This window comes from Acinetobacter sp. UBA5934, assembly GCF_002430855.1.
In the GTDB taxonomy this organism is placed as follows: Bacteria; Pseudomonadota; Gammaproteobacteria; order Pseudomonadales; family Moraxellaceae; genus Acinetobacter.
The window spans coordinates 16,121-67,052 of the sequence record NZ_DJDC01000156.1; the positions used below are offsets into that span (position 1 = coordinate 16,121).

Annotated in this window: 45 protein-coding genes, 1 other RNA gene and 3 pseudogenes; 16 read left to right on the plus strand and 33 right to left on the minus strand. The window is 42.7% G+C overall.

Going from position 1 to position 50,932, the window contains the following annotated elements; translation table 11 throughout:
* Positions 1-33 precede the first annotated feature (33 nt).
* A complete protein-coding gene (gene apbC, locus B2Y23_RS10845; RefSeq protein ID WP_291370771.1) occupies positions 34-1,311 on the minus strand; it encodes an iron-sulfur cluster carrier protein ApbC in 1,278 nt (425 codons plus the stop codon).
* A gap of 336 nt (positions 1,312-1,647) precedes the next feature.
* Between apbC and B2Y23_RS10850 the strand changes: the two genes are divergently transcribed.
* Positions 1,648-1,977 (plus strand): hypothetical protein, encoded by a 330-nt coding sequence (locus B2Y23_RS10850; RefSeq protein WP_291370773.1) that lies wholly within the window; start codon positions 1,648-1,650, stop codon positions 1,975-1,977.
* A gap of 196 nt (positions 1,978-2,173) precedes the next feature.
* Here the strand turns inward: B2Y23_RS10850 and B2Y23_RS10855 are convergent, their stop codons facing one another.
* Positions 2,174-2,668 (minus strand): hypothetical protein, encoded by a 495-nt coding sequence (locus B2Y23_RS10855; protein ID WP_291370775.1) that lies wholly within the window; start codon positions 2,666-2,668, stop codon positions 2,174-2,176.
* A 580-nt stretch (positions 2,669-3,248) separates the two neighbouring features.
* Between B2Y23_RS10855 and B2Y23_RS10860 the strand changes: the two genes are divergently transcribed.
* A complete protein-coding gene (locus B2Y23_RS10860; RefSeq protein ID WP_291370777.1) occupies positions 3,249-4,457 on the plus strand; it encodes a multidrug effflux MFS transporter in 1,209 nt (402 codons plus the stop codon).
* Positions 4,458-5,141: 684 nt separating this feature from the next.
* Here the strand turns inward: B2Y23_RS10860 and B2Y23_RS10865 are convergent.
* The 3 genes from B2Y23_RS10865 to B2Y23_RS10875 all read right to left on the minus strand — a co-directional run bounded on the left by B2Y23_RS10865 (position 5,142) and on the right by B2Y23_RS10875 (position 8,992).
* Positions 5,142-6,509 (minus strand): MFS transporter, encoded by a 1,368-nt coding sequence (locus B2Y23_RS10865; protein ID WP_291370779.1) that lies wholly within the window; start codon positions 6,507-6,509, stop codon positions 5,142-5,144.
* A gap of 123 nt (positions 6,510-6,632) precedes the next feature.
* Entirely contained in the window at positions 6,633-7,799 is a 1,167-nt protein-coding gene (locus B2Y23_RS10870; protein WP_291370780.1) for a CaiB/BaiF CoA transferase family protein, read from the minus strand.
* Positions 7,799-8,992 carry a mandelate racemase/muconate lactonizing enzyme family protein gene (locus tag B2Y23_RS10875; RefSeq protein WP_291354399.1) on the minus strand — a complete coding sequence of 398 codons (1,194 nt, stop codon included), beginning with the start codon at positions 8,990-8,992 and terminating at the stop codon, positions 7,799-7,801. The genes B2Y23_RS10870 and B2Y23_RS10875 overlap by 1 nt, the downstream gene beginning before the upstream one ends.
* Positions 8,993-9,407: 415 nt before the next feature.
* On the opposite strand from B2Y23_RS10875, the gene B2Y23_RS10880 reads away from it, so the two are divergent.
* Positions 9,408-10,565 (plus strand): acyl-CoA dehydrogenase family protein, encoded by a 1,158-nt coding sequence (locus tag B2Y23_RS10880; protein ID WP_291354398.1) that lies wholly within the window; start codon positions 9,408-9,410, stop codon positions 10,563-10,565.
* Between the two features lie 394 nt (positions 10,566-10,959).
* Here the strand turns inward: B2Y23_RS10880 and B2Y23_RS10885 are convergent, their stop codons facing one another.
* The 8 genes from B2Y23_RS10885 to B2Y23_RS10920 form a co-directional block, all read right to left on the minus strand.
* A complete protein-coding gene (locus B2Y23_RS10885; RefSeq protein WP_291354397.1) occupies positions 10,960-11,634 on the minus strand; it encodes a TetR/AcrR family transcriptional regulator in 675 nt (224 codons plus the stop codon).
* A gap of 303 nt (positions 11,635-11,937) precedes the next feature.
* Positions 11,938-13,167, minus strand: coding sequence for a CaiB/BaiF CoA transferase family protein (locus B2Y23_RS10890; RefSeq protein ID WP_291370782.1), 1,230 nt, complete (start codon positions 13,165-13,167; stop codon positions 11,938-11,940).
* Between the two features lie 140 nt (positions 13,168-13,307).
* Positions 13,308-14,774 carry an aldehyde dehydrogenase family protein gene (locus B2Y23_RS10895; RefSeq protein WP_291354395.1) on the minus strand — a complete coding sequence of 489 codons (1,467 nt, stop codon included), beginning with the start codon at positions 14,772-14,774 and terminating at the stop codon, positions 13,308-13,310.
* Between the two features lie 143 nt (positions 14,775-14,917).
* Positions 14,918-16,156 carry an OprD family outer membrane porin gene (locus tag B2Y23_RS10900; RefSeq protein ID WP_291354394.1) on the minus strand — a complete coding sequence of 413 codons (1,239 nt, stop codon included), beginning with the start codon at positions 16,154-16,156 and terminating at the stop codon, positions 14,918-14,920.
* A gap of 494 nt (positions 16,157-16,650) precedes the next feature.
* A complete protein-coding gene (locus B2Y23_RS10905; protein WP_291354393.1) occupies positions 16,651-17,355 on the minus strand; it encodes a fumarylacetoacetate hydrolase family protein in 705 nt (234 codons plus the stop codon).
* Positions 17,356-17,388: 33 nt separating this feature from the next.
* Positions 17,389-18,027: a maleylacetoacetate isomerase gene (gene maiA / locus B2Y23_RS10910; RefSeq protein ID WP_291370784.1), complete on the minus strand. Its 639-nt coding sequence runs from the start codon at positions 18,025-18,027 to the stop codon at positions 17,389-17,391.
* Complete coding sequence (locus B2Y23_RS10915) at positions 18,024-19,244, minus strand: 3-hydroxybenzoate 6-monooxygenase (RefSeq protein WP_291370786.1); 1,221 nt, start codon at positions 19,242-19,244, stop codon at positions 18,024-18,026. Before B2Y23_RS10915 ends, maiA (B2Y23_RS10910) begins: the two co-directional genes overlap by 4 nt.
* A gap of 19 nt (positions 19,245-19,263) precedes the next feature.
* Positions 19,264-20,304, minus strand: coding sequence for a cupin domain-containing protein (locus B2Y23_RS10920; protein WP_291354390.1), 1,041 nt, complete (start codon positions 20,302-20,304; stop codon positions 19,264-19,266).
* Between the two features lie 154 nt (positions 20,305-20,458).
* Between B2Y23_RS10920 and B2Y23_RS10925 the strand changes: the two genes are divergently transcribed.
* Entirely contained in the window at positions 20,459-21,370 is a 912-nt protein-coding gene (locus B2Y23_RS10925) for a LysR family transcriptional regulator (protein ID WP_291370787.1), read from the plus strand.
* 269 nt (positions 21,371-21,639) lie between these two features.
* Here B2Y23_RS10925 and B2Y23_RS10930 read toward each other — a convergent pair whose 3' ends face one another.
* From B2Y23_RS10930 to B2Y23_RS10940, 3 genes are all read right to left on the minus strand, one after another.
* Positions 21,640-21,825: a hypothetical protein gene (locus B2Y23_RS10930; protein ID WP_291354388.1), complete on the minus strand. Its 186-nt coding sequence runs from the start codon at positions 21,823-21,825 to the stop codon at positions 21,640-21,642.
* Positions 21,822-23,531 carry an FAD-dependent monooxygenase gene (locus tag B2Y23_RS10935; RefSeq protein WP_291354387.1) on the minus strand — a complete coding sequence of 570 codons (1,710 nt, stop codon included), beginning with the start codon at positions 23,529-23,531 and terminating at the stop codon, positions 21,822-21,824. The genes B2Y23_RS10930 and B2Y23_RS10935 overlap by 4 nt, the downstream gene beginning before the upstream one ends.
* A gap of 165 nt (positions 23,532-23,696) precedes the next feature.
* Entirely contained in the window at positions 23,697-24,482 is a 786-nt protein-coding gene (locus B2Y23_RS10940) for an IclR family transcriptional regulator (protein ID WP_291354386.1), read from the minus strand.
* A gap of 347 nt (positions 24,483-24,829) precedes the next feature.
* On the opposite strand from B2Y23_RS10940, the gene fahA reads away from it, so the two are divergent.
* Genes fahA through B2Y23_RS10965 form a run of 5 tightly spaced genes read left to right on the plus strand, consistent with a single transcriptional unit; the run spans position 24,830 to position 28,733 of the window.
* A complete protein-coding gene (gene fahA, locus B2Y23_RS10945) occupies positions 24,830-26,110 on the plus strand; it encodes a fumarylacetoacetase (RefSeq protein WP_291370788.1) in 1,281 nt (426 codons plus the stop codon).
* 17 nt (positions 26,111-26,127) lie between these two features.
* Entirely contained in the window at positions 26,128-26,766 is a 639-nt protein-coding gene (gene maiA / locus B2Y23_RS10950) for a maleylacetoacetate isomerase (protein WP_291370790.1), read from the plus strand.
* 22 nt (positions 26,767-26,788) lie between these two features.
* Entirely contained in the window at positions 26,789-27,364 is a 576-nt protein-coding gene (locus B2Y23_RS10955) for a VOC family protein (RefSeq protein WP_291354383.1), read from the plus strand.
* Between the two features lie 17 nt (positions 27,365-27,381).
* Positions 27,382-28,083: a CoA transferase subunit A gene (locus B2Y23_RS10960; RefSeq protein ID WP_291370792.1), complete on the plus strand. Its 702-nt coding sequence runs from the start codon at positions 27,382-27,384 to the stop codon at positions 28,081-28,083.
* Positions 28,084-28,085: 2 nt separating this feature from the next.
* Positions 28,086-28,733 (plus strand): 3-oxoacid CoA-transferase subunit B, encoded by a 648-nt coding sequence (locus B2Y23_RS10965; protein ID WP_291354381.1) that lies wholly within the window; start codon positions 28,086-28,088, stop codon positions 28,731-28,733.
* Positions 28,734-28,939: 206 nt separating this feature from the next.
* On the opposite strand, the gene B2Y23_RS10970 is transcribed toward B2Y23_RS10965, so the two are convergent.
* The 4 genes from B2Y23_RS10970 to B2Y23_RS10985 form a co-directional block, all read right to left on the minus strand.
* Positions 28,940-29,422 (minus strand): VOC family protein, encoded by a 483-nt coding sequence (locus tag B2Y23_RS10970; RefSeq protein WP_291370870.1) that lies wholly within the window; start codon positions 29,420-29,422, stop codon positions 28,940-28,942.
* Between the two features lie 612 nt (positions 29,423-30,034).
* On the minus strand, positions 30,035-30,739 hold the full coding sequence (locus B2Y23_RS10975; protein ID WP_291370794.1) for an ABC transporter ATP-binding protein: 705 nt from the start codon (positions 30,737-30,739) through the stop codon (positions 30,035-30,037).
* Positions 30,732-31,955 (minus strand): ABC transporter permease, encoded by a 1,224-nt coding sequence (locus tag B2Y23_RS10980; protein WP_291370796.1) that lies wholly within the window; start codon positions 31,953-31,955, stop codon positions 30,732-30,734. Before B2Y23_RS10980 ends, B2Y23_RS10975 begins: the two co-directional genes overlap by 8 nt.
* Positions 31,952-33,175, minus strand: a complete 1,224-nt coding sequence (locus tag B2Y23_RS10985; RefSeq protein WP_291370798.1) for an efflux RND transporter periplasmic adaptor subunit — start codon at positions 33,173-33,175, stop codon at positions 31,952-31,954. The genes B2Y23_RS10980 and B2Y23_RS10985 overlap by 4 nt, the downstream gene beginning before the upstream one ends.
* 536 nt (positions 33,176-33,711) lie before the next feature.
* Between B2Y23_RS10985 and B2Y23_RS10990 the strand changes: the two genes are divergently transcribed.
* A complete protein-coding gene (locus tag B2Y23_RS10990) occupies positions 33,712-34,413 on the plus strand; it encodes a VIT1/CCC1 transporter family protein (protein WP_291370800.1) in 702 nt (233 codons plus the stop codon).
* A 134-nt stretch (positions 34,414-34,547) separates the two neighbouring features.
* Here the strand turns inward: B2Y23_RS10990 and B2Y23_RS10995 are convergent.
* Positions 34,548-34,736, minus strand: a pseudogene (locus B2Y23_RS10995) (cytochrome b); the annotation flags it as partial.
* A gap of 60 nt (positions 34,737-34,796) precedes the next feature.
* Between B2Y23_RS10995 and B2Y23_RS11000 the strand changes: the two are divergent.
* Positions 34,797-35,557: pseudogene (locus B2Y23_RS11000) on the plus strand (transposase).
* A gap of 400 nt (positions 35,558-35,957) precedes the next feature.
* On the opposite strand, the gene B2Y23_RS11005 reads toward B2Y23_RS11000, so the two are convergent.
* From B2Y23_RS11005 to ssrA, 5 genes and pseudogenes are all read right to left on the minus strand, one after another.
* On the minus strand, positions 35,958-36,155 hold the full coding sequence (locus tag B2Y23_RS11005) for a hypothetical protein (RefSeq protein ID WP_291370802.1): 198 nt from the start codon (positions 36,153-36,155) through the stop codon (positions 35,958-35,960).
* Between the two features lie 64 nt (positions 36,156-36,219).
* Positions 36,220-36,450 (minus strand): hypothetical protein, encoded by a 231-nt coding sequence (locus B2Y23_RS11010; protein ID WP_291370804.1) that lies wholly within the window; start codon positions 36,448-36,450, stop codon positions 36,220-36,222.
* Positions 36,451-36,549: 99 nt separating this feature from the next.
* Entirely contained in the window at positions 36,550-36,765 is a 216-nt protein-coding gene (locus tag B2Y23_RS11015) for a cold-shock protein (RefSeq protein ID WP_086198985.1), read from the minus strand.
* A gap of 1,175 nt (positions 36,766-37,940) precedes the next feature.
* Positions 37,941-38,045: pseudogene (locus B2Y23_RS11020) on the minus strand (Arm DNA-binding domain-containing protein); the annotation flags it as partial.
* Between the two features lie 183 nt (positions 38,046-38,228).
* Positions 38,229-38,588: a transfer-messenger RNA gene (ssrA, locus tag B2Y23_RS11025) on the minus strand.
* 131 nt (positions 38,589-38,719) lie between these two features.
* Between ssrA and glpK the strand changes: the two genes are divergently transcribed.
* Positions 38,720-40,204 (plus strand): glycerol kinase GlpK, encoded by a 1,485-nt coding sequence (glpK, locus tag B2Y23_RS11030; protein WP_291354372.1) that lies wholly within the window; start codon positions 38,720-38,722, stop codon positions 40,202-40,204.
* A gap of 44 nt (positions 40,205-40,248) precedes the next feature.
* Here glpK and B2Y23_RS11035 read toward each other — a convergent pair whose 3' ends face one another.
* The 3 genes from B2Y23_RS11035 to B2Y23_RS11045 form a co-directional block, all read right to left on the minus strand.
* A complete protein-coding gene (locus B2Y23_RS11035) occupies positions 40,249-41,778 on the minus strand; it encodes a DHA2 family efflux MFS transporter permease subunit (RefSeq protein ID WP_291354371.1) in 1,530 nt (509 codons plus the stop codon).
* Between the two features lie 6 nt (positions 41,779-41,784).
* Positions 41,785-42,936 (minus strand): HlyD family efflux transporter periplasmic adaptor subunit, encoded by a 1,152-nt coding sequence (locus tag B2Y23_RS11040; protein WP_291354370.1) that lies wholly within the window; start codon positions 42,934-42,936, stop codon positions 41,785-41,787.
* A 278-nt stretch (positions 42,937-43,214) separates the two neighbouring features.
* On the minus strand, positions 43,215-43,712 hold the full coding sequence (locus tag B2Y23_RS11045; protein WP_291354369.1) for a thioesterase family protein: 498 nt from the start codon (positions 43,710-43,712) through the stop codon (positions 43,215-43,217).
* Positions 43,713-43,819: 107 nt separating this feature from the next.
* Here B2Y23_RS11045 and hemB point away from each other — a divergent pair, with 107 nt between their 5' ends.
* Positions 43,820-44,833 (plus strand): porphobilinogen synthase, encoded by a 1,014-nt coding sequence (gene hemB, locus B2Y23_RS11050; protein ID WP_291370806.1) that lies wholly within the window; start codon positions 43,820-43,822, stop codon positions 44,831-44,833.
* 18 nt (positions 44,834-44,851) lie between these two features.
* Positions 44,852-45,976, plus strand: coding sequence for an NAD(P)/FAD-dependent oxidoreductase (locus B2Y23_RS11055; RefSeq protein WP_291354431.1), 1,125 nt, complete (start codon positions 44,852-44,854; stop codon positions 45,974-45,976).
* Here B2Y23_RS11055 and B2Y23_RS11060 read toward each other — a convergent pair.
* The 4 genes from B2Y23_RS11060 to B2Y23_RS11075 all read right to left on the minus strand — a co-directional run bounded on the left by B2Y23_RS11060 (position 45,962) and on the right by B2Y23_RS11075 (position 49,023).
* Positions 45,962-46,870 carry a TIGR01777 family oxidoreductase gene (locus tag B2Y23_RS11060; RefSeq protein WP_291354367.1) on the minus strand — a complete coding sequence of 303 codons (909 nt, stop codon included), beginning with the start codon at positions 46,868-46,870 and terminating at the stop codon, positions 45,962-45,964. The two genes, B2Y23_RS11055 and B2Y23_RS11060, sit on opposite strands and share 15 nt — an antisense overlap.
* Positions 46,871-46,942: 72 nt before the next feature.
* Positions 46,943-47,389: an ABZJ_00895 family protein gene (locus B2Y23_RS11065; protein WP_291354430.1), complete on the minus strand. Its 447-nt coding sequence runs from the start codon at positions 47,387-47,389 to the stop codon at positions 46,943-46,945.
* A 484-nt stretch (positions 47,390-47,873) separates the two neighbouring features.
* Positions 47,874-48,497: a LysE family translocator gene (locus tag B2Y23_RS11070; RefSeq protein ID WP_291354366.1), complete on the minus strand. Its 624-nt coding sequence runs from the start codon at positions 48,495-48,497 to the stop codon at positions 47,874-47,876.
* Positions 48,498-48,831: 334 nt separating this feature from the next.
* Positions 48,832-49,023, minus strand: a complete 192-nt coding sequence (locus B2Y23_RS11075) for an NF038215 family lipoprotein (RefSeq protein WP_291354365.1) — start codon at positions 49,021-49,023, stop codon at positions 48,832-48,834.
* 271 nt (positions 49,024-49,294) lie between these two features.
* On the opposite strand from B2Y23_RS11075, the gene B2Y23_RS11080 reads away from it, so the two are divergent.
* Positions 49,295-50,182 carry a 1-aminocyclopropane-1-carboxylate deaminase/D-cysteine desulfhydrase gene (locus tag B2Y23_RS11080; RefSeq protein WP_291354364.1) on the plus strand — a complete coding sequence of 296 codons (888 nt, stop codon included), beginning with the start codon at positions 49,295-49,297 and terminating at the stop codon, positions 50,180-50,182.
* Positions 50,183-50,237: 55 nt separating this feature from the next.
* A partial coding sequence (locus B2Y23_RS11085) for an aminoacetone oxidase family FAD-binding enzyme (RefSeq protein WP_291370808.1) occupies positions 50,238-50,932 on the plus strand: 695 nt, incomplete at its 3' end.

Here is a 50,932-nt window from a genome sequence, read left to right on the forward strand (position 1 = left end):
TTTTTATATGTTGGATTTAGTCAGACAGAAAATTTAGAAAATCCGGTTTTGTGGTTTTTCTAATTTCGGCAATTGATCGGCAATTTTCTGCGCAATAGCCATATAGCTTTCAGCCGCATCATCTCCTACCAGTACAGAAGGTTTACCGGCATCGGCATTTTCGCGAATTTGCACATTTAAAGGTAAACGCCCAAGTAAAGGAATGTGGTATTGTTCAGCCAATTTATCGCCGCCACCCGTACCAAAAATCTGCTCTTCATGACCACAATTAGAACAGATATGCGTCGACATATTTTCGATTACACCCATCACCGGAATCTGAACTTTATTAAACAGCTCAATGCCCTTCGTTGCATCCAGTAAGGCAACATTTTGTGGCGTAGTGACAATCACTGCCCCGGTTACGGGAATACGCTGCGCCAGGGTTAATTGAATATCCCCTGTTCCTGGTGGCATATCAATCATCAACACATCCAGGTCTGGCCATAAAGTCTGGTTAAATAATTGCATTAAAGCGCCAGTCGCTTTGGGACCACGCCAAGCCACCGGAGTATTGTTATCGCCAGTTAAATGACCGATAGAAAGTACAGCCATCCCATACGCATCAAGCGGTACAAAATTTTCTGCTTCAATCATGGGAGTACGTCCGGCATTGCCCAGCATGGTCGGAATACTCGGCCCATAGATATCGGCATCTAATACACCAACTTTTAAGCCCAGTTTTTGTAAGGCCAATGCCAGGTTAACCGTGGTTGTCGACTTACCCACGCCACCTTTACCCGATGAAACCAGGATCACATTTTGAATACGTGGATGTTTGGGCACATCTCTTTGCTGCGGTGCAGCTTTCTGGATTGGTGGATTATTCGGATCTTCTTCCTGTTTGCTTTCCACTGGAGCGGTTTGTCCGGCGGCATCGACTACAGGGGGAAGTTTTTGCGCTGCAGATGCCGTTGAAGTCTGAGCATTACTTGCACAGCTATGTCCCTGTTTGCCATGCTCAGGGTTAGAACAGCTTTCACCGTGTTGATGCTTTTGCTGAATGACATGCATATTCAGTTCCTGGATGCCGCATTTTTCCAGTGCATCGACCAGATCATCATGAATTTTTTGTAGGTGATCGGCTTCTTCAGGATAAGTATGAATGGTGATTTGTAATACTCGCCCTTCTACATTGACTTGGGTAATTCGGTCTTTCAAGGCATGGTTGGAATTAGGCAACAGATAACCTTGTAACACATTCTGGATTTCTTCCTCCTTCACCTCTTGCGCGGGTGAAAATACAGATTTAAGCGAAGAAAGCCACGACATAAGTTTACTCCAAGTACGGACATACAGCTGAATAGTATAGTTTAGCTTTAAATGCAGCGAAGGTTAAGCATAGTTCTCTCTGGCTTGCTGAATGTGGGCATTAATTCAAATGAATTGATAGCTTGGATTATTCCGTAGTGTATGTTTATTTATTTCTACAAGACTCTAGTTGAACTCAGGTAGATAATAAGCGCATTCAATAATAAACTGTTTTAAATTAGATTAATCTAACTAATATTTGAACTATTTCTGTTAATAATTTTGCTACAGACTTGCTGCTATTTTGTTCTTTATATTGATTCATTATTTTGTTTTTCATTTTATTTTGGGGATAACATGTCACTTAAGCACTTAATTCCGATTATTTTTTTGTCAGCAATATCATTTACGCATGCAGCGAATGAGACATCATCGATACGCACTCCAGCGGGTCAGTCCATTACGTTGGGAGATTCTTATACCGACATGCAAAATCGTATGGATTTATCTCCAAGTTCCATGATTACACATGAACTCAAAGAAGGTAAAAACCGTTATCTGGCCATGGACTATACCTATGAAGTTGAAAATATGCTGTATACCATTACCATTGTAAACGATCGGGTGAAGAAAATTGAATGGCTAAATACCGATCAGGACATGCAAGCAAAAACGACAAAGCAATAATTCATAATTCTTAACTAAAAATGGCTGATTGGTACTTAACTCTGAGCTCATTTTTTTGAGTTCACCTTACAGAAGTATCGTTTAAATCCTGAAATGAATTTAAATTGCAGCAGTCGTATAAGGCGGACTGCTGCAATAAAAAACTGGCTGTTCTCTTCAAATGATGAGCCAGCTTATAGCCTCATCTTATCTGCATTCACTTAACTGGGATCATCAAGTGCTGGTATTGCGTTCCGGGCCACATCACGTAAGGTATAGTCGTATCCGGTTGGGCACTTTTTGGATACATGTCATAAAAGCCAGGTTCAGCACCGACAATCATGACGTGAGGGCCGGTCTTGATCCATTGGTTACCGGTCGTAGGTTTTTGTGCATAAGGGTCTGTATTACTGGCATCGGTCCCACCCGCTAACATATACATAAAGCCGATTTTACCTACAGTTGGCTTTTTATGGCCTATCCAGGCTTCCGCCCATTCTAGGGCTGCCTTGTCCATACACATCGGGTCTGGACCTGGGGTCGTCGGATTGTCAGGCATGCAGGTAAAACCATTACTACCTTTGCGCAAAGTACGCATCTTGCCATCTGAGCCTATGGCCACAATAGTTGCTGCTGCACCGACTTTTTTCGGTGCTGCGCTCATTGCGCTGGCGATTGCCTTCTGGTCAGATGCTGAAGAGGTAGCCTGCATGCCACCTTTGCTTTCAGCGGCCAGGATGGCAGGTGCGGATAGGACAACCCATCCGCTAATCATTAATATTTTAGGGATATTCATGGTCTTTACTCCCAAAAAGGAGGTTAAGTGGGTGACCCCTAACTCAGGTTATCTGGCACATCGACCTTATAACGAAAAAAAGCAAACAGCATAATTATTATTTTGTTGATTATTTTGAACTCTATTTTGAACTCTATTAAGTTACCCCATCAACATGATGTACTGCATTGCACAGATTTCATAACAAATAAAATCACTAGCACACAATAATTTACGGACATAAAAAACCGAGCTGCTCTTAGTATTCGAGGTATGTAACCAGTCTGATTTTAAAACGGTCTTTAATGCTTTTGGCCCGACAATAAAATACATATGAGACCTATTTATTAAAAAACCAAACAACCAGTTGATAGATTAAAAATATATTTATAGAATACCGTTAAATGCATATGAAGAACTTGAATTTTCATCTATTACAGGATCGATGGCATAGCTCATCAAACCATAAAATAATTTTTATTGAATTCCATAAACTTATATTTTCAGGCAGAAAAAAATGAATCAAACCGCAACCGCACCTTCGTATACACTCGGTTGGGTATTTTTGCTGACTCTGCTGACTGCGTTTAGCGCCTTATCCACTGACATGTATTTACCTGCTTTACCGATGATGGCGGACGAATATCATGTCAACACACAAACTATTGCAAATACCCTAGGTGCCTACTTTTTGGGTTTAGCTTTCGGACAAATTGTGTATGGTCCACTCAGTGACCGTTATGGCAGGAAGCCGCTGCTTTATTGGGGCTTGGGGATTTATATTATTGCCAGTTTCTGCTGTGCAATAGCTCCGAATGAGACGGCACTACTCATCTTTCGTGTATTACAGGCTTTAGGTGGCTGTGCAGGCGTTGTGATCGCACGGGCAGCAATTCGCGACCGGCTGAATATGACCGAGTCAGCCAAAGTATTTTCAACAATGCTGTTGGCATTAGGTTTAGCACCTATCCTGGCCCCAATTTTGGGTGCGCTATTAATTCAGTATTTCCATTGGTCCAGTATTTTCTATCTGCTGACTGCAATCGGCATCATTACCTTAATTCTGGTGCATTTCTTTTTTCATGAAACGCTTGCTCAATCAAAGCGCATAAATATCTCGGCCAAACAGATTACGCACAGTTATATTAAGTTATTTAAAGATCCTTCTTTTGCATTACCCATGTTTGCCGGAGCCTTGTTGTACGGCACCCTGTATTGTTATATCGGTGCATCTTCCAACTTATTTATAAATTTTTTAAATGTGCCAGAGCAGTATTTCGCGTATCTGTTTGGCATGAATGCTTTAGGTTTAATGTTATTTGCATTTTTAAATAAACGATTAATTCAATATTATTCAGTCCATCAGTTATTTTTATTTGGTGCCCTGATTCAACTGTCCGGCATTCTTATCGTCAGTTTTAGTGCCTGGATATATACGAGTTCACCCTACCTGATATTGTCGGGGTTATTTTTACTGGTCAGCGGTATAGGACTGACCGGACCTAACTCCATGGCAATCGTCATGCAAAATCAGGCCAAACAAGCAGGTCTTGCCAGTGCCTTAATGGGAAGTATTCAATTTTTCTGCGGTTTTATTATGACGGTATTCTTATCTATTCTTCCGTTTAATATTCTGCAAAACATGAGCATTATAATGTTCATTACCGCTTTGCCTAGCGTTTATTTTTCACATTATCACTTGCATGTCGTCCAAGTTAAATCGTGAATTACAATGATCAGTTGCTGTTTTCCCACAAGGTATAAGAGCAGCTTAGGCTGCTTTTTGCTGCATAATCCTGGTTAAAATCTGAAAATTTAATACTCGATAAGGCTTAATTATCCAAATAGTTCAGCTTATAAAAAAGCTAGGGTTAATCACATAAATGAACTCTAAGAAAATAATTTAAAATAATTACTCTTGATTATTTAATAAAAAAAATTGCTGAACTTCTTAACAACTTATTAGGGTACCTTCCAAATTCTGTCGTGCTGTTCTTCAGATAAATTTATGAATAAACAATATTTTAACTATCCTAAATTTTTTAATTCAGTTTTTAATGCTGCTATAGATACATATAGAATGAAGCGCAGGATTATATTGGTCTGGTCAAATTCATATATTGAATTGTTTTTTGAGAATAGATCAAAATCCATTGAACATAAAATAACAGTGATTAAAAAGCACGCTGTCGAGAATTATATTTTCCGTTTGTTTAGAACCCTGACAGTCAACGACGATAAGTTTACGATTCGTTTGCTCTCAAATTTTACTTTAAGCCGCACACTATTGAATAAGGGCTGATTTAAATTTGCAGTGATTAAAGACTTAAAAGTTTTATGCTACAGCTCAAATAGAAAACCAGCGATTTTCATCGCTGGTTAGCTGTCTTGTATTGAAATTTATCTAAAATTAGATATTTGCTTTCTGTAGCTGAAGTGCTTCTGTTGTCTTGTTCTTTTTCATCAAGCGGGTCAGCAAGAACATTGAGATTGCCGCCAAGAATGCCGGAACCATCAATAAATTCACAATCTGCTCACCTGAAAGACCTGAAACCATTAACCAACCCACGGCGCCAGAACCGACAAATGAACCCAGACGACCTGCCCCACCTGCCCAGCTCACACCGGTTGAACGGCAATGGGTTGGATAATAGCTTGAACAGAACACATGGATGCCCACATGTGAACCACTGATGCCTGCGCCAATACCAAAGATACCCAAGACAATAAACAAGGTGCTTAAGTTTGAAACACCAAAACTTAAAGCTAGGACACACATAGCACCAATAATGTAGGAGAACGTGAGTGTACGGCTATGACCTAATTTATCCATAAAGAAGGCAATGATAAGTGCACCAACAGTACCGCCAATCTGGAATGCAGAAGTGATCCATGACGCGCTTTGCATATCAAAGCCTTCATTTTTCAGAATAGTCGGCATCCAGCTTGAAATCATATAGATAATGATTGAACCCATGGTAAATGCACACCAGAACAAGATGGTGCCCAAGAAATAATCTTTACTGAATAACTCACGTACACTGACATTCTGTTTTTCGGTTACAGAAGCCACCAATTCCGGGATCGCTTGACCTTCAGGCGCCATTTTTTGAATGACTCGATCAATTTTTTCTTTAGGAAATTTATTCAACACCATAAAGCGCAATGATTCAGGCATAAAGAAATACAGCAAAGGTAAAATCACTAAGGGTGCAGCACCACCAATGATGAGAATTCCTTGCCAGCCAATCATCTGAATGAGCTGACCGGACAATAAACCGCCCATAGCTGCGCCAATGGTATAGCCACAAAACATCACGGTAACCAAAGTCGAGCGACGTTTTGTCGGGCAGTATTCAGAAGTGATGGTGACTGCATTTGGCATTGCTCCGCCCAAGCCTAAACCTGTTAAGAATCGAAGAACGATCAGGAAGGTTAAGTTCGGCGAAAATGCGGAAATGAGTGTACCGATACTGAAAATCACCACACTCCAGATAATGATCTTTTTACGGCCAAACTTATCAGCCAATGGACCAAACAAGAATGCCCCCAACATCAGACCAAATACACCTGATAAAAATAAAGGCGCTAAATCTGCAGGTGTCAGCGACCATTCGGCAATGAGTGCCGGGGCAATAAATCCAACGGCTGCAATATCAAAACCATCCAAGGCTGCTACACAAAAACAGAGCAAAATAATGAGTTTTTGCAGTTTGGATACGGGAATCCCATCGATAAATTGTTGAACGTCCATGCGTTCTGTCGTGTTCTGAGTCATCCTGAATCTCACTTAATTTTAGATTTTTTGTTACTGAAATCACATCCTTGTATTTTCAGTGCTCACGATTTAAAGCCACAGTACAGGAAACGGATTTCCTATACTGCAAAAGGTGAATCATCGCTAGGCCTGCTGCGCAGCGGTTTTTAATAAATGATCCCGCTCTTCGCTGCTGTAACCCAGTTCAGTTAAAATATCCTGTGTATTAACTGCAGCAGGATTAACCGGATTGCATTGTAAAATTCTGCTCTTGCTGAATTTCGGCGCGGGACTCGGCTGCAGAATATTATTCACAACTGTGTAAGTTTCGCGAGCTATATTATGCGGATGATGCGGCGCCTCTGCCAAACTCAATACCGGAGAAAAGCAGGCATCCGTTCCTTCAAAGATTTCACACCATTCTTCTCGAGTTTTAGCCAAAAAGATTTCAGTTAAACGTCGTTTTAGTTCTAGCCATTTCTTTTGATTCCATTGCATCTGGAATTCAGCATCTTCGGTTAAATTCAATTTTTCTAAAAACAGTGTATAAAACTGCGGTTCCATTGGGCCAATTGAAATATATTTTCCATCTGCACAGCGGTAGCTGTCATAGAAATGCGCACCGCCATCACCATTATTGGTTCCGGCTTCGTCATTCCATAAACCTGCAGATCTCCAGCCCTGAATCAGTGCTGTCAGCAATGCAGAACCGTCCGTAATCGCAGCATCAACTACTTGCCCCTCACCAGTCTGTTTGGCATGTAAGGCTGCTGCTAAAACGCCTGAAAACAGTAGCATGCCGCCTCCACCAAAGTCACCAATCAGACCGGGCGTCGGCGTCGGCTGACCATTGACACGAGCAGTTGAATGCAAAGCACCAGTCAGGGAAATATAGTTAATATCGTGTCCAGCCGCCTGTGCCAAAGGACCGGTTTGTCCCCATCCCGTAACCCGTCCATATACCAGCGCCGGATTACGTTCTAAACAGATATCGGGTCCTAAACCTAAGGATTCCATCACACCTGGACGAAAACCTTCAATTAAAATATCCGCTTTTTCAATCAGTTTGAGAGCAATTTCCTTTGCTTCAGGTACTTTAAGATTTAAGGCGATCGATTCTCTGCCACGTGCCAGTACATCGGCATCCCTTGCTGTTAATGCAGCCATCCCGCCTTGTGAAGGCTTGACCGGACGATCAATTCGAATCACCCGCGCGCCTTGATCAGCAAGCATCATTCCTGCAAAAGGTGCAGGTCCAAGACCTGCAAACTCAATTACAGTCAGGTGAGATAATGGGCCTGAACGCACCATTATGCAGCCACCTCATTATTTCCCTCTACCGCACGGCCCTGCACGCCTTGAGTTTTGTGGCTGATTAGGAACTCTTCGTTCAACTGAATGCCCAAACCTGGACCTTCATTTGGATAGCACATGCCATTTTCAAATTTAGGAATATTCAGTGCAATATCGGTACCTGGAGCAATGTTTTTGCTTTCCATGGTGCCGTGAATCAGCAATGGACCAATCGATTCGTTTAGACCTTGAGATGCCCATTCATTTGCCACCCACAAATGCGCAGCCGGACTATGTTCTAGGCCAGAACCAATCATACAACCGCAATGTACCGGCAAGCCTGCCAAACGTGCCATGGTCAGCCAGCGCTGTGCTTTCACCAAACCACCCACTTTTTGCAGTTTGATAAACAAGCCATCTGCTGCACGGCGGTCAATAATTTCTTTAAGATTGTGAAGTTCCTGCGCAGATTCATCGGCATAAATCGGGGTTTTGACTTGTGCACGTAAACGCGCCATGCCTTCAATATCCCAATGCGCCAATGGCTGTTCAATTAAATCCAAACCAGCCGAATCAATACGGCGAATCACATGCAGTGCTTTTTCATAACTCCAGAAGCCGTTGGCATCAATGGTTAACACGGCATCTTGACCAACAGTGTCACGTACGGCATGAACCATATCAATATCATCTTGCAATGTACCGTGACCAATTTTCATTTTGAACAGTTCAAAACCAAGCGCTTTGGCTTTTTGCGCTTCAGCTGCTACATCTTCCGGCTTACCTGCTGAAAGTACCCAGCCTTGGCGTGAACCTTGAGTAGTACGGCCACCCAACAAGTCATAGACTGGAACGCCATATAACTTGCCTTTTAAATCATGTAATGCAAAGTCAACAGTCGCTTTGGCTTGGTTATTGTCGCGAACCAGCAAGTCCATTTTTGCCACAATTTTTTCAATATTGCGCGGGTCTTCCCCAATCAAAATACGTGGCGCAATCACGCGTGTGATCATGGCAATAATTGATTCCTGCAATTCACCGCGATACCAAGAAGAAGTATCACCTGAATCTGAAATGCCCACTGTTCCATCATCACATGTGATTTTTAACACAACGCTATCGATTGAGGTGATACGCGTATTCGGCATAATAACCGGCTTTTTCAGTGGTGTAGATACTGGAAAACATTCTACTTTTACAATCTTTGGCATACTTCAGTCCCTTCCGTTGTTCTTGCTTGTTTTAGCTTTGTGATCAAGCCCAGCTCAATTCTATGAGCTAAAACTGCATCCTGATATCACTGTAAATCTTTTGATTCCCTATATATTTTTAGCTTTGGCAAAACTTATTTATTGTTGCCTCTGCTATACGCCAGCTCGAAATTTTATTTTCACACATCAGCAAAAATAAGCATCCCGAGCGGTCTTTCAGTAATGTAAATACGAATTTTCAAAATGTCAACCAACAAGTTGGTTGATAAATTAAATAAATCAACCAACCTGTCGGTTGACAAATAAATTTTATTTGTTAAAACTAGCTTTCATCAGAACTGATCATAAATTTAGGCAATGCTGAATTGCCCACGATCAAAAATATTTATTAGATGAGAAACAAAAGGGACTGAACATGATTTACGGATATCGCTCTCCATGGATGACAGAAGAACTTGAACAATTACGCGTAACAGCACGTCGCTTCTTTGAACAGGAAGTTGCACCAAAAGCCGAAAAATTCCGCAAACAGCACTATATTGACCGTGATGTATGGGAAAAAGCTGGTGAGTTAGGCCTACTCTGCATGAGCGTTCCAGAAGAATACGGCGGTCTTGGTGCTTCCTTTGCGCATGAAGTGATCATGATGGAAGAACAGGCGCGTATCTGCGATACCACATTTGGCTTTATTCCTGGTTCTTTAAACAGTCCTGGATTTTTCCTGGGCACTGCAACACATGAACAACTGTTGAAATGGATGCCGGGTATCGCCAGCGGCAAAAAAATGATTGCCGTTGCGATTACTGAGCCAGATGCCGGTACAGACGTGAAAGCGCTGCGCACAACTGCACGCCGTGAGGGTGATGAATATGTACTGAATGGATCAAAAACATTCTGTACTTTGGGAGACCAGGCAGACTATGTATTGGTGGCTGCGCGTACAGGTGATTCAGGTTCTGGCGCAAAAGGCATTTCATTATTCCTGGTTGAAAAAGATAAATGTCCAGGTTTTAAAGTAAACAATATTATTGATAAGATCGGCCAAAATGCGCTGAATACGGCTGAAATTTTCCTTGATGATGCACGTATTCCAGCTGAAAACCTGATTGGTGGTGAAGAAGGTAAAGGCTTCTTCCAGTTAATGGATGTATTTACCCGTGAACGCTTATCGATTGGTATTGTCGGTATTGCCTGTGCTGAACGCGCGATTGAAATGACGGTTGAACATGCGAAAAACCGTAAAATGCTCGGTAAAACCCTGTGGGATTTCCAGAATACCAAATTTGAACTGGCTGAATGCTTAACCGAAGCACGGGTTGGACGTGTCTTTATTGACACAATTATTAAAGATTTAGTTGATGGTAAAGAACTACAGCCAAACGATGCCATGATGGCAAAATGGTGGGGTTCAGACAAGCAATGTTCGATTATCGATCGCTGCTTACAGCTGTTCGGGGGCTATGGCTACTGTACCGAATATCCAATTGCGCAATTGTTTATGGATGCCCGTGTCGCGAAAATTTACGGCGGCTCTAACGAAACCTTAAAAGATGTGATTGCACGTTCAATGTAAAGTACAGCTCATCAAAAAGAGGCGTTTATCGCACTACTGGCCCATAATTTAAATTTTATTTCAGCACTGAATCAAGATGATAAGGTTTTATATATAAGCAATTGATATTTATTTATATTTAATTTTAATACAGCCTTGTCTTTTCTTTAAAAGTTTTGTGTAGGCTGGACCCTACTTTTGATAGGCCAAAAGTAGGTAAAATTCTTTATTCCCCATACACGACGTCCTGTCGTGATGGGAAATGTGTGGCATTCTTGCCACACTCACAAATCTAACACCTGTAATTTAACTACGGGACAGCAGTGGCGTTTATCGCCTCTTTTTTATGGATGAAAGATATAAAAAAGCCCAAATAATTGGGCTTCATTAAAAATATACAGCTTTGATAACCAAATTATGCGCGGATACCATCAATAAAAGTGTCCATAAACATATCGGCAATTTCAGATACATTCAGTTCATGGTCTTCTTTATACCAGCGTGGCACCCAGTTTAAAGCGCCAAATAGCATTGCAGAGAACATCCCCGGTGAACAGGGTTTAATTTTACCGTCAGCAATGCCCTCTTGAATCAGTTCACGCACCGTCAGATCCAAACGGCGCTGGAATGATTTAATCTGTTCACCTGAACCAATGTCCAATGGACGCGCACCCACCAGGACCAAACAACGTCCAAAAACGTTGTTCTGCGCAACGGCAAGTAGTCGCGCAAATTTACGTAACCGATCAAAGACACAAACTTCTTTATCTTTCATCTCCAGCAAAATGTCATCTAAATCTTTAAATGACAGTTGCAGGCAGTCATACAGAATGCTTTCTTTATTGGAAATATAATGATAAAGCGTTGCCTTGTGAATGCCGACATGCTCTGCGATCAAGTCCAGTGATGTTGCTTCATAGCCCAAGGTCGAAAACAGTTCGGCAGCCGTCATCAGAATGAGTAGACGTTTATCCTCATGACGCGCATCGGTGCTTGGACGGCGCCTTCTCGGCTGACGTGTTTTAGTCAGTAAACTCTGGCTACTCATATCTTTCGATAATTTAAGCTCTTTTGTATCTATATCGGACATTTAGAAATCCTAAAAAATAAAATATTTGAAATCATATATCTTCGGATCAGGTGAAGCCTACTATACAGCTAAAACAACCATGCAGAAGTCGACCTGAAATTGTGCAGTGAGAATATGAAAAATCAACTATAAACAATTCAATCAGTTATTTTATAAGTTCAACCGACTATTTGGCGGTATTATAAAGAATTGGGCTATTTTTTAATAGTGCTTATTTTATAAGCGAAGTAACAATGGCGCCATTGAAAATACAATAATCTGCCGAAACAGATTATTGTGGTAAATAACTAAAATATGCCTGACTTAAGCCGCATATAAAATACCATTTTCAAGCAATTGTGAAATACGCTGATTATCCCAACCCAGTTCATTTAAAATTTCACGTGTGTGCTCACCCAACTTAGGCGCACGTATGCGGACTTCGCCAGGAGTCAAGGACATTTTAACTGGAATGCCAGGCACTGCAGTTGGCGTTGCCGTGCCTGGATGCTCAACATGCGGCAGCATATTGCGTGCAGCGAAATGCTCATCCTTGAAAATTTCTTCACCGGTATAAATTGGACTAAATGGAACACGTCCGCCAAAGAGTTCTTTTAATTCCAGTTTGGTTTTCTGCACAGTGTACTGTTCAATAGCAGCATTCAGCTCGACATGATTCGCCCAGCGTGAACCTTCATTTAAGTATTTCGGTTCATCTTTCAGTTCTGGGCAGCCAAGTAAATCACAGAGCAAATGGAACTGTGGATCATGCGGCGCTGCAATCGCGATGACGCCATCTTTGACTTTAATGGTGCCAAATGGAGCAAGTCCCGGAATGCCATTACCTACAGGTTTGGCTGATACACCCAAATATGAAAACTGGCTCACTACAATTTCTGACAGCGCAAGGATACTGTCTGTCATGGCCACATCTACATATTGACCTAGCCCTGTATTTTTCGCATGTAATAATGCTGAAACTGTACCAAAGGCAGCAAATAGGCCAGACACCGTATCGCCGGCACCCCCGCCAACTTTCACAGGATGATCTGCATCTTGACCAGTCACGCCCATCCAGCCGCCCATGGCTTGTGCGACAATGTCAAATGCTGGCCAATTTTTATAAGGACTTTCACCGCCAACGCTGTCACCAAAACCGCGAATAGAGGTATAAACCAAACGCGGATTAATTTCTTTCAACTGCTCATAACCTAGTCCCATTTTTTTCAGCACACCGGCACGGTAGTTTTCCACCAAACCATCTGCATTTTTAACCAGTTCGATCAGTGCTTCACGGCCTAATTCTGTTTTTACATTCAGTGAAATTGAGCGTTTGTTGCGGTTACAAGACTGAAATAAACCGCCAAAAAAACGGTCCTGATCATCTGCACGGAACGGACCCATTTTACGGAAAAAATCGCCTTCTAAAGGTTCGACTTTAATTACATCGGCACCATGATCTGCCAGCATTTGGGAACAGAATGGTCCTGCCAAAGCATGGGTTAAATCCAGAATACGTAGCCCTTTTAAAGAACCCTGATTGTTATTTTGCATAAACACTCCATTGTTTTATTTCAACCAACCAGTTGGTTATTTAAATATCATTATGTGTGAAAGGATGAAAGCTGTAAAACGTTTTTAACAGCTCTCATACCAAAGTTTAAAATTGAACAAATGTGAATGAGGAATTTACTTTAAACTGCATCTTTCGCTTTGGTTTGTAGCGTCACCCAATGTGTGCGGGTAAATTCTTCAATAATCCAGCGGCCATTAAAACGACCTAGGCCTGAGTTCTTTTCGCCACCAAAAGGCGCATGTGACTGATCATCTACGGTAATGTCATTAATATGGGTCATACCGGCTTCAATGCCTAAAGCGAAATTCACGCCGCGCTCATGATTGCGGGTACACACAGCGCTGGATAAACCATATTCTGTATCGTTCGCCAGTTCCAAGGCATGTGCTTCATCGCGGGCTTTAATTACCGGCAAAACTGGCCCAAAGCTTTCTTCACGTGCCAAGGCAGATTTTGGATCGACATCAATAAATACATGCGGTGGAATGAGGTTGCCCTGAATTTCGTCACCAATGAGCATTTTAGTACCCGTAGCTTGGGCATCGTTAATAATCCGCTGGATGTTCTGAACCTGGCTTTGATTGATAATCGGACCAATCAGGGTTGCCATATCGTTTGGATCACCGATGACTAAAGTCTTCACCTTCTGCTCAAGCAAGGATAGAAAATCGTCATAGACTTTTTCATCGACAATTACACGGTTGGTGCTCATGCAGATTTGCCCCTGATGCATGAAGCGACCCATCACCGTCAGCTCTACAGCCAAGGCTAAATCGGCATCATCCAAAACCACCATCGGTGCATTGCCGCCAAGTTCAAGCGCAATACGCTTGATATACTTGCCACCGACGGCAAGCTGACCGACTCTTTTGCCAATTTCTGTTGAACCGGTAAATGAAATCAGGCTTGGTACAGCATGTTCAACAAAATAGTCGCCTATCTCGCTGCCGGCACCGACCACCACATTGATTACACCTGCAGGAAAACCGGCTTCTGCGAAAATTTTTGCCAGTAAAGTGCCGCCTGTTACCGGTGTATCGCTTGCAGGTTTAAGCACCACAGTATTACCCAAAGCAATGGCTGTAATAACTGAACGCATGCTGAGATGAAATGGAAAATTCCATGGACTGATCACACCGATCACGCCTAAGGCTTTGCGGTAAATACGGCTCTGCTGATGTGGAACGCTGGTCGGCAGAATTTCACCCTGTATACGCAGAGGAAAGGTTTTCGCTTCTGCAATAATGCCTTGTGCTGCACCCAGTTCAATGCTGGCTTTTAAACGTGTACTGCCTGATTCCTGAATCAGCCAGTCAATAATCTCTTCACCACGTGTTTTCAGTACCTCTTCCATACGCTGAATCAGTGCAATACGCTCGGCAGGCAAGGTTCTTTCCCATTGAGGCTGCACCTTTTTCGCTGCGGCATAGGCTGCGTCCACATCTGCAGTATTTGCCAGCTGGAACTGATGAATCAGCTGCTGATTATAGGGATTGAAATTTTCAGCTGTGCGGGATGATGAACCCTGCTGCCACTTGCCATCAATATACTGCTGATTTAACTGATCCTGATTGAGCGCATTCATGTAAACAACTCCCTGTTTCTTGTTCTGTGTTTATTGCCAGTGCCTGACTGACAATAAACATACGGTATATTTCAACAAAACACAACCAACTATTCGGTTGATATTTTAATTTAAAAAAAATCTAATGCGGCGTGGGCCAGCAATTAGAATCTATAGGTGTAGTTGGTATAGAAGCGGTGTTCATCCAGTTTGATACCCGCACCTTCAAAGTCGGTTTTAATCAGCATATATTGAAAGCCCAGGCCCTTGAAAAGCCCCTCTTTAATGCCGTAATTCAAGACCAGGTTGAACTCGCTTTCTTTAACATCATCAATGGTCGGATGCTTGATATGATCTGCCATAATATAACGGGTCATCAAATTTAAACCATGAATGCCGATATCTGAAAAATCATAGTCGTAGCGGACTTGAACCGAACGCTCCTGCGCTTTATAGAAACTGATGCTGCCCCACTGGGTTAAATACGGTGCAGGTGTCCAGCCGCTGAGCAAGGGAAATGCCGTATCGCCAGACATTTGCTGATAGCCCAGACCGAACTTATGCGGCCCATAATGCAGCATGGTCATAAAATTATAAGCCTGGTTATCAATTTTGCCCTGCAAGCTGTCGCCAGAATCTTGCGTATCGTAAATACCGGCATTTGTAGCCAGTTTTACTTGGTCTGAAAACTTATAGAGGTGCTTCAACCCGATATAGTGCTGATCATAGATGTCTTCCAGGCCGCCATAAAAATATGACATATCCAGACTTGGTGACAATTTATAATCGATACCGAATATATTTAAGCCATCTGAAACCTGACCGGTTTTATTCACGTCCAATGTCAGTTTTTCATAATCTTCTTTATCACGCGCCAAAACGCGGCTAATACGCCCAGCCGTGATTCGGGTATTCTGAATATCATTGGACTCTAACATAAGACCTTTAAAAGTCGTCGGTAAATTCCGGCTGTGATCAATATGTACAACCGGTAGCTTCGGCATCAACTGACCATACCGGATTTCAGTTTTAGCTATTTTGGCTTTTAGCGTTAATCCCAGTTGAGTCTGATCCTGCTCCTGTTCTCCGGTAACAGGATCATTCGGCATGGTGCCATCACGTACCAGTTCATTGTCATTTTTCATCAAGCGCTGGGCATGCATCACCGTACCGTCCAGACCAAAAGCAACTGGACCGATCGGTTCGGCATAGCCTGATTTAATACTCAGTGATGCACTTTGCGACCAGTGCTCAAATTCTGGAACAGGTTGGGTGTCCGGTATACGATGCATATAGAAATTGCGGAAGTCCACTTGAACCTGCGCATCTTTTACAACATCTGCCTGAACAGCGCCAGCTGAACACACCAAGCACCCCAAAGTAAGTATTTTTAATTTCAACATAGCAGCAATCCTCTTTGCTTTCTTTCCAACTTTCCGTAGCTGCAATGGAGCTTCCCTCGTTCTTCTCGTTTAGAATACTTGAGTATTTTTAGACCCATCTCCATTGCTTTGTTGATCGTGCATTCTTCATATCCATGAAAAATGTTTCCGCCTTCCTGCGGAAATACTTCTTATCCTGGTTTCAATCCCATGAATACACAGCGGATAAGAAGCTAAACAACATCCCTGTCGTAAAGCCCACCTTTTTATACGCGTTGATCAGAGCATGCTGTTCTGTTCAACGCAGCTATAATTCCGGTTTAGCCGTTTTTTCTTTAAAGCCAGGCTTTATGCTTCGGCAGATTCAACGGCAGTCTTTTCAATCTCGGTTATTTTTATAAGTAACCCTAGTTGACTACCCAGTAAAACTATACTTCCCATTACTTGGCATTTCATAGCAAAGGACAGATGACCCATTTTTTAATTTTCCGGGTCATCAGCGGGCTGTTTTCTGATTAGCTGACCTTCACCGTGATGCCAGTCAGTCCAGCAATATCCGCATGCATGACATCCCCTTTGACTACAGTACCAACCCCTTCTGGCGTGCCGGTAAAGATTAAATCGCCCTGCTTCAGTTCAAATAAAGTCGAAAGATTAGCAATGGTTTCTGCAATATTCCAGATTAAATGACTCACATCACTACGCTGTTTGGTCTCACCATTGACGGTTAAATGAATATCACCGCTATTTAACTCACCTGCTTGACTTTTAGGGTGAATCAAACCCACCGGTGCAGAGTAATCAAATGCTTTACCCACTTCCCATGGACGGCCTTTTTCACGTTGTGCGATCTGTAAATCGCGGCGGGTCATGTCCAGACCTACTGCATAACCGTAAATATAGTTGGCAGCCTCTTCCACTGAAATATTTTTACCGTCTTTGCCAATCGCCACGACCAGCTCGATTTCATAATGGTAATTTGAGGTCTGTTCCGGATACGGAATTGAGATTTCCTCACCTGCAGGTACCGGTACAATCGACTGTGGATCATTTGGCTTACAGAAGAAAAATGGCGGTTCACGGTCTGGATCGAAACCCATTTCACGTGCATGTGCTGCATAGTTACGACCGACGCAATAAACACGGCGTACCGGGAACAGATCCTGGCTATCTTTGACAGCAAGACCGACAATTGGCATTGGGTTAAATACAAAACTCATGTTCTTTCCTTAGTTTTCAATTCTATAATTTGTTTAAACTGCGTCAGGCTGACTGGCAGGCGCTGCTACCTGAAATGCTGGCAAAGCCATACATGCATCATAAACACGCTGAATATGTGGATATTTACTCATGTCCACCTGAAAGCGTTTTGATGAATCCACCTGTGGAATCAAGTAAGCATCGGCTAGTGTCGGTGTATGACCATAGCAAAAATTACCACGCTCCAAATCTGCGACAAGCAGACTTTCCAATGCACTAAAGCCTTCATCAATCCAGTGCTGGCACCAGCTCTGAACTTGCTCATCATTTAGCGACAAGGTATTGCGCAGATATTCCAAAATTCGCTTGTTATTAATTGGATGAATATCACAGCCGACCAATGCAGCGTAGGCGCGCACTTTTGCACGCGCGATAGGATCAACCGGTAATAACGGGTGTTCCGGATGGGTTTCCTCCAACCATTCGATAATGGCCGGACTTTGAATCAGCTGCTGATCATTGACTGCCAGCACCGGCACAAAACCCTGTGGATTGATGGCTTTAAATTCTGCTTGATGATGCTCATTTTTCATCAGTGAAACAGGAAGCAGCTCATAAGAAATCTGCTTCAAGTTCAGCACAATCCGAGTTCGGTGCGATGTGCCACTGCGGAAAAAACCATACATTTTCATGCTGCTGTTCCTGTATAGTGCTTAGCTGCGTCCAGACAGTTATCGACATTCCAGCTATATAGCCAGGCCATTGCTTCGTAGAAACCTTCGCTTTTGCGTCCGCGCCATAAATCATTGCGTACCATGCGCTGTACGCCTTTGGCATGGTACAGCTTGCCCATTTCACGTGAAGACAGAACAATACGTGCTGTACGCGCCACTCGCGCACGTTGATAAATTTCAAATGCTTCAACAATATTGTTATTGCTGATGCGTAGCGCTTCGCCCAAGGTCACGGCATCTTCCATCGCCATACAGGCACCTTGTGCCATGTACTGTGTGGTTGGATGTGCGGCATCACCAAGCAGCGTCACGCGACCATAGCTCCACTGATCAATCGGTTCACGATCTGCCGTTGCCCAGCGGCGCCAGGATTTAGGCAATTCAATCAGCTGACGCGCTTTTGGACAGATGCCTTCGAAATAAGACAGCACTTCTTCTTTAGAGCCATCTTTTACGCCCCATTCTTCCTGTTCGCGGCTGTGGAAAGTCACCACCACGTTATATTCTTCACCGCCACGTAGCGGATAATGCACTAAATGGCAATTCGGTCCGACCCAAATGCTGGCCGCATTCCATTGTAAATTTTCCGGAAATTCCGCTTTAGGTACCACGGCGCGGTACACCACATGGCCTGTCACCAGCGCCGGATCACCGACATATTTTTCACGCACTACGGATTTCACACCATCAGCGCCAATCAGTGCCTGACCTTTATAGCTATTGCCCTTATGGTCTGTAATCGTGACGCTATTTTCATCTTGTTCAACATTAACAATACGGCAATCGGTGATGATCTCGATATCACCGATTTCATGTGCTCCTTCAACCAAAGAGCCATGAATGTCGGCACGATGAATCACGGCATAGGGATTGCCAAAACGCTGAATAAACTTTTCATCGGTTTCAATACGACCGACCTGATATTCATCAATCGCGTCATGCATGACCATATAATCGGTATACACAGCACGGGCACGTGCTCGGTCACCAATACCTAGCGCATCAAAAGCATTAAAAGCATTCGGTCCCAGCTGGATCCCTGCGCCAATTTCACCAATTTCGGGCGCCTGTTCAAAGACTTGGATTTTAAAACCACGCTTAGCCAAAGCGAGTGCAGCTGCAAAGCCGCCAATACCGCCTCCGGCAACTAAAATCGGCATATTCTGATTTGACATCTTTTTTCTTCCTTAAAAACTAGACGCTGCGTGGTCGGGTTGAATACAAACCGAGTTTTTTCTGCAGCGGTGCTTCATCCGCAACAAATACATAGGCTGGCTGTTCACTGCTATTGATTAAATCAATCTGGGCAAAACACGGCGTGCATGCTGTATCTGAACGTGCCAGGTCAAAATGATCGGTATTGATTGAAATGCCGAGCTGTCCCTCAATGACATGAAAGACTTGTGCAGCAGATCGACGTGTCAGTTGTACCGTTTCATTCGGCGCGACGCGAATTGCGGAATAGCCAATGATGTGCTGACAGTCCTGACCTGTCTCGGGATTAATAAAGCTGACCTGTGCAGGTACCTGATGATTTGCATCTGCAGCCAAAGCATCCAATACATTTTTAGTGTCTATCCATGCATAACGTAACAACGGATAATTGGCGTTTTGTCTTACGAAATGTACCGTTGGAACCACGCCTTTGGCATAGTGATGGCCCAGATCTGTGCCTTGAATCTGCTGCACATCGCCACCTTCAACATAGGAAGCTTCCATGTAATACACCAGTGGCAAATCGAGAACATCCAGCCAGATCACTGGCTCATCGCCATCATGACCATGTTCATGCCACAAACCTGACGGCGTAAGAATTAAATCACCATGCTCCATCCGGCATTTTTGTCCTTCCACGCTAGTAAAAGCACCTTGACCTTCAACCACCAAGCGGACTGCGTTTGGCGTATGTCGGTGTGATGGCGCCCATTCATTTGGAAGCAACAGTTGCATGCCCAAATAAATTGACGATGTTGCTTTCATATTTTCCAGGCCATGTCCCGGATTGGCCAAAACCAGTACGCGGCGTTCTGCCTTTTCAATCGGGGTCAGTTCACCTGCTTCAAGCAACAAAGGCTTGATGTCACTGTAATGCCAGGCTGTCGCTTGAGTCAGCGGCACGGGTTGTTTAGGAGGCAATACATTACGCAGGCTTGGCCATAGTGGGACTAAATTGGATTGGGTTAAATGATCAATATAGGTTTGAGGTAAATCTTCTAATCTCGCCAGTTGTTCCATCTGCTTAATCTCATCCTGATTTGCTCAAATCGCTTTCATTCATTGAAAGACTGATAAAAAATTACTTGAATCCAATCTAACAATCAGAATGTCTTGAATACATAAGCGAAAATGAATAGGCTGTATTGATAAAATCAATACAGCACGCATCAATATGGACATTGACTCAAGACTGGTACAAATTTTTCATGAAATTTATAGACATAGAAGTGTTTCTAAGGCTGCAGATGCTTTGAATACCGGCCAATCAACGCTCAGTATTGGCTTAAATAAATTGCGTGAACATTTTAATAATCCGCTTTTTGTGCGCATTGGCAACAGTATGGAACCGACCGATCTGGCCAAGGATATTTATCCGATTGCAGTCGATTTCTTAAGCAACCTGAAACTGATCAATCATTTCAATGTTGATTTTGATCCACTGACATCAAATTACGAGTTTAAGATCAGCATGACCGATATCAGTCATCTGGTACTGCTGCCTAAACTGGTCAACTATCTACGTGAACATGCACCGAATATACGCTTGAACATTGTGCCGATTGATACGGATACATCTCTAAAAATGGCTGAAGGTGACATTGATCTGGCGATTGGTTTTATACCGCAGCTGGAAGCGGGTTTTTATCAGCAGACACTTTTTAAACAGCAATATTCAGTTATCTGTAGCCCTGAACATCCCAGATTAAAGCACCATAGCTTAAGCAATGAAGAGTTTAGCCAGGAACTGCATATCGATATTTTAGCGACTGGCGGGCATTATGTGATTGAGCATGAATTGCAGAGAATAGGCATCAAACGTAATATCCTCATGAAGTTGCCGGGGTATCTGGGTGTTGGACTCATGATTAAATACACAGATGCAATCGCGACAGTTCCGCGGTATCTGAGTCGTTTTCTCGCTTCCCATGGTGACGTGAAAATCCTGACCCCACCGTATTCATTTCCTCAATACAGTGTCAAGCAACATTGGCATGCCAGACAACACAACAACCCTAATCTGCAATGGCTTAGAAAAATCTGTTTTGACCTTTTTTCTGAATATGAAAGCAAAGATCTACTTTAAACATCAGTGTAGATTTAATCTGAATTACGGATAAGAAATAGATTTCCATAAAAGTGGCTATCAATTGGCTGCTCATAGCTCATTTATAAAGCTGGCTATGATGTCCGATCATTCCGAATGATTAGACTCATGTAGCCTAATCATGGCGTTTTGATAAATCTATTAGTTATTTTAAGCTTTTATTATTTCACCTTTTTCCCCTCAATATTAAAAAGTCCCTAAGCATGCCGCCATGCTGCTACTTAGAGACTTTGAGGGTTAAAAGAATTTTAGTCTTCAAACACTTTGGCTTGATTAATCAATTGCTGAAACACAGATCCATCTTGAAGCTGATTGGCACTGAGTAAAGCCAATTTCACCAAAAATAGCTCACGTTTTTCGGCAGGTATTGAATCCAGGCTTTCAGCCAAGTGATCATAGACTTTTTCTAAATCATCAATTGCAATTAGGCTCATGCGGCTACTCCATTTTCAACATTGGCGAATTGTTCAAAGGTTTGGGTTAAAGCATTTTCTCGATAGTTTAACCAGCGGCCATTAATATGATGACCTGGACGCACCAGATAGATTGCGCCTGATTGTGCCAGTAAACGCTGCTGAGCAATATCGGTATTGATGGCAAGGTTACGGTCTGCTGCTTCTACTTTTTGACCATCAATATTCAAAGCGATCAGCTGTACCGGAATATCTTTGGCTTTCAGCTGTTCCACTTCATGTACCAAAGCCTGCGGCAACTGTCCGTTTTCAGTGATCGCTAATACCGAGAATCTGCCTGAGATGTAACTGTACAAATAGCTGCCATCCGCAAACTTAATATTTGGAATTAATGCCCCATTTTCAGTCTGTTCAGACATCTGTGCATTATCATCAAACTGACTGTTCAAGGGTGAATGTGTATAGGCATGTGGACGCGAAGTACGCCAATGATAGAGTGGGCGGACAAACTCATGTTCAAGTGACAGTGACAGCACCGCATCACGAAGTAACTTGTAGCCATCGGTTGGTGGTGCCATAAAGCGTGTCGACTTACCGGCTTCGGCAATAATTTCGCGCGCGGCCCCGACGCGGTCAAAGGTATAACTGCCTAAAATCGATTCCGCTGCCCAGCCTTTCACAGCTGCTGCCAGTTTCCATGACAGATCCTGGGCATCCTGGAAACCGGTATTTGCACCACGTACACCAAAGATTGGAAGCAAATGCGCTGCATCACCGACAAATATAATGCGGTTTTGGACATAATTATCTAAGGTTAAGGCACGTGCTGAATATACCGTGCTCCAGTCCATTTCCCACTCAAGGTGATCCTGACCAATCATTTTTAATTGGTCCTGAACCGCTTTATGCAGGTTTTCAGGTTTTAAGGCTTCTTCAGGGGTCACAGTGCTATCAAGCTGATAGTCAAAACGCCAAATGCTGTCCGGTTCACGATGCATAAGGATCGTGTTACCAGGGTTCCAGTCAGGAGAGAAATATGCCAGACGTTCTGTTGGATAATCCAGTTTAATGCGAATGTCGGCAATGACAAAGCGACCTTCGTAGCTCGCACCTTCCATTCTTAATTTCATGCGTTCGCGAATAGGTGAACGGCCACCATCAGCGGCCACTACCCATTTCGAAGTGTGTTGATATTCACCTTCAGGGGTATGAACAGTTAAAGTCACCTGATCATCTTGTTGCACATGATTGACCACATTATTGCCCCAACGCACTTCAATGTTGTCATTTTCATGTATGGTTTCCAGCAAGAAGTGCTCAAGCCAGTTTTGCTGCAAGTTATTTAATGGCGCATATTGGTCATGTTCAGAGGTCGGTGATTCCATACGGAAAGCCACTTGGCCTTTGTAAATAGAATTACCATGCGTCCAAGGTAAGGCTTTCGACATAATTTTTTCAGCAGCACCCACAGCATGCAAAATTTCCATCGAACGTTTGGTATAGACCAGGGCGCGGCTTCCTTCAGACAACTGTAATTCTGAGGACAGCAAAATCACTTTCACGCCCTGCTTTGCCAGCAGCAGCGCAGTAGTCATGCCAATTGGACCTGCACCGACCACAGTGACGGTTTCTGCGTCAGTGATGACAGGTTCTTGACTATGAAAATGTGGAAACACCTGATATTGGTAATAAAGAGACTTTCGTGGCTGCGTTGCTGGAAAATGCATTTCGAACTCCTTGTCCTTATTATGCGAAAACGATATCAATCGTTTAATTAAACTGTTAACCATTCAACCCGCGTAATACACTGCAATTGAAGGTGTAATTCATTCTTTTATTTCGCAATCATGCTGGCAGATCCTTTGCAGCTATTGGCTATGCGTAGCGCTTTGCTACGCTTGCCCTTTCGTTACAAAATCTGTGAGTGCCTGCGCTGTAGCTTTTAAAACACGAACCTTTTCATGTTCAAAGTCCATCGGCAAATACGCCTCATTACCCAGTGCTGCAATACAGAACTCAATGTCGCCATGACTATTAAATACCGGGACACAAAATGAGTTCACACCCACCAACATATCGCCTGAAACAGTCGCTGCGCCCTGTAACACAATACCCTGTTTCATCTCTAAAAATTCGTTCCAGTTTGCCGGATAAACCTGTACGCCCTGTTGTTGTTTGTTCTGCCATTCACGTTCAAGTAAAGGACGAACCATATTTTCTGGCATAAAGCTCGCAAATGCGCGACCGGTTGCCGAGTTCAAAAGTGGCATGATCGAACCGACACGAGTAATGACCGATACCGGCTGATCAGGTTCAATAAACTGCACAATCAATGGCCCTTGCGAGGTCCAGCGACTGATTTGTAAGCCACAGTGAATTTCACGATGCAAAGCCTGAATATACGGCTGTGCTGCCTGAATCACATCGGTACGCTGAATGCATTGCAGGCCTAGCCGCCATGCCTGATCACCCAGGGCATAACGTCCATCTTCAAGCTGCTTAGCATAATTCATGCGCACCAGACTCACCACATAGCGATGCACTTTTGCCGGATGCATGGTCAAGGCTTCCGCCAGTTCCTTCAGCATCATGGGATTACGATGCGCAATTAAAGCATCAAGCACACCCAAACCCACTTCTAAGGATTGCACACCACCTTGTGTTTTTTCTTCAGACATTAGTCGATAACTCTCATTTTCTATGACGTCTATTCTACCCGAAGCCATCTGATTACCAAGAACCAGATTGAATGAGAGCATCGAGAAATCTCAATTCATTTTATTTAAATTTACGTTATACGTAATTAATTTATGTATTGCGTAATTTATGAAAATCAGTATGATGAGATTAATCCCAAAAATCAATAGGTCTTGGACATCAGAAGCATGAATTTTTATAAAAATATATAAGCCATTGTTTTTAATATTTTTATATTTAATTATCAGCCTAATTTCCAGATCATTAGACGCAAAAATGAATATCAGGGTTGCATGCAATCCGGTGGTTTTACATAAGGAACATGGACATGACTCACCAGTTAAAATCGTTTATTGAGGTTGCTCAGGATTCAGATTTCCCCATCCAGAACTTACCTTACGGCGTATTTAGTGAAACGCCTGAAGGTACACGTCGTATTGGGGTGGCCTTGGGTGAATGGGTGGTTGATCTTGCCGCATTGGAAGCTAAAGGCTATTTAGCCATTCAAGCGGGTGAACAGTATTTTAATCAGCCGACCTTGAACAAATTTATTGATTCAGGCAAAGCCAACTGGTCAAAAGTTCGCGCAGAATTGCAAGATTTATTGTCTGCAGACAATGCTGAATTACGTGATAACGCTGAACTTCGTGAACAGGCATTCTTTAAGCAGGCCGATGTCACTTTACATTTGCCAGTTCATGTTCCGGGCTATACCGATTTCTATTCTTCAAAAGAACACGCGACCAATGTGGGCTGCATGTTCCGTGACCCGAAAAATGCCCTGCTTGCGAACTGGTCAGAACTGCCTGTCGGCTATAACGGTCGTGCCAGTTCAGTGATTGTCAGCGGTACCGACATTGTGCGTCCATCGGGTCAGATCAAACTGCCAAATGAAGAACGTCCGCAATTTTCAGCATGCCGCAAACTCGACTTTGAACTTGAAACCGGTTTTATCATTGGCAAACCAAATACATTGGGTGAGCCGATTTCGATTGAAAATGCATGGGATCACATCTTTGGTATGGTGCTGTTTAATGACTGGTCGGCACGTGATTTACAGCAATGGGAATATGTGCCACTCGGTCCGTTCAACTCCAAAACATTTGCCTCTTCCATTTCGCCATGGATTGTGACTTTAGAAGCACTTGAGCCTTTTAAAACCAGCTCACCTGTTCAAGAGCCGCAGCCTCTGGCGTATTTACGTGAAGATCATGCCGCAAACAGCTATGACATCCATCTGTCTGTAGAAATTCAAGCGGAACAAGCATCGCAGGCCGATGTGATTTGTGAAACCAATTTTAAATACATGTACTGGTCGATGGCGCAGCAATTGGCACATCACACGATTGCAGGCTGTAACGTACAAGTCGGTGATCTGATGGGTTCAGGTACCATTTCAGGTCCAACTCCAGATTCTTATGGTTCACTGCTCGAAATTACCTGGAATGCGACGAAGCCACTGATGTTGTCCAATGGCGAACAACGTACCTTCATCCAGGATGGCGACAGCGTGATTATGAAAGGTCATTGTGAAAAAGACGGTTTACGCATTGGTTTTGGCGAAGTGACTGGCAAAATCCTGCCTGCGCTTCAGTTTGATTTTCAGTAATACCGGGGATCAAAGCCATGCAACTTTATACCTATTTTCGTAGCTCTGCGGCCTATAGGGTTCGCATTGCACTGAATTTAAAATGTTTAAATGCCAATTATATTCCCGTGCATTTAGTTAATAACGGCGGCGAACAGCACAGTGAAGCTTATAAAGCGCTGAATCCAGCGGAATTGGTACCCACTCTAATAGATGATGAATTTCAGCTCAGTCAGTCGCTGAGCATTCTGGAATATCTGGAAGAGCAACACCCTGAAGTGGCATTGCTTCCACAAGATATTCAGCAGCGAGCTTTGGTGCGTGCCTTCAGTCTCGCCATTGCCTGTGACATCCATCCACTGAATAACCTGCGAGTTTTGCAATATCTGTCAGGCCCGTTGCAAGTTTCAGATGAGCAAAAAAATACCTGGTATCGCCACTGGGTAGAGCTTGGCTTTAAAACTTTGGAAGCCTTACTGCACAATTCCAATGGACGTTTTTGTTTTGGCAATCAGCCGACATTTGCGGATTGCTGCCTGATTCCACAAGTCTATAACGCCTTACGTTTTAATGTGGATTTAACTGCTTATCCAAAAATCACCTCGATTTATCAACATTGCAACACCCTCGCAGCATTTCAGCAGGCTGCTCCAGAAGCACAGCAAGACGCGGCTTAATTTCAAGAAAAGGACATTCAAAATGGCAATACAAATTGAAAAAATTCACCACGTTGCATACCGTTGCAAAGATGCCAAAGAAACGGTGGACTGGTACAAAAAAAATCTCAACATGAACTTTATTCTGGCATTTGCCGAAGATCATGTGCCATCGACCAAAGCCTTTGATCCCTACATGCATTTATTTTTAGATGCCGGTAATGGCAACGTTTTGGCCTTCTTTGAACTGCCAACCCAACCTGAAATGGGGCGTGATGAAAACACCCCAAAATGGGTTCAGCACATTGCCTTAAAGGTTAAAGACCGCGCGGCATTAATTGAAGCCAAAGCACATTTGGAAGCCAATGGCATAAATGTTTTGGGCATTACCAATCACGGCATTTTCCATTCCATTTACTTCTTCGATCCAAATGGTCACCGTTTAGAGTTGGCATATGATGATGAAAAAGCACCTGAAAAAATCGCCATGATTAGCGAAAAAATGAAACACGAGATGTTGGAAGAATGGTCAAAAACCAAACGTGCCCCACACCATACCCATTTCTTACATGCAGACGAGCTTGAAAATAACTCAGCAGCTGCAAAAGTAGATCATTGATTTAAAGGATTAAGCACGTGAATAAACTGGTTGCAAGCGCAGCAGAAGCCTTGGAAGGCATTGTTGCCGATGGTCAAACCCTTGCGGTAGGTGGTTTTGGTTTATGTGGTATTCCTGAAGCACTGATTGAAGCACTCAAAGATACTGGGGTTAAAAATCTGACCTGTATTTCCAACAATGCGGGTGTCGATGACTTTGGTTTGGGTAAGTTATTACAAACCAAACAAATCAAAAAAATGATTTCATCTTATGTGGGTGAAAATAAAGAATTCGAACGCCAATATTTAAATGGTGAACTCGAAGTTGAACTGACTCCACAAGGTACATTGGCTGAAAAACTCCGTTCAGGCGGTGCAGGCATTCCTGCATTTTACACCCGTACCGGTGTCGGCACTCTCATTGCCGAAGACAAAGAAAGTCGCATCTTTAATGGTCAGGAATATATTCTTGAAGATACCTTGACTGCCGATGTGGCCTTGGTGAAAGCCTATAAAGCAGACAAAGCTGGCAATCTAGTGTTCCGTAAAACGGCACGTAACTTTAACCCGGAATGTGCTGTTGCCGGCAAGTTCACCGTGGTTGAAGTGGAACAGGTGGTTGAAATTGGTGAAATTGATCCAGATGACATCCACCTACCGGGTATTTATGTCAATCGTATTGTCTTGAATGCAAGCCCAGAAAAACGTATTGAACAAATGACGTTAAAGGTGGAGGCATAATCATGGCTTGGACACGTAATGAAATGGCACAGCGTGCGGCACTTGAACTTGAAGATGGCTTCTATGTCAATTTAGGTATTGGTCTGCCGACACTGGTGGCCAACTATATTCCGGACAACATCAACGTCTGGCTGCAGTCTGAAAATGGCTTGCTCGGTATCGATGAATTTCCCACGGCAGACACCGTTGATCCTGACCTCATCAACGCGGGTAAACAGACAGTCACTGCACGTCAAGGCGCGGCATTTTTCTCAAGCTCTGAATCATTTGCCATGATTCGCGGTGGTCATGTCAATATCGCGATTTTAGGCGCGATGGAAGTGTCTGAAACAGGTGATCTTGCAAACTGGATGATTCCTGGTAAAAAAGTCAAAGGTATGGGGGGTGCGATGGACTTGGTTGCTGGCGTACAAAAAGTTGTGGTCCTGATGGAGCATAGTGCGAAAGATGGTAGCCCGAAAATCGTGAAACATTGTACCCTGCCACTGACGGGTCAAGGCGTGGTTAACCGTGTCATCACTGAACTGGGGGTCATGGACATTACTGCTGAAGGCATGAAACTGATTGAACTTGCAAAGGATGTGACTCTAGAACAAATCCAGGCAGCCTCAGGTGTTGAACTGATTACCACTGATCTCGTTGCAGCTTAATCTTCGCAATAAAAAAGCAGCTCCGGCTGCTTTGACCTCTGTTGAAGATAGTGAAGACTTTAACTTTGCAATCTCTCATCAGGCAACTGATAAAAACCTTCTGCAATTTGCTTTGGTTTGTAAATTTAGCTCCGTTCAAAATGCTTTGAGTTAAGCCATCTAATCAAGCAGGCTGAACTCGAATGAGTTTTCAGATCACTTACATCTCAACCATGAAATGCTGCTTCTATTGCAGCAATGTCAATTTTCTTCATCGTCATCATGGCATCGAATGCGCGTTTGGCGGCTGCACGGTCAGGGCTGGTATATGCTTTAATTAGCGCGATTGGAGTAATCTGCCAAGAGATTCCCCACTTGTCCTTACACCAGCCACATTCGCTCTCCTGACCGCCATTTCCGACAATTGCATTCCAGTAGCGATCTGTTTCTTCCTGGCTTTCGGTTGCCACCTGAAATGAGAACGCTTCGCTGTGCTTAAATCCTGGCCCACCGTTTAGTCCGAGGCATGCAACCCCCAGTACTGTAAATTCAACGGTAATAATGTCACCCTCATGCCCAGATGGATAATCTCCTGGTGCACGATGTATCGCACCGATGTATGAATCTGGGAAGGTCTCCGCATAAAATCGTGCAGCGCCTTCTGCATCATTCTCGTACCAAAGGCATATCGTATTCTTTGCAATATTCATCATTTCACCTCTTCATGGAGATTAGAACTTAGGCTATTTAGCAAAACTTCAATATGTTCCGATATCAGTCGAACTCAGTTATTCGACACCTTTTCTATATTTAACTAAAAAATGGAATAGACCTATTTCATAATTGTATTTTTATTGATTTAAACGTATTTCTGAGTAATTTAAGGCATCTAGAATATGAATAACTATTTATTTTAATCAAGATCTTAGCCGCGGTCTGATTCATGATCTGCAAGATATCCGCTACCTGAATTTAGCTCATACGTTTATTGACTAATTCAAAGATTATTTTATTGATCTTTTCACTGTGCTTTTTTGCTTTGAATGTCTGTAATTGAATTAAATCGAACAATACAGAAAACAAAAAATACCTTAAATGCTGAATTTAATTTTTTATATTTAATTTAGCTTCTATATTGAAAAGGTTTTATCACTGTCATTTCTGGCAAAAAAATAATTGCCAAACAGAAGACTGAGGCTGATCAATTATTATTTCGTTACTGACTCCACATAGCAGTACATACCAAATTTACAATACCTCAAAGGGATGAGTCTTGAGCTGGTTCTCCCACCAGAATGATCATAAATCTCGATAAGCCAAACTTAGTTTTTTGAATCACTTTCGATACGGCCATCCACCAGATTAATGGTTCGATCACAGGTAGCTGACAGGCGTGGATCATGGGTGACCAGTAGCACAGCACAATCGCGTTCACGATGAACTTTACGAAAGAGCTCAAACATTTCGGCAGCGGTCTGGGTATCCAGATTACCTGTAGGCTCATCGGCCAAGAGTAAGGCCGGTTCAGTGATCAAGGCGCGGGCAATCGCCACCCGCTGTTGCTGCCCACCGGAAAGTTCATTCGGTTTACGGTCAGCAAATTTTTCCAAGCCCACTGCAGCCAGCAATTCACGCGCGCGCTCTAATGCCTGTTTGTCCGGCTTGCCTCGGGTCAGCATTAACGGCATCAGTACATTATTCAAGGCGGTAAAGGCCTGAATAAGGTGGTGGAACTGAAACACAAAACCAATGCTGTTGCCGCGCAGTGCCGTGCGTCCGCTATCATCCATGCCACTGGTGGCCTGACCCAGTAAATATAGCTCGCCACTGCTGGGTTTATCCAGCAAACCCAGAATGTTCAATAAGGTACTTTTGCCTGAACCAGAAGGACCAATCAGTGCAGCAAAATCATTGCGCTCAATCCGCAGATCAATGCCATGCAGCACCTCAACTTCATTGGGTTGACCAATATTATAAGACTTACGCAGCCCCTCTAAACGCAATACTTCCTGAGACTGATCAGACATGACGAATTGCCTCCACGGGATTAAGTGCCGCTGCCCGTCGCGATGGCACAGCCGCAGCCAATACACCGGTCAATGTAGCCAGCAACAAGGCCAATATCACCAGGTTGATCGAGATCGGAATATAAAACAAACCTGGACCAAAGTTATTAAATACCCAGACTAAGCCATAACTGACCACGCTGCCGAGAATCGAACCGAGCAGGCCAAAGATTGCCCCCTGAAATAAGAAAACTCTTAAGATTTGAGATTGGGTTGCACCGGTTGCACGTAAAATTCCAATTTCCCGGGTTCGCTGCACCACGCTGACCGACATCACGCTGGCAATGCCAAACGCCACTGAAATTGCAACAAATATAATAATCATATTGGTCGATAGACTCTGCGCGGTAATTGCATTCATGAGCTGTGCATTGGTTTTAATCCAGCTTTCGGCTTTCAATGAAGTCAGGCGTCCTATCTGTGCTGCCACATTATCTGCCTCAAAAATATCTGCGATGGTGAGATCAATTACGGTTACACCGCCCGGCAGACTGAGTAAGGACTGTGCCTGTTTCAAATCCAGATAGACATAACGCGAATCCAGTTCGCGCACGCCCAGTTCAAATATTCCGGCAATATTCACCACTGCACTGTTCTGCTGACCGGTATCCAGTCGCAACTTGCTACCGACTTGTACACCCAGATCTTTGGCCAATTGAATGCCAATCAGCACATCATCCGCGCCTATTCTTAGCTGACCACTGGTTAAATATTCTTTTAAGGGAATAATCTGTTGATAACGTTCCAGGTTAATACCAACCAAGGCGACCGATTCGACCGCATCACCGCGCTGTACAAAGGCAGGCCCCGACACCACAGGTGATACAGCAGTCAATACCGGCAACTGATCCAAGGTTTCGGTAATTTGCTGCCAGTTATTGATTGAACGAAGTCGCTGTGCACGTTTATCTTCCTGCAATAGCTGTATCGTACCGGGTGCAGGCGGCACAATCAGATTCACTTCATCCGGTGACAGCAAACGGATATGCGCCTGAGTACCCAAAGTGCGTTCAACAATATTCGACTGTAGCCCTTGAATTAAAGCGCTAATAAACACGATCACGGCAACACCCACGGCGACGCCCACCGTGATCATAATAGATTGCGCACGCCCTTCTCGCAAAAAACTGATTGCGATAGTCCACTCCGTCCAAAGCCGCCCGAAAAAGTTTTTCAATCGAATTTCACCGGTAATTCATTTTTGCTATCTGTATCATCAGCTTGATTCGCTAATGCCATTTTTTGCGGTTTCAAGCGTACTCGTGCACCATCTTCTAATTTAGATTCAGCATCAGCCAGTATCTGATCTCCCTGACTCAAACCTGAAACCACTTCTGACATGGCCAGTCCACGTAAACCTAAAGTAACCTGCTGATGCTGTATTTTTCCATCCCGTACCAGCCGCACCACAGCCTTATTTCCCTTAATACTACTTAAAGCATCATTTGGGATCACCAGGGCTCGCTCACGTCGGTCAGTTTCGACATTCACCGAAACAGTCATGTCCTGGCGCAAAAACTCAGGGACTGGATCCACGGTTAATCTAACTTCGACCGTACCACGCTGTGGGTCAATGCTCGGTGCAATAAAATTGATCTGGGCAGGAAAAGTCTTTTCTGGGTAAGCATCTGCGATGACAACGGCTTTTTGCTTTAAGGCGAGCCGGGATAAATTGCGCTCATCCAGCGGCACCCGAATTTCCGTATTGCCATCCAGTGCAACGGTAAATAAGGTCTGACCAGGCTGAATCAGATCACCCGGCTCCACATCAAGTGTCAGTACTTTACCCGCGACTGTAGAGCGAATTTTAGTCTTGGCCAATTGCGCCTGTGCTGCAGCAAGTTGCTCACGAAGCTTGGCTTCCTCTACTTGACCCGATGCCAATGCTGCTGCTTTTAATTGCGCTGTTTCATAATTATTGCGAGCGACTCTTTCCGCTTCAACGGCCTTTTCTATTTCTTCTGCTGACAGTACGCCAGCTTCTAAATTGCGTCTACGTGCTGCTTCGCGGCTAGCCTGTTCCAGCTGAGCTTTAGCAGTCGCCAATTCTGCTGCTGCCTGTGGACGTCTGCTGCTGGCTAACTCAGTCAGTGCAAGCTCGGCCTGGCGCACTTGAGCAGTAAGTTCATCCGATTTCAGTACTAAAAGCAGATCACCCGGCGCAACTTGGTCACCCTCCTGAACCCGACGTTCCAGCACTACACCGGTAATTTCACTGCCGATCTGTGCACGCGATACCGTCGCTACACGCCCGGTCGCCACTACAGTTTGCACCAAGGGCATTGAAGTCACGGTATAACTTGGCAACAAGGGCCCCTGCCACCAGCGAAATACAGCAAAACCCGCTGCAAGCATGAGCAATATAATTATCAAAAATTTATAGTGAACAGCGCGCAAAGAGTTTCTCCAGTTCAGTTTAAAAGCACAGTACATCAACCAAAAGTACCTGGCTCTTATAAAATTATATGTTTTAGTCAACATTCTAAAATGATTTCACTTTACTCCACTAGAAGTGAAATCATTTTCCTATTTCTCGTCATTATTTGTAGTTAAATTAATTTATAAATAAGACTGTTATATTCATTCACTGGACTACTATGTCTTCCCCAGATACATTTTGTCTATTTTTTTGTATAGGAGAGAACATTAGGACGGATTATCAGTACCTCTAAATTTGTGGATTAAAGGGAATAAATGATCTACTAAGTACTAGGTTAAGTAAAATTAGCTTTTAAAATCTTTTAGTACGCTCGTAAAATAATTGATCAAGTACTCAAAATATTTTTTTAACTTGTGTTTGTAACACAGGGTGCTGAGCCGCGAACTATTATCCTTTCTTGTTAAGCAAGGTTTTTGAATAAGCCAATAATAATATCTACAAATTCAATAAATTCAACTATAATCAGCATGATAATAAAAAAGGAATATACATTATGCGCCATTCATATCATCTTGAAAAACATTATTTCGAACGTGCTGGATGGTTGCGTGCGGCTGTGCTGGGGGCAAATGACGGGATTATTTCAGTCACAAGTCTTGTGGTGGGAATAGCGGCCAGTGGAGCATCTACCCACACTTTACTGATCACCTGTGTCGCCGGATTAATATCTGGGGCTGCATCAATGGCTGCGGGTGAATATATCTCCGTTAAATCACAACAAGACATTGAAAAGAATGATCTGGAGATGGAAGGACGTGAATTACAACGCCATCCTGAGCATGAATTAAATGAGCTAAAGAATATTTACATACAGCGTGGATTACAACCTGCTTTAGCACAAGAAGTCGCGCAACAACTGACTGACCACAATGCTTTAGACGCACATGCTCGTGATGAAATTGGTATTTCAGCCCATACCTCAGCCCAACCTTTTCGCGCTGCATTCTCTTCAGCCACTGCATTTACTGTAGGCTCATTATTTCCTTTAATTTCAATCATGCTTCTGCCTGAGCAATACTTAGAGAAAGGCGTCATGCTGATTGGGGTGTTAAGCCTCGGAATTATGGGGGCCTTGGCCAGTTATGCTGGCGGTGCAAGTATTTGGAGAGGTTCGGTTCGGGTCATGCTTTGGGGTATTATCGCCATGTTATTCAGTGCTTGGATCGGATCATTATTTAATGTTGCGGTAGCATAAGAACTACCCTTTTTATATGATCTAAATACTTTCAATTCGAGAAATATAACAAGTTTATAGAAATATTTGGCATGCTTTATATCGATAAAGCATGTTGTTCTTGGTGAACACTATGGCTATTTTATAGATCTAAATCACTTCATTTTTTTAAAAAACATACTTTTTAATACATTATCTTTGAAAATAAAATGGTGGATTAATTCAGCACAGGCATGTAAACCTACGACTGCAATGAAGAAGTTAGCTAAAAATTGATGTAATTCACCAATAAATTTAAGATCTTTCACACTGCTTAAAAGTGGCGAATTTAAAGAGAATACTTTGGACTGCCACCACTCTCCTAGACAAATTTCGTCTATTCTTTTTGCATAGGAGATAACCTGATGAGTGGACAAGGATACATCCCAGAATTTAAAGATGAAGCTGTTAAATTGATTACTGAACGTGGATATTCTGTCACTGATGTGGCGGAACGTTTAGATGTATCGCAGCACAGCATTTATAAATGGCTAAATGCCGTACAGGCTTTACGCAACAACCCTGATGAACATGAACTACACGAAGCAAAGAAAGAGATCCTTCATCTGAAAAGTCAGCTTAAGCAAACTGAAGAAGAGCGAGATATCTTAAAGTGAAAGCACTGCTTTCACGCCGTTTTGCAAGCCTGCCCGAGTAAAGTATCAGTTTATCCTGGAATATTGCCATCAATTTAAGATTAAAACGATGTGTCGGGTTCTTAAGATTGCTCATGCCGCCTATTACGCCTGGTTGCATGAACCTGAATCAGGCAGGACTATTGAAGATAAGCGGTTATTACAACTGATCCGGTCTTCTTATAAGGTCAGTTATGGTATCTACGGTTATCGTCGCATCACGCTGGGTTTTATGGCAGTGTGGCGACTTAGGCCAAATGAACCTGATCATATACACTCACTTGCGCAGTATACTGCTCATGGGACAATGCCGTTGCTGAATCCTTTTTTAGCAGCTTGAAGAAGGAAAGAATTAAAAAGCGAATCTATAAAACTCTAGAAACGGCCCGTACAGATATGTTTGATATATTGAGATGTTTTACAATCGAATCAGGCTTCATTCGCATTTTAATGGGATGAAGCCAGAAGCCTTTGAAGCAGCTTCAAAATAAGGCTGTCTCATGTCTAGGATACTGGGAGTAGTCCAAGAACAAATTTATAACTTTTCAAAAGAATCTTCAAATTTTCAGAATAGTACTCAATTTGAAAGGTTAAAGGGGGTTTTTCTTTGAACTTCATGACCATAGAATCGGTGAATTTGAAGCAAAGCAACCATTAAAATTCACTTTAAATTTCAATAAATCATGGCTAGTAGTAGATGCTATAGCTGCACCAAATTTTAATCATAAACAATTATTTTTGTAATGGTTATGTATACGATTTAATATTCCAGTTTAAATTAAAAGGACTGAATTTTGCCTAATAAAGAAATCAGTCCTTCCAATTTGATGGAGTTATTCTCTACCTTCCAATGATACACATAAAAAAGTACGAATTGAAAATTCGCATTATTTATGCAATTTTAAAAATTTTTCCGCTTATAGTGCTCTGGAAAAACATTTCAAAACTAGGACGAATATCTTCACCATCAACAGTGATATGTTTTATATTCGCATGAGATTGCGTATTGGCAAACTGATGATCCACTGTTGCTTGAATAGAGCGTTTAACACCAAACTGATCTTTCACGCTGAGACTCTGTTTAAACATATATATAACCTTAATAAAACCGAAGTGAGAAAATTTAAATAAATTATTGATTTTAATAATTTTATTAATAAAAAATTTTATGATTTAATTTAAATAACTGATTTAGAGAAGTATAAAATGTACGGCCATCCAAATTTAAATCAACCTCTATTCCAGATTGCAGCAGAACTCTTTTACCAACTTCAATTTGTTTAAAACCTTGACGTGTATTCTGCATTTTATTGAGGGGAATTAATGAAACAATAATTTCAGTACCATTTTTAGATTTTGCAATTAAATCATTTATTTTTAGCAACTTATATCCCATTTTTTAAAGATTTTTTCAATTTGTAAAACAAATTTTAGAGTATAAAAAAAGCACTCATGAGTGCTTTTTATTACTGCCTATTATTACTTAGATAGCAACAATATTTACAGCATTCGGTCCTTTTTGACCTTGAGCTACACTGAATTCAACTTGCTGGCCTTCAAATAAGGTTTTGAAACCTGAATTCGCGATTTCGCTGAAATGAGCAAAAACGTCTGGACCTGATTCTGGTTGAATAAAACCAAAACCTTTAGTTTCGTTGAACCACTTTACAGTACCTTTAACAACATTTGAGTTTGACATAATATATCCTACTAATTTTTAATAATTTTTAGTCAATTTATTGACTGATTATAACTTTGAAATAATAAAGAATGAGACTTAAAATCTGAAAAAACGAAGGATTATGACTAAAACTACGATACTTAAAGAAGATTTACCGAAACAAGACTTTTTTCTAGTTAAGTTAAATATACACTAAAAATATAAATAATCAAGTTTTTTAATATATATATTTATTTTTCTAATAAAAGATCCATATTTTATAAAAAATAAAATAAAATCAATTTTATATGGTAAATGTAACAATATAATGTAATATGCTAGTCTAGTATGTTTGATAAGTAATGAATGCAATTATATAGTGCCATAATAACGATATTGATATTTTTAATTTCGGGAATGACAATTTTTTCCCATGCGCAAATCATATATCAACCACCAAATTTTACCGTTTTAAATATTGATAAATAGCAATATTAAATAAGAAATCATAAATATTTTTATTTAACATAAAATTTCTTATGCAAAGTCCAGGTATAAGCCCCAAATAGAAAGGTCCACATAGGACATTTCTGTTTAGGAATAACAATCCTGTTATGGACCTTGAGTATAAAAAATCATTTACCAAAAAATGACCTAGGTTAAATCGTTTTACACTCATAATGACATCGGTTGAGTCGCAATATGATGTCATTATGGTTCATTAAAAAACTAAAATATTGATTGAATTATTATGCTAATAACAAGTTATGAGTCGTTTAACGTATCACTACTACCTAGTATATAAAGTCTATTATCCGAGGTCGCCAAAAAAACTTATTGTCACCTGATACATATGAATAATTAGCAGTCAGAATAATCTGGTTAACCAGTTTATAATTTAAACCCAGTCCAATTCCCAAACCCACATTTTTAATCATTCACTAACTCTAATTTTCTATTTAATTTATTTAGCCTTATGATTAATACGACTATTTTTAGTCATTTTAATTTCACTATAATCTAATGATTGGACTTCACTTTCTTCAACTTTAATAAGGTTCAACTCTAATTGACTTAAATTATCTTTCACTTTATAAAAATCAACTAGATAAACTTAATTTCACCTCATCCATTGTTCGTGATCTGTAAAGCCATAAGCGCTAATAAATAGAAAATATTACGTTGAATAGTTGAATCTAGTTTAGACCATTATTTTTCCCATTCGGATCGACTCGTAATGACAGACCGTTAATATCAGAAAGACGGTACTGTTTTTCCTGCGGCAGTGCTTTTTTACACATCACATCAGTAAGTGACATATCTTTGTCGCAGGTAATTAAACTTATTTAGTGGGTCAAATTGTCCCAATTTTGACCCCCAGAAAGCAAAAATAGGGTCAAACAGCTTAGGATCGGGTCGGACAATACAGCCAATAAAAAAGCCCTTAAACATTGAGTTTAAAGGCTTTTTTAGATTCCGATGGATTACTTCGGAAAGAATTTTGGTGGAGGTGGCGGGAGTTGAACCCGCGTCCGCCAGCACTACGCTCGAGAATACTACATGCTTAGATATCGTCTATTATTTTAACTCTTTGTGACCCGACGAACAGGGTACAAATCGCGATCCTCTAAGTTTAGTACAAAGCCCCGAGGCTTGGCTTTATACGGACTTGTGTGCGTGCGCTTCAGTCGGACTCTCTAACCACAAGTATTCGGAGAGGCGGACAAGCTGCCCTTAGGCAGCTAGAGCGTATGATTCGTCGTTTGCGACTATTAAAATGCAAATTTGATTTACGAGAGAAAATGCGCTCTCGACATGCATCTATGAGTTTCATCACCAGCGTCGAAGCCAGAAACACCCCCAAATGAACCGCTATCATAGCATAAATGTCTAAATCCGCAGTGGGTTTTTTTAAACATTTACACAAACATATGCGATTAATACAATAATTGCGCTAATATTTTATTTTTCAAGTCCTATAAAAGAAAAAATTATGAGCTATTTACTTGCACTTGATCAGGGAACCACCTCTAGCCGTGCGATCATCTTCAATGAACAAGGAAAAGTTCAGGCAACAGCTCAACGTGAAATACATATAGCCACACCGCATTCAGGCTGGGTAGAACAGGATGCACAGGAAATTTGGACCACTCAAATTGCTGTCGTTCAGCAAGCCCTAGCCTCTGCCGGTATTCTTGCTAAAGATATTCAAGCTATTGGTCTAACCAATCAACGTGAAACTACCGTGGTTTGGGATAAACGCACGGGCAGACCGCTTGCCCCTGCAATTGTCTGGCAAGACCGCCGTGCAACTGAATGGTGTAATCAACTTCTACAACAAAATTTGCAGGATAAAATCCAGCAAAAAACCGGTTTAAGAATTGATCCTTATTTCAGTGCCGGAAAACTGGTTTGGCTACTGGAAAATATTGACGGGCTACGTGATTTGGCTCAGCAGGGTCATGTGGCTTTTGGTACCGTCGATAGCTGGTTGATGTGGAATCTGACCCAAGGTGCCGAACACGTCATAGAAGCCAGTAATGCCTCCCGTACCATGTTAATGAATCTGAAAACTCAGACTTGGGATGAAGAATTACTTGATCTGTTCAATATCCCGCATTCCATTTTACCGAATATTATTGCCTCGGATACCTATATGGCCGACACAGCTACAGGTTTGCTCGGAGCCAATATCCCGATTATGGGGATTTTAGGCGATCAGCAATCTGCCCTGTTTGGTCAGTCCTGCTTTGAGATCGGTACAGCAAAAAATACCTATGGCACAGGTTGTTTCATGCTATTTAATACCGGTCATGAGGTGCAATTTAGCCATAACAAACTCATCAGCACGCTAGCCTGGCAATGTCATGAAAAAACCACCTATGCACTGGAAGGCAGTGTATTTATGGCAGGTGCCATTGTGCAATGGCTACGCGATGGTTTGGGGATTATTCAAAATAGCCGTGAAATCGAACAGCTGGCTTGCCAAGTAGAGGATACAGACGGCGTAGTTTTGGTGCCTGCGTTTACCGGACTCGGTGCACCGCATTGGGACAGCGATGCCCGTGCCCTGCTCTGCGGCATGTCGCGTGGGACCAATAAAGCCCACATTGCCCGTGCTGCTTTGGAATCGATTGCCTTTCAGGTATCCGATGTACTGATGGCGATGCAGTCCGATATTGCTCATCCCTTAAAAGAGCTGCGTGTGGATGGCGGCGCAAGTAGTAATGACATGCTGATGCAATTTCAGGCCGATATCTTAAATGTGCCGGTATTGCGTCCTAAAATGCTGGAATCCACCGCTTGGGGGGCAGCAGCCATGGCCGGATTAAAAGCTGGTGTATTTTCCAATATGTCGGATATTTCTGCATCCTGGCAACTGGAACGCGCTTTTGAGCCGAACATGAATGAAGACCAGCGCCAGTTTCATCTAAGTAAATGGCAAAACGCATTAAAACGTGCCAAATCCGATATTTAAGAATTTTCAAACAATAAAAAACCGCTTCGAAAAGCGGTTTTTTATTAATGGGCATGACCGCCACCGGTGACACCCTTCTTAGGCCGTGGACATAACCAGATAATCAGTCCGGCAAAAACAAAGACCATCGCCAGAATTAAAAACACATGATTGGCCGATAAGGTAGATGCTTCTTTATCAACTAGACTGGAAATATAGCCCAAAGTACTTTCCGGGCTCATTCCCCTTTGCAGCAAAGTATTTTGTACTTCATCGACATGCAAAGTTCCCGCCATCTCACTGCGTGCCACTTTACTATGGTCATCCCAAATGGTAACGGCAATAGAGGCACCAATGGCCCCCGCCATGGTTCTGAGGAAATTCATCAAACCCGCAGCAGAAGCCATTTCCTGAGGCAACACTGAAGCCAGCGCCATATTCGACAGAGGAATAAAGAAGAATGGTACAGCAAAACCCTGCAAGATTTGCGGAAAAGCCAAAGCCATAAAGTCAGCCTCTGTCGTCCAGAACGCCCGCATCAAGGTCACTACGCCCAGCAAACAGAGACCAAAACTGGCCAATGCACGCTGGTCATATTTGGTCGCCAGTTTGGCCACAATCGGCGACATCAACAAACTGCCAAAACCCATAGTGGCTGTCAGATAACCCGCCCAGGTGGCAGTATAGCCGAGATTGATCTGCAACCATTGGGGAATCATGACAATACTGCCAAAGAAAGCCCCAAAACCAAAGGCCAAGGCCAGAACGGAAATGGTAAATCCTCGATATTTAAAGATCTGGATATTCACTACCGGATGGCGCTCAGTGAGTTCCCAAATAGTAAAAATGATCAGGCCAACCAAGGCGATAATGGCCAGAATGACAATAAACGGATTGTTAAACCAATCCCGTTCATGGCCTAAATCCAGCATTAACTGTAACGCACCAATCCATAAAATCAGCAGGAATAAGCCACCCAGATCAATTTTGAGTTTATTGGTTTCCGTTTCAGCAGGCTTCAGCAAACGCATGGCGGCCAGCGCACAGCCAATCCCGACGGGAATATTGATAAAGAAAATCCAGTGCCAAGACCAGTTATCACTAATGGTACCGCCAAGGATCGGTCCTAAGATGGGTCCCACAACGGTGGTCATGGCCCACATGCCCATCGCCTGCGACTGTTTCTCTGGCGGGAAAATACGCATCAGCAAGGTTTGGCTGAGTGGCATAATCGGACCGCCAAACAGACCTTGACCTATTCGGCAGAACACCAGCATTTCCAGACTGGTAGATAAACCACAAAGCACCGAAAACAAGGTAAAGCCAAACAGACTGATCACAAAGATCCGGACTGCACCAAAGCGTCCAGCCAGCCAACCGGTTAAAGGCACACAAATGGCTTCGGCAACGGCATAGGAAGTAATCACCCAGGTCCCTTGCGATGCAGAAACCGCAAGGCTGCCGGTGATATGAGGAACCGAGACATTGGCAATGGTCATGTCGAGCACGACCATAAAATTGGCAAAGGCCAGTACAAATGCCGCCAAAAGTAAGCGGCCGCCGGTCAGGTTCGGTATTGGAGTGTAGTTATTCATAAATGACTACTTCGAAGACAAATCGATCTTCGCTTCCATAGACAGTCCCACCCGTAACGGATGTTCAGCCAGTTCTTTAGGGTCAAGCTTGATGCGAACCGGCAAGCGTTGAACCACCTTAATCCAGTTACCTGTCGCATTTTGTGCAGGAATCAGGGCAAAGGCAGAACCTGTTCCGCCAGAGAAGCCCTGTACCGTTCCGTGATATTCAACAGAATCGCCATACAGGTCAGAGGTTAAAACCACTTTTTGACCTGGACGGACTTTTTCCAGTTGGCTTTCTTTAAAGTTGGCATCGACATAAAGCTGTGAGGTCGGTACCACCATCATCAACACAGTGCCCGGCGCCACACGCTGACCGACCTGAATATTACGGCGTGTCACTACCCCATCAAATGGTGCCTTAATTTCAGTCCGTTCCAGATCCAACACCGCCTGTTTCAATTTGGCTTGTGCAACCAAAACATCGGGCGTGCTATTTTCATCCGCACCACGAATCAGCGCTTCATTGGCAGCCAGGTTGCTTTGTGCTGCTTTCTGGCTTGATTTGGCTTGTGCCAAACCGGCTTGTGCCGATGCATAGCCCGCTTTGGCGGTATTCAGCGCACTTTGTGCCGTACTGAGTTCTTCTTTAGAAATGGCTCCAGAGGCGCTCAGTTTTTCACGACGGTTTAAGTCATCCTGTGCCTTGTCCATTTCTGCTTTGGCCTCGGCCACTTTGGCTTCGGCACTATGAATCGCATCATCACTGACAAAGATTTGTGAATTCAGCGAGCTGCTATTGGCTTGTGTCTGTTTATATTGACGCTGTGCCTTGATCATTTCTGCTTTGGCCTGAGCAACGGCAATTTCTGCATCACGGCGATCTACACGTAACAGAACATCGCCTTTTTTGACCGTTTGGGTATCACTGACCAGTACCTGTTCGACTTGTCCAGTCACCATGGATGTGATTGAAGCCGTCTCTGCACCGACATAGGCATTATCGGTCTCGACAGAATGGCTGAGAAATAATTTCCAGATTGCATACAGAATTGCAGCAATGATTAAAATCAGCGCGACAAAACCCAAGGCTTTTTTACGTTTCGCTTTTAAGGCTGAATCGGAAACCGGTTGATCTGGTTGTGTTTCTGGCAGGGTATTTTGAGCATCTGTCATCAATATGTCCTAAATCCAACAGACTTGGTCACCAGCCATCCTCAATGCATTGCAGTTTCAAACTACAGGCATAGAGACAAGAGTTGTCTTGGAGATGATGTGGATGAGAAAGTCATTTTTTCAATTTTATTGGCGTGATTTTAATGTGAAAAATTCATATGATGAGAATAAAAATGTAACTCATCAGTTTCAAAAACAAATTCGGCAGCGAATTTTCATTCAATGCCGAATATTTATCTAACTTTTACTGAGTTTAACTTGCCTGTCTTACAACAAACTTAATAAGCATAAGACGCAATTGCAGTTGCAATCGGTTTGTTTTCATCATTCACCAAAGTCATACGCATGGTGCAACCCTTACGACCTAAACGCAAGGTTTCAGCACGTGCAGTAAATGACTTGCCGCGGCCCGGTGCCAAATAATCGACCCGCATATCGACTGTTGCCAAACGTGATACTTTTTTGATGGTATCAGGCAAATCATCCACATTGGCTTTCTTATACAGCTCTCCCATCGCCACAATGCCGCCGACACTGTCTAGGATTGTTGCTGCCACTCCGCCATGCAGAATCTGAAACGCGACGTTGCCAATCATATAAGGCTGCATCTCGATATACGCTTCAATCTGCCCATCCACTACCCGCATGGTCATGCCGTTATGCTGAAAAAAAGGAGATTTATTAAAGGCCTTGCATAGCTGCATAAGGACCACATCGATATCAACTTTCGAGCCTAAGTGAATGTTGCCAGTCCAATTTTTCTCTGCTTGCGTCATAGTCTGCTCGAGTTACCTTGATTAAATAAAAAATGAATACAGTCGCCCTAAACTCAAATTATGAGTCTACAATAGCTGCTAGTTTAATACTGATCATTGAGATTGTTATGACTTATACGTTCAATCGTCCAGCCTTTCCTGCTACTCGTATGCGCCGCATCCGTAAAAATGACCAATTACGTGCCATGGTACGGGAAACCCAGCTAACGACCGATCATCTCATTTACCCAGTATTCGTCCTCCCGGGGCAAAATCAGACCCAAGATATTCCAAGTATGCCGAATGTTCAGCGTCTATCTGCTGATCTGCTGTTAAAAAAATCAGAACGTTTACTGGAATTGGGTGTTTCCAAATTAGCGCTATTTCCAGTTACGCCACAAGAAGATAAAAGTCTGTCCGCTGAAGCTGCTTGGCGTGAAGACGGTCTAGTTCAGAGTACCGTCCGTTTACTGAAAAAAGAATTGCCAGAAATGGTGCTGATTACAGATGGTGCCTTAGACCCGTATACCACGCATGGTCAGGACGGCATTATTGATGACACCGGTTATGTGCTGAATGATGAAACCGTGGAATGCCTGATTAAACAGGCACTCAGTCATGCCGACGCCGGTGCAGATGTGGTGGCGCCAAGTGACATGATGGATGGCCGTATCGGTGCAATTCGTCAGACTTTGGAAGCCAATGGTCATATCTATACCAACATCATGGCGTATTCAGCCAAATATGCGTCCAGTTTTTATGGGCCTTTCCGTGATGCAGTCGGTTCATCGAGTAATTTGAAAGGCGGCAACAAATACAATTACCAGATGGACATTGGCAACCGCGCCGAAGCGCTACACGAAATTGCACTGGATATTCAGGAAGGCGCAGACATGGTGATTGTCAAACCGGGTATGCCTTATCTGGATATCGTGCGTGAAGTCAAAGATACGTTTGGTGTGCCGACTTTCGTATATCAAGTCAGCGGTGAGTACGCGATGCTGGCCGGTGCCATTCAAAATGGCTGGTTATCTGACAGCGTGATCATTGAATCACTGATGAGCTGCCGCCGTGCCGGTGCTGATGGTATCTGGACTTACTTTGCTGAAGAAGCAGCCCTTAAACTGAAAGACATGAAATAAGAATCAATGGCGCAAGCGATGAAAATTGCCATCATTGGAGCGGGCATTAGTGGTCTGATGTCTGCTTTAGAGCTTGTGGAACAGGGATGTTCCGTGATTATTTTCGATCAGCAGCAAGCAGGTAAAGCGGCATCCTGGGCAGGTGGCGGTATTCTTTCCCCGATGTATCCGTGGCGTTATCCGCATGCGGTGAATCAGCTAGCGCAATATGGCAAGTCACTGTATTTAGAATGGAATGAAAAGCTCAAGCCTGTTTCAGACATTGATTTTGAAATTCATGAAACTGGCCTGCTGATTTTTGATGAAACCGATTTTGAAACTGGTCTGAATTATGCCCGGCAATTTCAGGAACCCATGCAGCAATGCGAATATTTACAACAAGAACAAATCGAACAGCTTAATCCTTTTATTGATGCCAAATTTCAGCACGCGATTTATTTCCCCCAGATTGCCAATGTCAGAAATCCACGTTTACTGCAATCCATCACTACCTATTTAAAACAGCATCCACAAGTCGAATTTGTCGAATATTGCCCGATTGAGCAGTTCAATATGCTAAATGGCAAGGTGCAGTCCATAGCTGCTAAGAATGGCAAAACTTATGAGGCAGATCAGTTTGTGATCACTACCGGCGCTTGGTCGCAGCACTGGTCTGAACAATTGGAGATGGAAATACCCGTATATCCTGTTCAGGGGCAAATGGTGCTGTTTAAAACCCCTGCAAACTGGTTGCCGACCATGTGCATGAATGATGTGATGTATTTAATTCCACGTCTGGATGGTCATGTGGTCTGTGGTTCCAGCATGGCAGACTGCGGTTTTGATACCACCCCCACCGCAAGCACCACGCAGAAAATTTTAGAAGCCTGTTTCGAGATGGTTCCCGAACTGGCACAGTTTCCTATCGAGAAACAGTGGGCCGGTTTAAGACCCGCCTCTCCAACCGGTGTTCCCTATATCGGGAAAATGCCTGAGATAGATAATTTGTGGGCCAATTTCGGCCATTTCCGCAATGGTTTATGTATGGGGCCAGCATCTGCACGTTTACTCAGACAGCTGATGCTGGAGCAAACGCCTCTAGTGAATCCAGCAGCTTATAGCACTGAGCGTCTTAAATCTGAAGCAGGTTTAATGGCTCACTAATATATCTTCTAAAGCCATTTTTAAAGTCGGATAGTGAAACTCAAAACCGACCTCTTTCAGGGCCTTGGACACGACATATTGCCCATTCAATACCAGTTGTGACTGTTCACCCCACATCCATCGCAAAACAAAAGCCGGTAAAGAGAATAACGGTTTGCGTTTTAAAACTTGTGCAGCGGTTTTGACAAACTGCGCCTGTGTTCCCCTCTCAGGCGACACGACATTAAATATTTGTGCTTCAGTTTCATTAAGCATTAAAAATTCAATTGCTCTAAGCACATCTTGCACATGTACCCAAACGACAGGTTGCCGCCCATGTCCGATTTTCCCTGCCAGATTCAGTTTAATCGGCAATAACATACGTGGCAGAATTCCGCCATGCTTTCCAAAGACTATGCCAAGACGAATAATTTTGGTTTTTTGCTGGCTAAAACTGAGGGCTGCCTGCTCCCATAACTGGCACAATTCCGACATAAAAATAGCTTGGGGTGCTGACTGTTCTGTACAAAGGGTCGACCATTGTTCAGTCGGGTCTATACCGTAATAGCCAACGGCAGAACCGGAAATAATTCGCTTTGGAAAAATCTGTCTTTTTTCCAAGTAGCGATAGAGCTGATGCGTGGTCTCTACCCGACTGTCAATCAATTGCTGCTTTCTTTTGGCTGTCCAGCGCCCTTGCCCAATGCTTTCACCCGCCAAATTGATCACATAATCAATCCGATCGGTTTTCAGTTCGTCTAAATGCTGAATCCAGCTAAGATCAGGATGATTGGAACGTTTATTTTTCTGGCGAGTTAGCCCTACCACCGCATAATCACGGGCCAACAGATAAGGCAGCAGATGCGAGCCAATAAAACCACTGCCGCCGGTAATCAATACACATGCTTTTTGCATTTTTAGGTCTCGCCTGTTTTTTCTTATCTATAGATCAAGACAGTTTAAAACTCAAGCCTACATCCGTGTCGTTTAGCCAAACATTTTTTTGGCCATGCGCTGGGCCTGTTTGCCATAAAACCAGTAGGTCAAAATATAAAGTGGAATGGCAATCAGCAGGAACATGATCAGCACAATACTCATAAATTGCACATTTTTGAGATATAAAAGAAAATTCTGCCAGACTTCAGGATCATTCTTGGCAAAAAGGACAATGCCGAGCAATAAAAAGGCCAGGTTATAGCCCCAAAAAATCAGGGTAAATCCCCAGGTGATTTTTTTTTGTTCTTGAGCAGTTGGAGCGCGTTGTTGTTGTTTTAAAAATTTATACAGCACTAAAATCATGGCGGTTAAATAAGGCACAATGGTCAAAATGCCACCCATGCCGGTTGGCAGTAAAGCAGCCAGTACACCGCAGATACAGGTAAAAATAAAACAAAAGAAAAAAAACCATAAAAAATATCGAGTTAATGACACAATAGGCCTGCATAAGCAACGTTTAGATGATCAGTATAAAAAAAAATGAGTTTTTTTTCATTTTATTGTCAACCAATCTGTAAACCGCTGCGTTATATAGGGTACGAAGTTCATAAACCGTTAATTTGTACCGGCATCCACAATATTTTCGGTGAACTTTTCTAAAGCAATAAACTTAGTTTCAAGTTTTAGTGAGGAACAGCAGCCCAAGCTAAAACTTGCAACAGATTTTTTGACCGACGATTTCATCATCACTCGAATCGTCGGTCTTTTATTTTGTACATTCTATTTTAATCTTACTGGTCGATCTGAGCCATACGAGCGATCTAATTAACCTTAGCTCGACCGCATGCAATGAAGATAAACTCGGAAACGTCATCTACAATGTGCGTGTTCTCTTCATCTCGAAATTATTCAATTTATTTTCAGTATTTTGAATACAAAGTATTTACTGCAATCAAATCAACTTAGATCATAATTAAATGATTTATTTCATTCCAAAGATGAGTTTCAAGCCCAGTAAAGTCATGATCCCGCCTGCAGCACGGTCAAAACCGGCTTTAAATTTTAAATAGACACGACGCGGTTTTTCGGCCGACAAGGCAACTGCAACCAGGGAGCACCAGCCTGCATCAATAAAGAAGCACAGTAGCGGTAATACAAAATAATAATAGGTCGGAATTTCCTTGGGTAAAAGTGCAGTAAAAATACTGGCCAGCACAATCGCAATTTTTGGATTGGAAAGCTGGGTAATTAAGCCTGTAGTGAAGGCACGGCGCAATGACATTTGAGTGTTTGAATCAGAAGTAGATTCAATTGGTTCCTTGGCATGTTTAATAATTTTAAAAGCCAACCAGAGTAAATATAAACCACCACAGATTTTCAAAGCCAGGTAGGCTGATGGCACCGCTAATAAAAATGCCTGTAATCCAAGTACCGCCAATAAGCCAAAAACGGCAGCGCCTGTCCCTGTACCTAAAGCGGTAAACAAACCATGCTTGCGTGAAATGGCAATTGAATTTTTAGCCACATAAATAGATGTCGGTCCAGGACTCATTGCACCTAACATTAAGGCAAATGCAATTGAGCCCAAAATCCAAACTGATTCCACAGCAACACCTATCCCAAAAAATTACGTGATCATTCTACAATTTTAAAAACTGAATATCTCGCTATATTTGGCTCCATTTTTAAGGTTTTGCCTCATAATTCACTACTATTTGATCAAATTAGCCACAGAAATATACGCTGATCGACATTTCTTCCGAATGAATATAAATAGATAAATAAAAATACATTAAAAAATAGGCGAGCTGGGATTCACCCTACATTAGTGTGTAAACAGAACAGCAAATAAAGCCAGGCTATAAAGTGGCTGCTAATGATGCGAAATAGTAGTACTTTAAAAACAGTATCAGCTCAAACTCATATTGATTTAAAACGATTTACTTTTGTAAGTCTGGCTGTATTTCACGCGCGCTGAGCTGATCAACACGATAATCATGATCACTCACAGGCACGCCACCAATAATCATGGTTCTAACTTCAGTTTTTGGCTTGTTATAATCATCTTTTGCATCGCAAGCCGTCATGAGCAGCAACATGCAAAGCGATAATCCCAGGGATAGCGTCTTCATCACATATCCTCTTTTTCATCATTGTTATATGTTCTAGCTTAGCATCATTGCACATTTTGTAATCATATTTTTATTATTTAAATTCAATTACTTAAGATATATTTACAAATAAGACATATAAACATATGCGCTATATAGCAGAGGTCTGTGAAATTTTTTTACTTCATGCTTGCTATTGAAGTATGGCTCAGATCATCCTGATCCAAACAGCAAAGCTCAGATCACCATATTTTGGATACAATACGCTTAAATTTTTGTGGATCATGATGAAATGTTTGATCATATTGCCCAGTCAGTGACTTATCAAAAACTTAAGCTGGATGCCCCGGTCACTGTTACTGTTACTGTGAAGCGTTTGGATCAGATTCATCCACAGATTTCCGGCAACAAGTTTTTTAAACTGAAATACAACTTTCTGGATGCAAAACAGCAAGGGCTTAAAAAGATCCTGACTTTTGGCGGCGCCTATTCCAATCATATTGCTGCCACCGCTTATGCAGCACAGCTGTTTGGATTTGAAAGTGTGGGTATTATCCGGGGCGAAGAACTCAAAGATAAAGCGCTCAATCATACCTTGGCCACGGCGCAGCAGTTTGGCATGCAATTGCATTTCGTTTCGCGTGAACAGTATCGGGAAAAAACCGATCCTGTATTTCTTGAGCAACTGCAACAGCACTATCCAGCACATTACATTATTCCTGAAGGTGGAACAAATACGCTGGCCATCCAGGGTTGCAAGGAAATATTAACTGCCGAAGACCAGAAAAATTATGACCTGATCTGCTGTGCCGTAGGAACTGGCGGAACAATTTCAGGCCTGATTGAAGCCAGTGCAGCACATCAAACTGTGTGGGGTTTTTCTGCTTTAAAAGGTGATTTTTTACAGCACGATGTCCAGCAATGGACCAGCAAAAAAAACTGGAAAATCACCGATGCCTATTGCTGTGGTGGCTATGCTAAAACCACGCCTGAACTGTTAAAGTTTATGCAGTCCTTTGAAGCTGAGCAGAACCTTGCTTTAGAGCAGGTGTATACCGCCAAAATGATGATGGGCTTAATGGATTTAATTCAGCAAAATCAATTTTCTCCAGATACACGAATCTTGGTTATGCATACTGGAGGTTTACAAGGCCGGAGCACTGAGCAAGATCAATCCTGAAATTGGTGGAAAAATTGTCTATAATGCCCTGCTTTTATCTCCCGCGAGTTTGTCCATGTCTTCAAATCAGTACGATGTCATTGTTTTAGGTGCCGGTGCATCAGGTCTGATGTTGGCCTACATGGCAGCACAGCGTGGCCGTAAAGTTTTGGTCCTGGAAAAAGCCAACAAGGTGGGTAAAAAAATCCTGATGTCTGGTGGCGGTAAATGTAATTTTACCAATCTGTATGTCGAGCCTGAAAACTATATTTCTCATAATCCGCACTTTGTGATCTCGGCCTTAACTCGCTATACCAACTGGGACTTTATTGGCCTGGTGTGTGAACACGGTATTGAATACGAAGAGCGTAAACACGGTCAGTTATTTACCTTAAACGGTGCTAAAGAAATTTTGGCCATGCTGCTGGCCGAATGTGATAAAACTGACCTGGTCGAGATTAAAACAAGCTGTGAAGTCAAAGCGGTAACAGCTCTAGATGAACAAGGTTTCCAAGTTGCGACTAATGCAGGTTATTTCCAAGCTGAATCTGTGGTTGTGGCAACAGGCGGTTTATCTGTACCGACACTGGGTGGTTCAGGAATAGGTTATGACATTGCCAAACAGTTTGGGCATCATGTCCATGCGACCCGTGCAGGTTTAGTGCCTTTTACTTTCTCGGATCAGTTTAAAGAAGTGACCACACGTTTAAGCGGTAATGCAGTTGATGCCACCCTGTCGAATGATTTAAACAGTTTTACTGAAGCCTTGCT

Bases quoted from the DNA above. Each gene is read 5' to 3' on its own strand.
- apbC (WP_291370771.1), bottom strand. From the start codon at position 1,311: ATGTCGTGGCTTTCTTCGCTTAAATCTGTATTTTCACCCGCGCAAGAG.
- B2Y23_RS10850 (WP_291370773.1), top strand. From the start codon at position 1,648: ATGTCACTTAAGCACTTAATTCCGATTATTTTTTTGTCAGCAATATCA.
- B2Y23_RS10855 (WP_291370775.1), bottom strand. From the start codon at position 2,668: ATGCAGGCTACCTCTTCAGCATCTGACCAGAAGGCAATCGCCAGCGCA.
- B2Y23_RS10860 (WP_291370777.1), top strand. From the start codon at position 3,249: ATGAATCAAACCGCAACCGCACCTTCGTATACACTCGGTTGGGTATTT.
- B2Y23_RS10865 (WP_291370779.1), bottom strand. From the start codon at position 6,509: ATGACTCAGAACACGACAGAACGCATGGACGTTCAACAATTTATCGAT.
- B2Y23_RS10870 (WP_291370780.1), bottom strand. From the start codon at position 7,799: ATGGTGCGTTCAGGCCCATTATCTCACCTGACTGTAATTGAGTTTGCA.
- B2Y23_RS10875 (WP_291354399.1), bottom strand. From the start codon at position 8,992: ATGCCAAAGATTGTAAAAGTAGAATGTTTTCCAGTATCTACACCACTG.
- B2Y23_RS10880 (WP_291354398.1), top strand. From the start codon at position 9,408: ATGATTTACGGATATCGCTCTCCATGGATGACAGAAGAACTTGAACAA.
- B2Y23_RS10885 (WP_291354397.1), bottom strand. From the start codon at position 11,634: ATGTCCGATATAGATACAAAAGAGCTTAAATTATCGAAAGATATGAGT.
- B2Y23_RS10890 (WP_291370782.1), bottom strand. From the start codon at position 13,167: ATGCAAAATAACAATCAGGGTTCTTTAAAAGGGCTACGTATTCTGGAT.
- B2Y23_RS10895 (WP_291354395.1), bottom strand. From the start codon at position 14,774: ATGAATGCGCTCAATCAGGATCAGTTAAATCAGCAGTATATTGATGGC.
- B2Y23_RS10900 (WP_291354394.1), bottom strand. From the start codon at position 16,156: ATGTTGAAATTAAAAATACTTACTTTGGGGTGCTTGGTGTGTTCAGCT.
- B2Y23_RS10905 (WP_291354393.1), bottom strand. From the start codon at position 17,355: ATGAGTTTTGTATTTAACCCAATGCCAATTGTCGGTCTTGCTGTCAAA.
- maiA (WP_291370784.1), bottom strand. From the start codon at position 18,027: ATGAAAATGTATGGTTTTTTCCGCAGTGGCACATCGCACCGAACTCGG.
- B2Y23_RS10915 (WP_291370786.1), bottom strand. From the start codon at position 19,244: ATGTCAAATCAGAATATGCCGATTTTAGTTGCCGGAGGCGGTATTGGC.
- B2Y23_RS10920 (WP_291354390.1), bottom strand. From the start codon at position 20,304: ATGGAACAACTGGCGAGATTAGAAGATTTACCTCAAACCTATATTGAT.
- B2Y23_RS10925 (WP_291370787.1), top strand. From the start codon at position 20,459: ATGGACATTGACTCAAGACTGGTACAAATTTTTCATGAAATTTATAGA.
- B2Y23_RS10930 (WP_291354388.1), bottom strand. From the start codon at position 21,825: ATGAGCCTAATTGCAATTGATGATTTAGAAAAAGTCTATGATCACTTG.
- B2Y23_RS10935 (WP_291354387.1), bottom strand. From the start codon at position 23,531: ATGCATTTTCCAGCAACGCAGCCACGAAAGTCTCTTTATTACCAATAT.
- B2Y23_RS10940 (WP_291354386.1), bottom strand. From the start codon at position 24,482: ATGTCTGAAGAAAAAACACAAGGTGGTGTGCAATCCTTAGAAGTGGGT.
- fahA (WP_291370788.1), top strand. From the start codon at position 24,830: ATGACTCACCAGTTAAAATCGTTTATTGAGGTTGCTCAGGATTCAGAT.
- maiA (WP_291370790.1), top strand. From the start codon at position 26,128: ATGCAACTTTATACCTATTTTCGTAGCTCTGCGGCCTATAGGGTTCGC.
- B2Y23_RS10955 (WP_291354383.1), top strand. From the start codon at position 26,789: ATGGCAATACAAATTGAAAAAATTCACCACGTTGCATACCGTTGCAAA.
- B2Y23_RS10965 (WP_291354381.1), top strand. From the start codon at position 28,086: ATGGCTTGGACACGTAATGAAATGGCACAGCGTGCGGCACTTGAACTT.
- B2Y23_RS10970 (WP_291370870.1), bottom strand. From the start codon at position 29,422: ATGAATATTGCAAAGAATACGATATGCCTTTGGTACGAGAATGATGCA.
- B2Y23_RS10975 (WP_291370794.1), bottom strand. From the start codon at position 30,739: ATGTCTGATCAGTCTCAGGAAGTATTGCGTTTAGAGGGGCTGCGTAAG.
- B2Y23_RS10990 (WP_291370800.1), top strand. From the start codon at position 33,712: ATGCGCCATTCATATCATCTTGAAAAACATTATTTCGAACGTGCTGGA.
- B2Y23_RS11005 (WP_291370802.1), bottom strand. From the start codon at position 36,155: ATGTTTAAACAGAGTCTCAGCGTGAAAGATCAGTTTGGTGTTAAACGC.
- B2Y23_RS11015 (WP_086198985.1), bottom strand. From the start codon at position 36,765: ATGTCAAACTCAAATGTTGTTAAAGGTACTGTAAAGTGGTTCAACGAA.
- glpK (WP_291354372.1), top strand. From the start codon at position 38,720: ATGAGCTATTTACTTGCACTTGATCAGGGAACCACCTCTAGCCGTGCG.
- B2Y23_RS11035 (WP_291354371.1), bottom strand. From the start codon at position 41,778: ATGAATAACTACACTCCAATACCGAACCTGACCGGCGGCCGCTTACTT.
- B2Y23_RS11040 (WP_291354370.1), bottom strand. From the start codon at position 42,936: ATGACAGATGCTCAAAATACCCTGCCAGAAACACAACCAGATCAACCG.
- B2Y23_RS11045 (WP_291354369.1), bottom strand. From the start codon at position 43,712: ATGACGCAAGCAGAGAAAAATTGGACTGGCAACATTCACTTAGGCTCG.
- hemB (WP_291370806.1), top strand. From the start codon at position 43,820: ATGACTTATACGTTCAATCGTCCAGCCTTTCCTGCTACTCGTATGCGC.
- B2Y23_RS11055 (WP_291354431.1), top strand. From the start codon at position 44,852: ATGAAAATTGCCATCATTGGAGCGGGCATTAGTGGTCTGATGTCTGCT.
- B2Y23_RS11060 (WP_291354367.1), bottom strand. From the start codon at position 46,870: ATGCAAAAAGCATGTGTATTGATTACCGGCGGCAGTGGTTTTATTGGC.
- B2Y23_RS11075 (WP_291354365.1), bottom strand. From the start codon at position 49,023: ATGAAGACGCTATCCCTGGGATTATCGCTTTGCATGTTGCTGCTCATG.
- B2Y23_RS11080 (WP_291354364.1), top strand. From the start codon at position 49,295: ATGTTTGATCATATTGCCCAGTCAGTGACTTATCAAAAACTTAAGCTG.